Source organism: Tahibacter amnicola (genome assembly GCF_025398735.1).
GTDB classification, from domain to species: domain Bacteria; phylum Pseudomonadota; class Gammaproteobacteria; order Xanthomonadales; family Rhodanobacteraceae; genus Tahibacter; species Tahibacter amnicola.
Map to the genome: position 1 here is coordinate 1 of NZ_CP104694.1, position 57,671 is coordinate 57,671.

General features: G+C 65.9%; 44 protein-coding genes, 1 tRNA gene and 1 pseudogene (1 of these 46 running past the window's edge). 22 read left to right on the forward strand and 24 right to left on the reverse strand.

The annotated features are described in order from the left end of the window. Positions 1–424: 424 nt before the first annotated feature. The 3 genes and pseudogenes from N4264_RS00005 to N4264_RS00015 all read right to left on the reverse strand — a co-directional run. Positions 425–6,700 (reverse strand): annotated as a pseudogene (locus N4264_RS00005) (transglutaminase domain-containing protein); the annotation flags it as partial. A 1,024-nt stretch (positions 6,701–7,724) separates the two neighbouring features. After that, a complete protein-coding gene (locus N4264_RS00010) occupies positions 7,725–8,306 on the reverse strand; it encodes a C39 family peptidase (protein WP_261695035.1) in 582 nt (193 codons plus the stop codon). Between the two features lie 26 nt (positions 8,307–8,332). Next, entirely contained in the window at positions 8,333–9,022 is a 690-nt protein-coding gene (locus N4264_RS00015; protein WP_261695036.1) for a hypothetical protein, read from the reverse strand. 410 nt (positions 9,023–9,432) lie between these two features. Between N4264_RS00015 and N4264_RS00020 the strand changes: the two genes are divergently transcribed. From N4264_RS00020 to N4264_RS00045, 6 genes are all read left to right on the forward strand, one after another. Next, complete coding sequence (locus N4264_RS00020; RefSeq protein ID WP_261695037.1) at positions 9,433–11,100, forward strand: cytochrome-c peroxidase; 1,668 nt, start codon at positions 9,433–9,435, stop codon at positions 11,098–11,100. 211 nt (positions 11,101–11,311) lie between these two features. Further along, a complete protein-coding gene (locus N4264_RS00025; protein WP_261695038.1) occupies positions 11,312–12,460 on the forward strand; it encodes a serine hydrolase domain-containing protein in 1,149 nt (382 codons plus the stop codon). Positions 12,461–12,633: 173 nt separating this feature from the next. Next, positions 12,634–13,647: a hypothetical protein gene (locus N4264_RS00030; protein WP_261695039.1), complete on the forward strand. Its 1,014-nt coding sequence runs from the start codon at positions 12,634–12,636 to the stop codon at positions 13,645–13,647. A 205-nt stretch (positions 13,648–13,852) separates the two neighbouring features. Continuing rightward, on the forward strand, positions 13,853–14,245 hold the full coding sequence (locus N4264_RS00035; RefSeq protein ID WP_261695040.1) for a hypothetical protein: 393 nt from the start codon (positions 13,853–13,855) through the stop codon (positions 14,243–14,245). A 115-nt stretch (positions 14,246–14,360) separates the two neighbouring features. Then, positions 14,361–15,860, forward strand: a complete 1,500-nt coding sequence (gene glpK / locus N4264_RS00040) for a glycerol kinase GlpK (protein ID WP_261695041.1) — start codon at positions 14,361–14,363, stop codon at positions 15,858–15,860. A 113-nt stretch (positions 15,861–15,973) separates the two neighbouring features. After that, the gene (locus tag N4264_RS00045; protein WP_261695042.1) at positions 15,974–16,375 is read left to right on the forward strand and encodes a hypothetical protein; all 402 of its coding nucleotides are present in this window, start codon (positions 15,974–15,976) and stop codon (positions 16,373–16,375) included. A 60-nt stretch (positions 16,376–16,435) separates the two neighbouring features. On the opposite strand, the gene N4264_RS00050 is transcribed toward N4264_RS00045, so the two are convergent. Beyond that, positions 16,436–19,231: a TonB-dependent receptor plug domain-containing protein gene (locus tag N4264_RS00050; RefSeq protein WP_261695043.1), complete on the reverse strand. Its 2,796-nt coding sequence runs from the start codon at positions 19,229–19,231 to the stop codon at positions 16,436–16,438. A gap of 175 nt (positions 19,232–19,406) precedes the next feature. Between N4264_RS00050 and N4264_RS00055 the strand changes: the two genes are divergently transcribed. Next, complete coding sequence (locus N4264_RS00055) at positions 19,407–19,589, forward strand: hypothetical protein (protein ID WP_261695044.1); 183 nt, start codon at positions 19,407–19,409, stop codon at positions 19,587–19,589. Positions 19,590–19,616: 27 nt separating this feature from the next. On the opposite strand, the gene N4264_RS00060 is transcribed toward N4264_RS00055, so the two are convergent. The 7 genes from N4264_RS00060 to dusA all read right to left on the reverse strand — a co-directional run bounded on the left by N4264_RS00060 (position 19,617) and on the right by dusA (position 28,004). Further along, positions 19,617–22,943 carry a ligand-binding sensor domain-containing diguanylate cyclase gene (locus tag N4264_RS00060; protein ID WP_261695045.1) on the reverse strand — a complete coding sequence of 1,109 codons (3,327 nt, stop codon included), beginning with the start codon at positions 22,941–22,943 and terminating at the stop codon, positions 19,617–19,619. A 169-nt stretch (positions 22,944–23,112) separates the two neighbouring features. Beyond that, on the reverse strand, positions 23,113–23,595 hold the full coding sequence (locus N4264_RS00065) for a hypothetical protein (protein WP_261695046.1): 483 nt from the start codon (positions 23,593–23,595) through the stop codon (positions 23,113–23,115). A 23-nt stretch (positions 23,596–23,618) separates the two neighbouring features. Beyond that, the gene (locus N4264_RS00070) at positions 23,619–24,998 is read right to left on the reverse strand and encodes an ATP-binding protein (protein WP_261695047.1); all 1,380 of its coding nucleotides are present in this window, start codon (positions 24,996–24,998) and stop codon (positions 23,619–23,621) included. Between the two features lie 7 nt (positions 24,999–25,005). Then, positions 25,006–25,698, reverse strand: a complete 693-nt coding sequence (locus N4264_RS00075; protein ID WP_261695048.1) for a response regulator transcription factor — start codon at positions 25,696–25,698, stop codon at positions 25,006–25,008. Next, entirely contained in the window at positions 25,698–25,952 is a 255-nt protein-coding gene (locus tag N4264_RS00080) for a PepSY domain-containing protein (protein ID WP_261695049.1), read from the reverse strand. Before N4264_RS00080 ends, N4264_RS00075 begins: the two co-directional genes overlap by 1 nt. A gap of 84 nt (positions 25,953–26,036) precedes the next feature. Continuing rightward, positions 26,037–26,945: an arginine deiminase-related protein gene (locus tag N4264_RS00085; RefSeq protein ID WP_261695050.1), complete on the reverse strand. Its 909-nt coding sequence runs from the start codon at positions 26,943–26,945 to the stop codon at positions 26,037–26,039. Positions 26,946–27,005: 60 nt separating this feature from the next. Continuing rightward, a complete protein-coding gene (gene dusA, locus N4264_RS00090) occupies positions 27,006–28,004 on the reverse strand; it encodes a tRNA dihydrouridine(20/20a) synthase DusA (protein ID WP_261695051.1) in 999 nt (332 codons plus the stop codon). A gap of 169 nt (positions 28,005–28,173) precedes the next feature. Between dusA and N4264_RS00095 the strand changes: the two genes are divergently transcribed. The 3 genes from N4264_RS00095 to N4264_RS00105 all read left to right on the forward strand — a co-directional run bounded on the left by N4264_RS00095 (position 28,174) and on the right by N4264_RS00105 (position 31,341). Further along, the gene (locus N4264_RS00095; protein ID WP_261695052.1) at positions 28,174–28,776 is read left to right on the forward strand and encodes a type IV toxin-antitoxin system AbiEi family antitoxin domain-containing protein; all 603 of its coding nucleotides are present in this window, start codon (positions 28,174–28,176) and stop codon (positions 28,774–28,776) included. Further along, entirely contained in the window at positions 28,773–29,633 is an 861-nt protein-coding gene (locus N4264_RS00100; protein ID WP_261695053.1) for a nucleotidyl transferase AbiEii/AbiGii toxin family protein, read from the forward strand. Before N4264_RS00095 ends, N4264_RS00100 begins: the two co-directional genes overlap by 4 nt. Before the next feature lie 184 nt (positions 29,634–29,817). Continuing rightward, on the forward strand, positions 29,818–31,341 hold the full coding sequence (locus N4264_RS00105; protein WP_261695054.1) for an ATP-binding protein: 1,524 nt from the start codon (positions 29,818–29,820) through the stop codon (positions 31,339–31,341). 28 nt (positions 31,342–31,369) lie between these two features. Here N4264_RS00105 and N4264_RS00110 read toward each other — a convergent pair whose 3' ends face one another. The 5 genes from N4264_RS00110 to N4264_RS00130 all read right to left on the reverse strand — a co-directional run bounded on the left by N4264_RS00110 (position 31,370) and on the right by N4264_RS00130 (position 35,049). Continuing rightward, entirely contained in the window at positions 31,370–32,242 is an 873-nt protein-coding gene (locus N4264_RS00110; protein ID WP_261695055.1) for a beta-lactamase induction protein, read from the reverse strand. 99 nt (positions 32,243–32,341) lie between these two features. Then, a complete protein-coding gene (nudC, locus tag N4264_RS00115; protein ID WP_261695056.1) occupies positions 32,342–33,316 on the reverse strand; it encodes an NAD(+) diphosphatase in 975 nt (324 codons plus the stop codon). Positions 33,317–33,322: 6 nt separating this feature from the next. Continuing rightward, on the reverse strand, positions 33,323–33,685 hold the full coding sequence (erpA, locus tag N4264_RS00120) for an iron-sulfur cluster insertion protein ErpA (RefSeq protein WP_261695057.1): 363 nt from the start codon (positions 33,683–33,685) through the stop codon (positions 33,323–33,325). A gap of 211 nt (positions 33,686–33,896) precedes the next feature. Further along, positions 33,897–34,325, reverse strand: a complete 429-nt coding sequence (locus N4264_RS00125; RefSeq protein ID WP_261695058.1) for a bactofilin family protein — start codon at positions 34,323–34,325, stop codon at positions 33,897–33,899. Beyond that, positions 34,312–35,049 carry a DUF6776 family protein gene (locus N4264_RS00130; RefSeq protein ID WP_261695059.1) on the reverse strand — a complete coding sequence of 246 codons (738 nt, stop codon included), beginning with the start codon at positions 35,047–35,049 and terminating at the stop codon, positions 34,312–34,314. Before N4264_RS00130 ends, N4264_RS00125 begins: the two co-directional genes overlap by 14 nt. A gap of 149 nt (positions 35,050–35,198) precedes the next feature. On the opposite strand from N4264_RS00130, the gene N4264_RS00135 reads away from it, so the two are divergent. The 3 genes from N4264_RS00135 to N4264_RS00145 all read left to right on the forward strand — a co-directional run bounded on the left by N4264_RS00135 (position 35,199) and on the right by N4264_RS00145 (position 40,981). Beyond that, a complete protein-coding gene (locus tag N4264_RS00135) occupies positions 35,199–35,630 on the forward strand; it encodes a CopD family protein (RefSeq protein ID WP_261695060.1) in 432 nt (143 codons plus the stop codon). 152 nt (positions 35,631–35,782) lie between these two features. After that, positions 35,783–38,467: an EAL domain-containing protein gene (locus N4264_RS00140; protein ID WP_261695061.1), complete on the forward strand. Its 2,685-nt coding sequence runs from the start codon at positions 35,783–35,785 to the stop codon at positions 38,465–38,467. 81 nt (positions 38,468–38,548) lie between these two features. Further along, a complete protein-coding gene (locus tag N4264_RS00145; RefSeq protein WP_261695062.1) occupies positions 38,549–40,981 on the forward strand; it encodes an ATP-binding protein in 2,433 nt (810 codons plus the stop codon). A gap of 55 nt (positions 40,982–41,036) precedes the next feature. Here the strand turns inward: N4264_RS00145 and N4264_RS00150 are convergent, their stop codons facing one another. From N4264_RS00150 to N4264_RS00160, 3 genes are all read right to left on the reverse strand, one after another. Then, positions 41,037–42,335 carry an amidohydrolase gene (locus N4264_RS00150; protein ID WP_261695063.1) on the reverse strand — a complete coding sequence of 433 codons (1,299 nt, stop codon included), beginning with the start codon at positions 42,333–42,335 and terminating at the stop codon, positions 41,037–41,039. Between the two features lie 72 nt (positions 42,336–42,407). After that, entirely contained in the window at positions 42,408–43,493 is a 1,086-nt protein-coding gene (zapE, locus tag N4264_RS00155; protein ID WP_261695064.1) for a cell division protein ZapE, read from the reverse strand. A gap of 3 nt (positions 43,494–43,496) precedes the next feature. Beyond that, positions 43,497–44,183, reverse strand: coding sequence for an alpha/beta hydrolase (locus N4264_RS00160; protein ID WP_261695065.1), 687 nt, complete (start codon positions 44,181–44,183; stop codon positions 43,497–43,499). Positions 44,184–44,371: 188 nt separating this feature from the next. Between N4264_RS00160 and N4264_RS00165 the strand changes: the two genes are divergently transcribed. Beyond that, positions 44,372–46,342: a reprolysin-like metallopeptidase gene (locus tag N4264_RS00165; RefSeq protein WP_261695066.1), complete on the forward strand. Its 1,971-nt coding sequence runs from the start codon at positions 44,372–44,374 to the stop codon at positions 46,340–46,342. 331 nt (positions 46,343–46,673) lie between these two features. On the opposite strand, the gene N4264_RS00170 is transcribed toward N4264_RS00165, so the two are convergent. Both N4264_RS00170 and N4264_RS00175 read right to left on the reverse strand, forming a co-directional pair. Then, positions 46,674–47,216, reverse strand: a complete 543-nt coding sequence (locus tag N4264_RS00170; RefSeq protein ID WP_261695067.1) for a hypothetical protein — start codon at positions 47,214–47,216, stop codon at positions 46,674–46,676. 152 nt (positions 47,217–47,368) lie between these two features. Then, positions 47,369–47,785: a hypothetical protein gene (locus N4264_RS00175; RefSeq protein WP_261695068.1), complete on the reverse strand. Its 417-nt coding sequence runs from the start codon at positions 47,783–47,785 to the stop codon at positions 47,369–47,371. Positions 47,786–48,109: 324 nt separating this feature from the next. Between N4264_RS00175 and N4264_RS00180 the strand changes: the two genes are divergently transcribed. Further along, positions 48,110–48,601, forward strand: a complete 492-nt coding sequence (locus N4264_RS00180; protein ID WP_261695069.1) for a hypothetical protein — start codon at positions 48,110–48,112, stop codon at positions 48,599–48,601. 29 nt (positions 48,602–48,630) lie between these two features. On the opposite strand, the gene N4264_RS00185 is transcribed toward N4264_RS00180, so the two are convergent. Beyond that, positions 48,631–50,907 (reverse strand): tetratricopeptide repeat protein, encoded by a 2,277-nt coding sequence (locus tag N4264_RS00185; protein WP_261695070.1) that lies wholly within the window; start codon positions 50,905–50,907, stop codon positions 48,631–48,633. Between the two features lie 411 nt (positions 50,908–51,318). On the opposite strand from N4264_RS00185, the gene N4264_RS00190 reads away from it, so the two are divergent. Continuing rightward, positions 51,319–51,951 carry an acyl carrier protein phosphodiesterase gene (locus tag N4264_RS00190; RefSeq protein ID WP_261695071.1) on the forward strand — a complete coding sequence of 211 codons (633 nt, stop codon included), beginning with the start codon at positions 51,319–51,321 and terminating at the stop codon, positions 51,949–51,951. 94 nt (positions 51,952–52,045) lie between these two features. Here the strand turns inward: N4264_RS00190 and N4264_RS00195 are convergent, their stop codons facing one another. Beyond that, positions 52,046–52,564 carry a c-type cytochrome gene (locus N4264_RS00195; RefSeq protein WP_261697707.1) on the reverse strand — a complete coding sequence of 173 codons (519 nt, stop codon included), beginning with the start codon at positions 52,562–52,564 and terminating at the stop codon, positions 52,046–52,048. A 216-nt stretch (positions 52,565–52,780) separates the two neighbouring features. On the opposite strand from N4264_RS00195, the gene N4264_RS00200 reads away from it, so the two are divergent. The 3 genes from N4264_RS00200 (at position 52,781) to N4264_RS00210 (ending at position 54,252) form a co-directional block, all read left to right on the forward strand. Further along, a tRNA-Arg gene (locus tag N4264_RS00200) sits at positions 52,781–52,857 on the forward strand. A gap of 129 nt (positions 52,858–52,986) precedes the next feature. Continuing rightward, positions 52,987–54,039: a hypothetical protein gene (locus N4264_RS00205; RefSeq protein WP_261695072.1), complete on the forward strand. Its 1,053-nt coding sequence runs from the start codon at positions 52,987–52,989 to the stop codon at positions 54,037–54,039. A gap of 36 nt (positions 54,040–54,075) precedes the next feature. Then, a complete protein-coding gene (locus tag N4264_RS00210) occupies positions 54,076–54,252 on the forward strand; it encodes a hypothetical protein (protein ID WP_261695073.1) in 177 nt (58 codons plus the stop codon). A gap of 682 nt (positions 54,253–54,934) precedes the next feature. On the opposite strand, the gene N4264_RS00215 is transcribed toward N4264_RS00210, so the two are convergent. Then, the gene (locus N4264_RS00215; RefSeq protein WP_261695074.1) at positions 54,935–55,309 is read right to left on the reverse strand and encodes a hypothetical protein; all 375 of its coding nucleotides are present in this window, start codon (positions 55,307–55,309) and stop codon (positions 54,935–54,937) included. 162 nt (positions 55,310–55,471) lie between these two features. Between N4264_RS00215 and N4264_RS00220 the strand changes: the two genes are divergently transcribed. From N4264_RS00220 to glk, 3 genes are all read left to right on the forward strand, one after another. Continuing rightward, positions 55,472–55,897, forward strand: coding sequence for a GNAT family N-acetyltransferase (locus tag N4264_RS00220; RefSeq protein ID WP_261695075.1), 426 nt, complete (start codon positions 55,472–55,474; stop codon positions 55,895–55,897). Between the two features lie 133 nt (positions 55,898–56,030). Next, positions 56,031–57,449, forward strand: coding sequence for an alpha-amylase family protein (locus N4264_RS00225; protein ID WP_261695076.1), 1,419 nt, complete (start codon positions 56,031–56,033; stop codon positions 57,447–57,449). 77 nt (positions 57,450–57,526) lie between these two features. Next, a protein-coding gene (gene glk / locus N4264_RS00230) for a glucokinase (protein ID WP_261695077.1) crosses the window boundary here: on the forward strand, positions 57,527–57,671 show its 5' portion. The gene runs 839 nt beyond the window's last position; the window shows 145 of its 984 coding nt (coding positions 1–145); its start codon is at positions 57,527–57,529; its stop codon lies off the right edge, out of view.

Sequence of the window (57,671 nt, forward strand, 5' to 3'; positions counted from 1 at the left end):
GATCAATCAGGTAATGACTGGTCTTCGCATTGGCCGTCCCCGCCTTGCTCGTCTGACTGAGCCTGATCCCGGCGTGGTTGTATGCATACCGGGTGACCTCGCCAGCGAGCGTCTTGAGCTCACTCATCCGGTTCGCATCGTCGTAGGCGTACTCGACGGTTTCGTCGGGGGCGACTTTCTTGATCGTGTTCCCGGCCTCGTCGTAGGTGTACCTGGTGACGCCTGCGATGACGCCCGGCAGGGTGCCGCTCTTGGTGACGGTTTCCGTGTCGAGCCGATCGTTGGCGTCGTAGCCATACACCGTGTTGGCAAAACCCGAGGTGGCGCCGGCCTGGACGCTCTTGCTCTGGGTCAGGCGGTTGCCGGTCTTGCCGTAGGTCCAGGTGGTGCTGCGGGTGACGGCGCCGCTGGCGAGCTGGGCGACGGCGGTTTCGTTTTCCAGGCGCTTGACCTTGTCGTAGCGGTAGTCGACGTGGCGCCGGATCGCGCCGGTTTCGTCGATGGCGGTACGCAGGCCGGAGGCATCGACGGTGTAGACGACACCGAGGAGCAGCGAGGTGCCGGCCTTGTGGGTGATGCCGGTCAGGCGGTTGCGCAGGTTGTAGGCGTAATCGGTACGGGTGCCGTTGGCGTAGACGAGGTGATCGCGATTGCCGACGCCGTCGTAGCCGTAGTCGGCGATGACTTCGCTGCCCTTGAGCACCTTGTCCAGGCGGTTGAGTGCATCGAACTGGTAGTCGATGACCTGGTTCGGGGTGGTGAGCTTCGTGCGGTTGCCGTTGGCGTCGTATTGGTATTCCACGAACGGGGCGATGGCCTCGCCCGGGCGCACCGGCCAGGTGACCCTTTCCAGGCGCCCGCGGACGTCGTTGGCGTAGACCGTGGTGCCGTTGGCGTCCTGCACGGTGTGCAGTTCGCCGCCGGCGGTGTAGGTCAGCGTGACGTCGGGATCGGTCGGATAGTCGATCGTTTCGAGGTAATCGGTCTGGGGCTTGTAGCGGAACGCGGTGGTGCGTCCGCGGAAGTCGGTGTGGCTGTCCTTTCGGCCCAGGGCGTCGTAGTGGAAGCGTTCGGTCTGGCCCAGCGGCAAGGTGCGCGTCAGCGGGCGCTGGGCCTTGTCGAAGGTCCAGCTCGTGGTGCGGCCCTCGGCATCCTTCTGGGTCAGCTTGTTGCCGAGCTCGTCGTAGCCGTAGCGCGTGACCAGGGTGCCACTGCCGGCGGGGCTTTCGCCGTTGACGAGATCCGGGTTCGCGCCGTTGGCGGGGTTGGGCAGGATCACCTGGGTCAGGCGGCCGAGCGCGTCATAGGCAAAGCGCGTGACCCGGCCCATTTCGTCGGTTTCCTTCACCTTGCGGCCGGCGGCGTCGTAGCCCACAAACGTGCGCGGGTTGTCGGCGTCGGTCGCCGGGGTCAGGTCCGGGTGGATGGTCTCGGTCAGGCGGTTGGCGGCATCGTAGATAAAGCGCGTCGTGCGACCCAGGCTGTCGATCACCGCCTCGCGGCGGCCGGCCTTGTCGTAGATCGTCTCGGTCGTCTGCTGCAGCGCGTTGATGACGTGGGTCTGGCGACCGGCATCGTCGTATTTGTAGGTCGTGGTCTGGTTGCGCGCGTCGGTCACGCCGACCAGTTGACCCGCCTTGTCGTAGTGGTTGACCGTGCGCGGGTTGTCATCGAGCGTTGCCGGCGTGTCATCCGGATAAATCGTTTCCTTCAGGCGATTGGCCGCGTCGTATTTCATCGTCGTCACGCGGCCGTCGCGGTCGCGCTCGGTCAGGACGTTGCCTTCCTCGTCGTAGGTCTTCTCGGTGTAGGTCGCATCGGGAAAGGTCACCCGCTCCTCTTCCCCGCGATCGGTGTAGGTGTAGTGCGTCACCCGGCCGAGCGCGTCGGTCGACGTGGCGATCTTGCCGATGGCGTTGTAAGTGGCCTTGGTGGTGCTGCCGTCCGGATGACGGCTTTCCTTGACCTGCCCTTTCTCGTCGAGCACGTGCTCGGTGACGAGCTCCTGGATCGCACCGTTGACGGTGCGGCGGCGGATCTCCTTCGTCGTGCGGCCCAGGGCGTCGGGCACGATCGTCGTCTTCCAGCCGTGCGCATCGCGCGTTTCGATCACGCTGCCGCGGCCGTCGTACTCGAACGCGTTGGTCGCGCCCGATGCATCGGTCATGGACTTGAGATTGCCGGTGTTGCCGCTGGCGCTGCCCAGGTCGAGCACGAAGAAGGTCTTCTCGTTCGCCCCGTTGGTGGTCGAGCGCAGGTACTGCGTCGGCTCGCCGGTCTGCGGGTGCCGGTAGAAGTCATTGCTGACGACGAGCCGGTCCAGCGCATCGGTCTCGGTTTCCAGCTCATTGAAGTACGTCCACGTGCGCGTGGTCGTCTGCTGCAGGTGGTTCGTCTCGGTCAGCACGTTGCCGCGCGCATCGAAGGTGCGCGTGGTCGTGCGCTGCAGTGGATCGGTCGTGGTCAGCTCGTTGCCGTTGGTGTCGTAGGTGTGCGCCGTCTGCTCATCGAGCGCATTGGTTTCGCTCAGCACCCAGCCGTTGTCGTCGTAGACGAAGGTCGTCGCGTAGCCCCGGCGGTTCTTGATGATCTCCGTATGACCGGCGATATCGTGGGTGTATTCGATGCGGTGGTTTTCCGCATCGACCGAGGCGACCAGGCGGCCCTCGTCGTTGTATTCCTGGCGCACCGCGCGGATGTTCCGCGCATCGATGATGTCCTGCAGGTAGTGCGGCCAGCGCTGCGACGGCAGGTAGGTGAAGGTGGTGGCCAGGCCCGCCTGGTCCTTCACTTCCGCCAGGTCGCCCGCGGCGCTGTAGCGGTACTTCAGGCGCCGCGCATCGGGCAGCACGATATCGGTGATGCGGTTCTTGTCGTCGCGCACGAAGTCGATGCGCGTGCCCGAGCTGTGGGTCACGCCATCGCGGCTGTAGGTGATTTTGTTGCCCAGCGGATCGGCGATCGTCTCGATGCCGAGTTGCTGGTTCAACGTATAGACCATGCCCTCGGCCGTGGTCAGGCGGTAGCGCGTCGGATCGATCGGCTGGATCGAGTCCATGTCGATGATGTCCGACGCCCCGCCCGCCACGTTGGCCAGGCGCATCTGGCCGTAGTCGAGCTGTTCCAGGCGGCTGGTGGTGCGCGTGTCGACCGGCTCGAACACCAGCGTGCCGTAGACCGGCGGCTGGAACTGCTGGCACTCGGGCGACCACCGGGCGCGGAACTGTTCGACCTTGCCGTCGGGCAAGGTGACGGTGACGGCCGGTGCGCCGTTGGGCTTGACGCAGAACGGGGCGAAGCCGCCGCCGTCCTGGGCCAGGCGCCAGGAGTAGCCGAGCTTGCGGCTCTCGCGCAGGCGGATGTTCTGGTAGTCCACGCTCCAGCCGTAGCCGAAGTCGAGGGCTTCCTTTGACTGGCGCGTGTCGTAGGTGCGGGTGATGCGGATCGGAATGCCGTACAGCGGCACTTCCACTTCCTCGAAGCTGATCTGGAAGTGGCCGATCTTCATGTCGCCGGCCAGGCGCACCGGCACGCTGTACTCGGCGCTGCCGCCGTTGACGTCCTCGGCGCGCAGGATCAGCACGTAGGCGCCGTTGAGCATCAGGGTCGGATCGAGCGTGCCGAGCACGCCGTCGACCGCCTGGGTGCCGCTGGCGATCACCACCGGCGGGATGCCGGGCGAATTGCCCGGGCGGACCGCCAGGGACCAGGACCGCAGGCTGTCGTCGACGACCTTGCCGGTGACCTCGACCGGTTGTGTGATCTCCGCATCGTCGGCAGGGCTGGTGATCAGCACGACCGGCGCGCTGGTGTCACCCGGTGCACGCACCAGGAGCTCTTCGCGCTTCTCGTCGAGATTGCCGGCCGCATCGCGGGCACGGGCGATGACCGGGATGACGCCGGCGCGGGTCGGGGTATAGGTCGTGCTGCCGTTGGTGAGCGTCACGGCATCGCCGGCGGCGGTGACGAGGAGGCTCGTCACGGCGCGGTTGTCCGTGGCGCTGGCGCGGATCACGGCCGACTGGCCCAGTTCCAGCGACAGCGGTTCCACAGCCAGCGCGACGACCGGGGCCAGCGGATCGAGCAAGGGGCCCACGCTCAGCACTGGGCCGACCAGGAGCGACCACAGGTGCTGGCTGACCAGGGGATCGACCCGGACACTGCCGTCGATCACGCTGCCGGCGAGCACCTGTTCGATCGGGGTGGAGGTGCCGATGCCGAGCGGGTTCTGCGCGATCGTGACCAGGCCCACGCCACCGGCGATGACCGGATCAAGTTCGCCCTGCCACAGCGTTTGCAGACGCGGCGGCACGTCGGGGGCGAGCCAGCCGGTGAAGACGGCGCCGCGGGCCAGTGGCGTGGTGACATTGGCGCCTGTCTGTTCCGGCGTCGCATCGGCGGCCGTGCCGTAGACGAGGCTGACGCCGCCACGGGCGGCCGGGTAGTCGATCTGGAGCGCGTGGCCGGTCCAGCCGGACAGATCCTGTGCGGTACCGGTGAGGGTGGCGGTATCGCCGGCAGCCAGCGCGGCCTGGGCGATGGCCTTGATCGGGGCCGGCAGGTTCAGCGCGGCCAGCTGTGCGGTGTCGGCGGGTGCAAAGGTATAGACGTTCTGCTGGGCCGCGAGCGCGGTCGCGAACACGCGCACGGCCGAGTGGCCGGTGCCGCCGTAGAGCTGTTCGAGCAGGAGATGACCGAAGCCCGACTGCGCGGCCAGGCTCTGGCGCACGAAGCGGGTTTCGTTGCCGCCGGCGAGCGGCGCGCCCAGGTGACGCGGCGACACATCGCTCAGGCCCAGGCCCGCCGGTTGCACGCTGCTGACGATGCCGAACGGCGCAGTCACGGCGAGCGCGGCATAGGCCGTCGTCGCGCTCGGGGCGCGGTAGTAGCGTGTCTTGTTCAGGCCCGACAGCCAGCTCTGGTAGGCACCGGAGGCGGCCTGGTGGCCACTGCCGCCGACGCGCAGCACGTGATCGACCAGGGGCAGCGTGATCGGCTGGCCGGCGACCAGGGCCTGCTGCGCGCTGCGCAGGGCTTCGACGCTGCGCGACAGGTCCGCAGCGATGCCGCCGTGCGCGTCCAGCGCGAGGCTGCGCGGTTCGCCGGCGAAGAGGGTTTGCGTGGTGTGCAGCGGCGTGCCGGTGGGGCCGGCCAGGCGCAGCTCGCCGGACAGGGCCGCACCCAGCGGCAGGTCGTCCGACTGGGCGAGGCGGACCTCGTCGAGCCACAGCTCGGCGCGCACGCGGATCAGGTACGCCGGCACGCGTTCGGGCAGGTCAGTGAAGCTGCCCGGCGCCGCCGGCACCAGCGCTTCGATCGCGCTGCGGTCCAGATCCGTGGCGGGCACGAAGCGCAGGTCGACGCGCTTGCCGGCCAGGGCGACGGTCGGCTGCTGCAGGGCCAGCACGGGCGTTTCGTCGCGCTGCGCGACCTGCCATTCGAGGCGATGGCGCTGCGCATCGGGTAGCACGCTGATCGCCGGGTCGGCGCTGACCACGGTATAGGCGAGATTGCCGGGGAAGAAGGGATAGGCCGGCGTGGCATCGCTGGTGCGCGGCAGCAGCTCCGACAACGGTGCGTTGGCGAGCCCGCGGGCGGCGAGCGCGGCGTGCAGGCGCTGCGTCGCGGAATCCAGTTGCGCGGCCAGTACATCGGCGCCCAGGGCCGACAGGTAGCGTTCGTTGCGATGGACCGTCGCGGCGTTGCTGATCGCCGTGCTCGTGCCGGTGACATCCAGGGCCATCAGCACGCCCAGGTCCAGGCCCGGGGAATAGGTGAGTTCCTTGAAGCTCGGATCCAGCGCCAGCCAGGTATCGCCTTCCACGTGGCGCGCGCCGCGCGAGGGCACGAAGTCGATCCAGGCTTCCACCCAAATGTGCGTGAAGCGCACCGAGGCCACCTGCCCGCCCACCACGACCGTCTGGAACGGCACGCCGCCTTCGCTGAAGAGCTCGGTCACCGCTTCGATGCGATCGACACCGAGCCAGCGCAGCAGCCGCTCGCGATCGACATCGACGGTGCCGACGACATAGCGCGCCGGCACGCCGCTGGCACGCAGCAGCGCCACCAGCAGGCTGGCCGTATCGGTCGCATTGCCGCGACGCGCATCGAGCGTGCCCTGCGCGCCCTGCAGGGAACCGGCGCTGGGCACGTACGCGATGTGCTTGCGCACCCACTCGAACACGGCGACCGGTTGCTTGTGCAGTTCATCGGCCAGCGCCTGGATGGCCGGGGTGATCGGCGCATCGAGCGTGGCCGCCAGATCCGCCGGCGACGGATCCGGTCGCGGAGCCGACGTCGCCCGCACGGTCTGCGGCACCTGCGTCGACACCGCCGAGGGCGCAGCGGTCGATTCGGTACGGCTGACCGGCGTGAGCAACGCCGCCAGGTCGCGCAGCGCGGCATCCGCGGCACTGCCGCTGCCGGCCGCGGCGGCCGCCAGGCGCTCCGCCCGCTCGCGCGCCGAACGCAGCGCGAACTCGGCCTGGGTCTGGCGATCATCCAGCGCGGCAGCGTGCGAACCCATCGCCGCGAGCACCGCGCGGCCCGCTGCCACATCGCGATCGGCCAGCGCCGCCTGGCGCGCGCGTTCGGTGTTCAGGCGGGCGAGTTCGGTGTCGCGGGAGTTTTGCGCGTGGGCAACAGAGAAACCGGTACCCATGGCGACCAGGGTCGCCAGCAGGAAACGTCGAAAATCCATCAAGGCGGTCGACCGTCGAGGGCTGTGAAGGCGGGCCGGTCATTATCCGCGCATTGGCCAGGCAACAGTAGGTCGCAGGATCCTTCCAGTCCGTGCGTAACAGAATTTGTGCCGATCTGGTCTGGTTCTGCAGGCAACACCGTCCCACACCTACTGGCCAGACGCTGCCTTCAGGGCCACGCCTTTCTGCCTCATAGATCGACATCTCGAAATGGCAGACCCGGGTGCGCATCAAAGCACTTGTGAGTCATTGTTCACTTATACCCGCGAGGCCACCGATGGCCGGGACAAAGTACCCCGACACCCGACCTGCCAGACACGCAGGCGTCAGTGATTCTCACTCGGCGCCGGTTTCACACCACGCACCCGCGACGGCACTTCAACCGACTGCCGCTGAATGTCAGAACCGCGCGACTGCGGATCGCTCGCCCTTCGTATGCAATTGCCCATCACTGGGTGAAACGGTGCCGGGGGCGTGAATGACTTTTCGTCGACGCTGCCTGATTTCCCTCCGGCCGTGCCTGCGCCGAAGTCGAGGACGACTGGTCGCCAATCGACGTTGACTGAAAGTCACCCGGATCCTTGGTTGAAAATCACTCACGCTCGGGTGATTCCCAGCAGAACGGGAGTGAGTTTCAGCCGGTGCCGGGTGCGCCGCAGTTGACGCTGCGCGAGTGGCAGCCGGCGGTGCGTGATTTCGTGTCGCGGAATAGTGGCGCGTATCCGCCCGCCGGTGCGATCACACTGCGCGCCGCTGTTCGCGACCGGCCCGGCGTTGCGGGGGCCTTCGGTGAAGGAAGGACGTGCCTCTGGCTCGCGGTGCGACGGTCGTCGCCAGTCGACGTTGCGGTTGGTGGCGTGGCGCGTGAGGGGTGATTTGGTCGGTGCTGCGCGAAATCTGGCCGCGTCGCGAGGCTCACCCCGGGTGGACCCTTCGGGTCAACATGGCTACGCAATCTATAGCGCCGACGCTGTGGAGTAGGGCCCGCTACTCCAGGGTTTCACGTCAGGGTATTCGGTCGTATCAGTACATCCGCAGCGTGTGCGTCCAGCGGTGATCGCTGGCCGAGACGGCCCAGTTGTAGTTCACCCAGGTATAGCCTTCACCCGGCCACGGGTTCATGTAGGCCATGTAGCGGGTGCCACTGGTGTCGTTGTAGCCGTAGCCGACGATGAAGTGACCACCACCGTTGGTCCAGCCGTAACGCATGACGAACGGACGGTTGTTGCGCACTTCGTTGACCACGGCCGACCAGTTCAACGCGTAGTTGTTGCCGTAGCTGTAGACATTCCAGCTGCGCAGGATGGCCTGGATATCGCCGTAGCCGCCGTAGATGCCATTGGGACGGTTGGCGTAGCTGTTCCAGTAGAAGTTGGAGTTGCCGCAGGCATAGTTGATGTTGAAGGCCCAGTTGACGATGCCGCACTGGCTCGGGCGGTGGCCGTACCAGTTGAGCACCGAGGCCGAAACACCCGCCCAGCACCAGTTGCTGTGTTCCTGCCGCACGTTATTGATGGGCAGATAGCGGTATCCGTCGCCGGCGAACGCCGACGTCGACAGCAGCGTCAGGCACGCGAACAGCGCGCGATGGAAGAAGGATTTCATGGTGAGCTCCAGGAGATGTCCGTTCGTCATTGGGTGAGATTGCGCGAGACGGTGTCGCGCAGACTGGCGGCAAATGCCGACTCATCCACGGCCTGTCCCTGCTTGGTCACCAACGCCTGCTGGATATCCAGCGAACGGCGCGCAGCATCCAGCGGCACGAACTTCGCCTTCTGGCCCGCACCCTTGATCTCGACGAAATCCGACGTCGCCTGCGGCACGCGGATCACGCGCAGCGACTGCCCCTTCTGCATCTGGGCGACCGCGTCGTTGACCTCGTTGGCCAGGCGCGCCGCACCGATCGACGCGACTTCCCACTTTCCGCCGACGTAGGCCATGCTCATCATGCCGACCGGCTGGCCATCGACCAGGACCGTGTAGCGCCAGGTGCCGCTCGGACGCGCGGCTTTCTCCAGGCTGTCGCCCGCCATCAGGGCGGCCGGATCCGCCGTGAACTCCTCGTAGCCGAATCCGATCGTGGCGCGACGCAGGTCCTGCACGTCGGTCACTTCCAGCGGGAATCCGGCAGGCAGGCTGCCCTCCTCCGCTGCCAGGGAGGCGCTCAGTTGCCCCAGCGCCGCCTGCGCGGCCAGCGCCGCCGTGTTGTTGCCAAGCTCCATCCGTGTTGTCAGATCAGTAGCAGCCTGCGCCGTCACGGCGCCCCCCGCCGTGCACGCAGCCAGGATCAGGGTCGCTAGGACCCGCTTCATCGTAAACATGACACTCCCCCTCACTGAGGTGAATGAGTCTGGAAATAAAGCCCGTTCCGTTCCCGGAACGGACGCCACGTCCGCAAGCCCCTGCCCGTGTCGTGCGGACTTGTCTCCAATACCCAAAATCAACCGTCGCACCGCCAGCGTTTTGACGCCTTTTGATGCTGCACGGCAACGAACCCTTGATCTGTCGCGGCGACGTCACAATCCGTAACAGATTGGGGGATCAAACGGGCCGCGGAACGCGGGAGCAGGCGCATTGGCGCGTTGGCCGCATTGTTGCTTTTTGGACGCACATCAATGCCGGCCGGCGGCCGATTGCGCAGACACTCCACCGTTTCTCCATCGTTTCTGCGCAATCCTCCGCGATCGTCTGCGCCGACGGTCCATGGCGGGCCGTTTCGTGGAGCACGCAGATGACCAAGACCCTTTCCTCCCGCTGGATCGGCTACCTCGCCCTCCTGTGCGCGTCCGCTGCCTGTGGGCAGGGCGCGCCGCCGCCCCTGGGGGCGCCGCCCATTCCGGCCGGCAATCCGCAGACGCCCGCGAAGATCGCCCTTGGCCAGGCGCTGTTCTGGGAGGAGCAGCTGTCAAAGACCGGTACCGTCGCCTGCGGCACCTGCCATCGGCCGTTTGGCGGCGGTGCTGACCCGCGCACCGGCCTGGCGCTCGCCAGCAGCACCAACCCCGGGAAGGACGGCCTCGTGGGTACGCCAGACGATGTCCACGGATCCGCCGGCGTGCCGGCCCACGGCAGCGATGGCCTGTACCAGTCGGTGGCGAGCTTCGGCATCGGCATCCAGGTCGGCGGCCGGCGCGCGCCGTCGGCAGTCAATGCCGCGTACGCCCCCCTGCTCTTCTGGGACGGCCGTGCCGGCGGCACCTTCGTGGACCCGTTGACCAACCAGACCCTGATCGCCCAGGGCGGTGCCCTGGAGAACCAGGCCCTCGGCCCCCTGGTGAACACCGTCGAGATGGCATTCACGGGTGCGCAGGTCAATACGATCGGCCAGCGCCTGACGGGCATCCAGCCGCTGGCCCTCGCGGCCAATGTCCCGACGGCGCTGACCACCTGGATCGCCGGCCGCGACTACCCGGCATTGTTCGCCGAAGTATTCGGCAGCAGTGACATCACGGCGGCGCGCATCGCCCTGGCCATCGCCAGCTATGAGCGCACCCTCGCCGGCAACCAGACGCCGCTGGATGCCGAGCGTGGCGGCACGCCCTCGTTGACCAACCTCGAGCGCACCGGCCAGCAGGTATTCGTGCAGAACGACTGCGCGGCCTGCCACGGCGGTGCGCTGATGAGCGACAACCAGTTCCACTATATCGGTGTGCGGCCGGTCGACGACGACCTGGGCCGCTTTGCGCAGACGAACAATCCGAACGATCGCGGTGCCTTCCGCAGCCCCAGCCTGCGCAACGTGGAGCTGCGTTCGCCGTTCATGAGCAATGGCCGCTTCACCACGCTGGAACAGGTGGTGGACTTCTACGACCGCGGCGGCGATTTCACCGCGCCGAACAAGGATCCGCGCATTCGTCCACGCAATCTCACGGCGCAGCAGAAGACCGCACTCCTGGCCTTCCTGCGTCGCCCGCTGACCGATCTTCGCGTCAGCGCGGAAACCGGCCCGTTCCAGCGTCCTACCCTGTTTACCGAAACCGATCGGGTGCCGCGCATTGTCGGCAACGGCGTGGCAGGCGCCGGCGGACTGGTGCCGGTGATCGGTGCGATCGAGCCGCCGCTGCTGGGCAATGACAACTTCACGGTATCCGTCTCCGGCGGGCCGGCCGGCGCAGCGGCGACGCTGGTGGTTTCGCGCACCGACCCGGGCACGCCGGGCAGCGTGCCGACCGGTGATTTCACCAACCGCACCGTGACTCTTGCCGGCACCGGCAACGCGGGCTACGCCTCGATCAACATCGACCTGGGCACCAACCCGGCACTCACCGGCCAGACGCTGTACGGACGCTACTACATCGCCGATCCCGCAGCGCCGAATGGAATTGCCGTCACGCAGGCCTTCCAGATCACGGTGTTCGGCAGTAGCGATACGCTGTTCCGCGATGACTTTGAATTCTGAAGCCCGACGCTGATGCAGCCCGCCACAGGAAGGCGGGCTGCGGTGCCGTGCCACCCTGGGCGTTCATGCGGCGTCATGGCATCGCCCCGGCGGCTGCTATCGTGTCAATAGCTGAACGTCACGCACCCGCTGACCCGGTTCACTGGCCATTCGACGCAACGCCGGCATCGTCGCCGAGCGCCGCCCTTCCGGCGCTTCATGGAGCGATTCGATGCTACGCACACTGCTGTTCATGGCCGGCGTCACCGCCGCTGCCACCCCCGCTATTGCCGATGACCTGGCGATATCACAGGCGCTGACACAGTTTCAGCAACGATCTCAGGTTCCTGGTGCCATCGCCGCCGTCTTCGGGCCACGCTCCAGCCACCAGGCCGTCGTCGGCGTTCGGCGTGCAGGACAAAGTGATCCGCTGGTGCCAGAGGACGGCATGCACATCGGTTCCAACCTCAAGGCGATCACCGCCTGGTTGATCGCACGCGACGTGGACCGCGGATTGCTCCGCTGGGATTCGCGTCTGGACGAAATTTTTCCCGAGCTCGCGCCAACGATGCTGCCTGCCTACCGCAGCGTCACCATCGACCAGCTGTTGGGTCACCGCGCCGGCATCCTGCCCATCCAGCACGCCGACGAGCTGGCGCAGCTGCCGCCGCTGTCGCCGGATCCGCGCGAAGCCCGCCGCGTCTTTACTGCCTTTGCGCTGGGACAGCCGCCCGTGTTCGATGACCCCACGACGCCCGGCTTCCGCTATTCCAACGGCGGTTACATCGTCCTTGGTGCAGTGCTCGAACGGCTGCATCCACTGCCCTATGAAGAATGGGTCCGCCAGGAGTTGCTGACGCCGCTGGATATCACCTCCGCGCGTTTCGGCTGGCCGGCCGGTCACGGCCTTGCCGGGCCGTGGGGCCATTTCCGCCAGGACGACACGTGGGTGCCTGTTGACCCCGATTCCGACCTGGCACAGGTGCCGGCCATCCTCACTCCCGCCGGCAACATGAGCCTGACGCTAGGCGATTATCTGAAAACCGTTCGCCTGCACCTGGACGGCCTGAACGGTTGCCCGCGCGGCCTGAGCGCAGCCAGTTACGCGCACCTCCATACGCCGCAGTCATCAAACGGCTACGCCGCCGGGTGGGGCGTCTTTGATTTCGACGGCGTGACGACCAGCACCCACGATGGCAGCCTGGCAGTCTTCTATGCCCGCACGATGCTGCAACCGCAACGTCATCACGGCCTGGTCATTCTGACGAATGCTGCCGACGATCAGATCCTTCCCGGTCCGCTCAACACCCTGACCCTTGACCTGCTCGCCCAGCCTTCGCCGGACCTCTTCGCCGGAGGCTTTGAATCCTGCGACGGCTGACCGGTTGCCGCAAGGTGCGAAAATATTCTCTGCGGCACCGACGAAACCGTACATCTTTCTCGTAATGCACCAAGCCTCTCCGAGGCGACGGCAGAACCCGACCCTGCCGTTCCCTGACCGCCTGCTGCCGGCCTCAACACCGGCAGCAGGCACCCACGCATACGGAAAATACGATGACTCATCCGACTCGTCTTGCCCTTTCGCTCCTCGTTGCCCTGGCCGGCTCTGCCGTCTCCTACGCCGCTCCGCTGCCGGTTCCACCCGGTTATGCCGAAGGCGTCTACAGCGACTACACCGCGGCAACGCGCAACATCGTGGTGTTTGACCTCGCCGAACGCGAATCCGGTTCAATGCGATCGCTCGGTGACCGCAATCTCGCCAGCCTGGTCGGCTATCCGACCATGGTCATCGAAGCGAGCGAATCCGGTGTGCATATCGAAAAGCCCCAGTTCGTCACCGTGGCCAACAAAGTGATCGACCAGGCCCAGCTCGATGCACGCCTGGATCAGTTTGAATCGGTGGGCCGTCCGCTCGATCTGGGGACGTACCGTCTCTTCGACGTCGTGGCAACGATCGGCAAGCAGGAACACCGCTACCAGGCGGCTGAGTTCTGCTGGCGTACGCAGAATCACTGCGTCGTGTACGACCCGAGCATCGAGTTCCTCGATTCCATCGTCCGCAACAACCGCCAGGCCGCACTGGATGGCTGGGGCCCCAAGATCGAATATTCCAGCCCGACGCCGGCCAAGGTGACGGCCGCGGGCCGCTGCGGGCTGGCCAGCCGGCCGACCTCGACCCGGATCTCGTCGCGCTGGCCCAACCGGCGGATCACCTACCACAACGTGTTCGGCGTCCTCATGATCCAGAAGGACCTGGCTTTTCAGGAAGCCGGCGTCGCCTGTGACGTGCAGTGCCGCGCGCAGCCGTTCGGCGCCAGCAACGTCTCCTCGGGTTTCGGCAACTTCGGCTATGGCGTGGCGTGTGACAACCAGCCGGGCAACGGTGCCACCGTGCGCGAAGGCAAGTACATCGCTGAGACCAAGTGCACGCACCGTCTCTTTCTCAATGCCTCCGCCAACGCCACTCTGCTGAACCAGGGAACCCTGGGTGTCTCCATCGCCTGGCAGACCGAAGGCAGTGTCGACGGACAAGGCGGAACGCTGCGCGATACCTGCGCGTTCTTCTGACCTTCACCAGAGGCACGTCACCGGCACGCGATCGGAGCACTGGTCGCGTGCCTGCCACGCACTACGCCCGCGTCGCGCACGAGGCGCGACGCGGGATTGTGCACTTTGCACTGCTTCGGCGTAGCACGAGGTGCGATTTCACGCCACTCCGGCGTTGGCACGGTGATTGCCCCACCGTCAGGTCCAAACGCGAAAGGAGATCACCATGCCACGTGGCGACAAATCCGCCTATTCCGGCAAGCAGAAGCGCAAGGCCGAGCACATCGAGGATGGCTACGAGGAACAGGGCGTATCCAGGAAAGAGGCCGAGCGGCGCGCCTGGGCCACCGTCAACAAACAGGACGGCGGCGCCAAGCCTGGCCCCAAGGCCAAGCACCCCACACGCAAATCCACCCGTGCCGGCACGGCGAAAAAGGCCGCGGGACGCAAGAGCGTCGCAAAGAAGACAACACGGCCTGCGGCAAAGTCCAGCGCACGCAAGACGACGCCGAAGAAGGGCGTCACCGGCACCACCCGCAAGAGCACCACCAAGCGCGCGACGACCACCCCGCGCGCGGCCGCAAAGAAGCGCGCCGCGCGCAAGACAGCGAACCGCTGACGCTGAGGGACCAGGGCACCTGCGGCGACGTCGCGGCAGCGCGACGTCGCATTTTTTCTTTGTGATCCAGCGTGTAAGGTATGGCGTTTCGTCCACCTGACTCGCGGATCCTTTCGTGGCCACCTACATTCTCGCGCTCGACCAAGGCACCACCAGTTCCCGCGCCATCCTGTTCGACCGCAACGGTCATCCGGTGGCGCGCGCGCAGCGCGAGTTGACCCAGCATTTTCCACAATCGGGCTGGGTCGAGCACGATCCGCTGGAGATCTGGCACTCCCAGCTCGATACGCTGCACCAGGCGCTGGCCAGCGTCGGCGCCAGTCCACGCGATATCGCGGCCATCGGCATCGCCAACCAGCGCGAAACCAGCCTGGTGTGGGAGCGTGCCACCGGCAAGCCCCTGGCACCCGCCATCGTCTGGCAGGATCGCCGCACGGCTGCGCACTGTGCACAACTGCAGGCCGAAGGGCACGAGGAGCAGGTCCGTCGCCGCACCGGCTTGCTGCTCGATCCGTATTTTTCCGCCACGAAACTGGCCTGGCTGCTCGATGCGATTCCGCACGGCCGCGAGCGCGCGCAGGCCGGCGAGCTGGCAGCAGGCACCATCGACAGCTGGCTGATCTGGAAACTCAGCGACGGTGCGCGGCACGTCACCGACGCCACCAACGCCAGCCGCACCCTGCTGCTGGATATCGATACCGGGCAGTGGGATCCGGCCATGCTGGCACTCTTCGATATTCCCTTGCCGTGCCTGCCGCAGGTCGTGCCATCGGGTACGCGCGGCGAGCCGATCGCCCTGGCCACCGCACTGGGGCACCCGGTTCCGATCACAGGCGTCGCGGGCGACCAGCAGGCCGCCCTGTTCGGCCAGACCTGTTTCGTGCCCGGCATGGCCAAGAACACCTATGGCACCGGCTGCTTCGTGCTGATGCAGACCGGCGATCGCCGCATCCATTCCAGCAACCGCCTGTTGACCACCATTGCCTCGCACACGCAGGAGCGCCGCTACGCGCTGGAAGGCAGTGTCTTCGTCGGCGGCGCCGTGGTGCAATGGCTGCGTGACGGCCTGGGCATGATCGAGCGCGCCGAAGATGTCGAAGCACTCGCGGCCAGCGTCCCGGATCACGGCGATGTGCACGTGGTGCCCGCCTTTGCCGGCCTGGGCAGCCCACACTGGGACCCCTACGCGCGTGGCGCCATCGTCGGGCTCTCGCGGGGCAGCACGCGCGCGCACATCGCCCGGGCGGCACTGGAATCGATCGCGTTCCAGAGCGCCGAATTGCTCCAGGCAATGCAGGCGGATGTCGGGCATCCGCTGACCGAGCTGCGTGTCGACGGCGGGGCTTCCGCGAACAATCTGCTGATGCAGTTCCAGTCCGACCTCCTCGGCGTGCCGGTGGTGCGGCCGCGCTGCACCGAGACGACGGCACTGGGCGCCGCCTACCTGGCGGGCCTGTCCGCGGGCTATTGGGAATCCACCGGGGAACTGGCTGGCAACTGGCAGGTCGACCGCGTCTTCGAGCCGGCGATGAGCCGCGACGAAGCGGGCGGTCGCCTGCACACCTGGGCGCGTGCGGTCGAGCGATCGCGCGGCTGGACCCGCGCTGACGCGTAGCCGGCGCGCCCGGCGCTTCGAGCGACCCCGCCACGAATCTCGCCTTCGACGCCTTGCTCTGGCTGGAGCAGACACACCCCGAGTACGGCCAGTAACGCGTTCCTGGACCACCATTGGTCCGACGAACGCCAGCGCTATACCAAGCCCGTCCTGGCACTCGATTACGACGCCCTGGGGCCGATGCGCAAGGCTGGCATCTGGCCAGGCTGGACCGGCAAGGCTATCGAGGCAGTTTCCGCATCCACCCTTCCAATGGAGAAGCGCAAGCGGACGCCTGGCTCTTCCGCGACCCGCCGCTGGCAAAAGTACTCGGCTACGAGTTCGGCTATGGCATCAGCCTGGTCGACTGGCTGCCACCGGAGGACTGGACGCCCGTCATCAACGCGGTTGCCGCGCGGGAATGGCTGGTGGGCTCGCTCGCCAGAGAAGCCGAACGGAAGAACCGATGGGCGCTGGCCTGCCGGCTGCAGACCGCAACCGGACGGGCCTGCAAGTCGAAGCCAGCGGGGGACTGATGGCCGGAACGCAAAGGGCCCGGCCGAAGCCGGGCCCTTCGTATCTCACCAACGATACGGCTACTTCCCGCCCACCACGCCGAAGCGATAGCTGAACTCGACGAAGTACTGGCGACCGATTGGATCGAACTGGAACATGTCGTAGTACGGATAGCGGTCGTTCGTGCTGTCGCGGTGCGGCGGCGTGTTGCGCACGTTGTCGATCGCCACGCTGAGCTTGGCGTTCTCGTTGAAGGCGTAGGACGCCGACAGGTTGTAGGTCGCCGACGGCCCATAGCGGCCGCTCTGGTTACGCTTGGGCAGCGAACCGTAGCGCTGGCCGAAAAGCGTCGTGGAGAACGCGCCGTAGGTCCATTCCACCGAACCGCTGGCGCGGCTGCGCAGGTTGTTGTAGCCCAGGTCGTCGCGAATATTCTGCGTCGGATCGCCCTCGAACTGCTGGTAGGTGTACTTGAGCACGCCCGTGTAGTTCAGGCCGAACTTGAAGGTACCGGCATTGGCCGTTTCCCAACGGTAGTTCACCGACGCATCGATACCCGAGTTGAGCATGGCCGAGGCGTTGATCGGGTACGTGTTTGCGCCGTTGATCTGGCCCGGATTGACCAGGGCGGAATCCGGATTGCGGTGGATCAGCGTCAGCACTTCCCGGCACGTCGGCGAATTGATGTCCATAGCCACGCCGCCGAGCGTCTGACCGATGCGGCAATCGGCTTCGGTCTGCAGCATTTCGTCGAGGTCGCGGTCGGTGATCGCGTTGTCGAGTTCGATGCGGTAGTAGTCCACGCTCAGATCGAAGTTCGACGACGGCGACCAGACGAAGCCGTAGGTGAACGAACGGCCAGTCTCGTTGCCGAGGTTGGTGCTGCCGGTGCGCGTTCCCTTGACGGAAATGGCGTCGAACTCACACTCGCTGGTCGGCACATCCGGCTCGCGGGTGCGGCAGAGGTAATAGTCGGTCAGCGTGTAGTACGCGCCGCTGGGTCCGGCATAGAGGTAGTGAAGGTCCGGCGCGCGGAAGCTGGTGGCGGCACTGCCGCGCACGAGCAGCGAATCCAGCGGACGCCACTCCGCGCCCAGCGAGGCGGTCTCCTTGCCGGTGGTATTGCCCCCGAACGAATAGCTGTCGTACCGCGCGGCCGGCGTGATGTTGAGGGTTTCGTGCAGCGGCACGCGGAATTCCGCACCCACCGCGTAGTGGCTGCGTGCGCCGGCGCCACCGGTACCAGTCCAACCGAAATAGCGGTTGGCCAGCACGTCCGGGTCGATGCGCATCGAGTACACCTGCGTGCCGTACTCGGCTACCGCGGCCACGCCAACCGGTCCTGCGGGCATTTCGAACAGTTCACCGTTGTCGACGGTCAGCGTGAACGATTCAGCGCGCGTGTCCGCGTTGATCGGCGTGAAGCGCGAGATACTGTTGTACTCGGCCTGGGTCAGTGGGCGGTACAGGCGCGTCGGATCCGGCGAGAAGATGGTGTAGCCAGTGTCGTCGTCGACACCCTGCGACTGGCCGAGGAAGAAGCGGTCGGCATCCGCGGCCACGATGGCGCGGTGCGCCTGCACGATGTGGAAGGCCGAATGGGCGTAGCCAGCGTCGTAGTGCCAGTCGCCCAGGGAGCCTTCGATACCGACGTTCATCGACGCCGTGCGGTCGCGGTTGTAGTCGAGGATGGCGTCCAGCCCGCCGACTTCCTCGGGCGTGAAGATGCGCTGCCAGGATTCCAGTGCACCGGTCTGCGCATTGAAGAAGGTGTTGTCCGGCGAACCGGTGTAGCTCCAGTAGTTCGGACCGCCGCCGAACTTGGCGCGGGTGCGGGCGAACTGGAAATCACCGTAGAGATTGATATCCGGCGTGAGGTGATAGGTCATCGAGGCGTAGCCGATCGCATTCTTGCGCTCGGCCTGCACCGTGCCGTAGAGCGCTTCCGTGCTACCACAGTAGTAGCCACGACCCGGGCGGAAGGCATAGTGCACCGACCCGAAGTTCAGGTCGGACAACGCATCGCAGGTGGCCTGGCCCGGATCGATGTAGGTACGGGCCGCAGGATTCCAGCGCAGAAAGGTGCGCGAGGCGATGGCATTGCGACCGTTGAGCGTCGGGTCGTCCCAGAGCGAATCCTGGTAATCGCGCTGGTACTGGAAGATCGGGTTCTGCTTGAGCAGCTCGACGCCGACGAGGAAGTCGAAATCACCGACGCTGCCGCCGGTGGACGCCTGCAGGCGCTGCGAGAAGCCGCCGCCGTCCTCCGTATCGCCGACGCGATAGTTGACCTCGGAGTACTCGGCCTTCTCCTTGAGGATGAAGTTCACCACGCCCGAGACGGCGTCCGAACCGTACACCGCCGACGCGCCGCCGCTGAGCACTTCCACGCGCTCGATCAGCGAGACGGGAATATTGGCAATGTCGGTGAAGTTGCTCTGCGCATTGAACGCGAGCGGGAAGTCCGCCATGCGGCGGCCGTTGAGCAGCACCAGGGTGTAGTTGGGACCCAGGCCGCGCAGGTCGACCTGCGCGGCGCCGGGCGTGAAGCCCTGGAACTGCTGGGTCTGCACGGATCCGGTGGACTGGGTCAGCGAACGCACGATGTCATAGGCCGAGGTCAGGCCCTTGTCGCGGATGTCCGAGGCCGTGATGACCATGACCGGCGACGGGCCCTCGATGTTGGCGCGCGGGATGCGCGAGCCGGTGACGGTGACGGCTTCCAGCTGGGTTTCGCTGTCCTTGGCCTTGCTCTTGGATGCATCGGCGGTGGCCGCGGTTTCCGCTTGGGCTTCCGCGGCGGCGAAGGCGACTGGTGTGGACAGACAAACACAGCCCAGCACGGCGAGTGCCAGGTACAACGGCGAGTGACGCATTCCCCCTCCAGTGATTTCAGTTCGGCCAGTACGCGCCGAATGACCTGCCGACTTTGGCCTGCGCCTCGGCGTGGAGGCGGTGCGGACAAGTGCTGCGGGCGGCGTTTGCGCCGCGCCGTGGTCTTTCGTGGTCGGACGGCGAGGCCGTCACGGATACGACGCGATTACGATCGCCATGGCCCGATGGTCGACCACGCAAAATTCGCACGCGCAGCCAGCAGGCGTCGCGACAGATTTCCCCGTTAATGCCGTCGATCGCTACAAATACGGAACGATATTCGAAATGATTGTGTCGACTGCTCCGCAACCGCTGCGTGCATGGCTTGCAATGGTGCCGGTGCAACAGGCAGGCATGTGACGGGCCTGCGGCGCAGCGGTCCGCGTGCTACAGGCCACTGGACAGGGCCGTACGCACAACCTCTTGGGGGAAGCTCGACACGACGCGTAGCACGCCGCGGTCGACCAGATGGGCCGGAGCCCGCTTGAGCTGTTCGATGGTCAGGTCCGAGGCGAATCGCGTTTCCGCCTGCAGGCCGACCCAGCCATCGCGACCGGCGCGTTTGGCGGCATAGAGTGCGATATCGGCGATGTCAGTGACGTCTTCCCATCCCAGCGCCTCGGGGGCCAGCGGCACGAAGGGAATGCAGGCGAAGCCGACGGAACAGGTCTTGTGGAAGCAGACGGCCTTGCCGACTTCAAATGGCGTAGCAGCCACAATGCGGCGGATCACCTCGGCGAGCTCGGCCGCCTGCTGGTGCGGGCAGCGCGCCAGCACCAGGAACTCCTCCCCGCCCCAGCGCACGGCATGATCACGCGGACCGAGCACCGCCTGGATGCGACGGGCGATCTGCACCAGGAGATAATCGCCCGCGCCGTGGCCGTGATCGTCATTGACGTATTTGAAGTGATCGATGTCGACCAGGAGGATGACCAGGTCGTTGGCATCGCCGCGGGGGGTGGCCTCGCCGGGCGCGCGGCGGTACTTCTCCAGCGACTGCCGCACGATGTCCGCGGCCTGCTGGCTCAGGAAACGGCGATTGCGCAGGCCGGTGAGCGGATCGGTGAGACTGGCATCTTCCAGGGCGCGCGAGGCGGCCTGCAGTTGCAGCGTGCGCTCGAGCACCTTGCGTTCCAGCTCGTCCCGGCGGCGGCGCAGGAATGCGGTTCGGATATGTACCAGCGCCAGCATCACGCCAACCACACCGATTGCCAGCGCGACCCGGAACCACCAGGTCTGGTGCCAGGCCGGCATGACGACGATTGGCACATGGCGCTCGGAGGTCGCACCGGAACGCGACGTTGCCCGCAGCACCATCGCGTAGCTGCCGGGCGCCAGATTGGTAAACGCGGCCACGCGACGCACCGGATCGACAGGAATCCAGTCGTCGCTGACGCCGCGCAGCCGGAACGCGTAGCGCGTGCGCTCGGGTGCCGAGTAGTCCAGCGCGGCAAATTCCACCGCGATGCTTCCCGCGTCCGGCGGCACCACGATCGGCCGCGCCATATCCGCGTTGTAGGGGCCCAGGGCGAGCGAATAGCCGCCCAGGCGCACATCCGTAAGGACCACCGGCGGGCGGTAGTTCCATTGCCCGAGCTGGTGAGGACGAACCACGGTCACGCCGCCGGTGCCACCGAAGAGCACATCGCCGGTGCGAGTCCGCGTCGCCGAGCCGGTCCAGTACGTCGTGATGGCCAGTCCGTCGGCGCGGTGCAGTGCGCGTACGGCGTTGGCCGTTGGGTCCACGACGGCCACGCCGTCGTCGGTGCTGACCCACAGGTGACCGTCATCGGCTTCGACGATGCCATCCACGTTGTCATTGGGCAGGCCATCGGCCAGCGTGATCCGTTGCAGATGCCGGTTTCCCGCCAGGGTGTTCGAATCCATCCGGTGCAGGCCGCCGCCAAAGGTGCCGATCCACAACCGCTGGCGTGCGTCCTTCTGCAACGCGGTGATGAACCCGGCCGCCAGCCGCCCCTGGGTCATGGGGTCCGCCTGCAGGCGTTCGACCACGCCCGACGCGGGGTCGTAGCGATCCAGCCCGTTTCGCGTGCCGACCCAGAAGGTGCCGTCACCCGCATCGGCCATCGCAAAGACCCGCTGATCACTCAAGGCTCCGGGCCCCGTTGCGGCTACTCGTTGTGTAGCATCACTGGCGAGATCCAGGCGCCAGAGCCCATCGGAGAATCCGCCCACCCACAGAACGCCTCCGCGCCGTAGCAGCGCCCACGCCGGAGCCTCGGAGGGTCGTCCCGCCAGGTGCATGCGGCGCACCTTTCCGCCGTCCCGGCTCACGCGGTAGAGCCCGCGGAAGGTACCGACGAAGACCTCGCCGTCGTCACCGCCCACCATCGCCAGCACGATGTCGTTGGGCAAGGCCTCGTCAGGCCGCGACACGTCCGGCCGCACCGGCGTCAGCGAGCCACTGGCAGGATCGACGATGTCGATGCCGTTCTTGTGGAAACCGACCCAGACCCGTCCGTCGTCATTTTCATACAGCCAGCTGGCGTCCGCACCGGACAAGCCGGCACCCGCACGGCCGCCGCCGAACACGGTGTCGACCGCACCACGACCCGGCGCGTGACGACTCAATCCCCGGTGCGTCGCACTCCAGATCAGCCCCGACTGATCGCGGTGCATGGCACGGATCGAGTCATCCGCGAGCGTGGATTCCAGCGCGGGATCGTGCTGCACCCGGCGCATCTGCAAACTGTGTTTGTTGACGACGAAGATGCCCTGCCCAAAGGTGCCCAGCCACATGTCGTCCGCACCACTGTCGACAATGGCCGCGATCTGCGACGCCCGGAAATCCGCCGCGTCGCGCGGCTGCGCGGGCGCCAGCACGACCGGCTCCGATACGCCCGGCACCACCAGGAACGCGCCGTGGCGGAAAGTGCCGACCCAGACGCGGTCCTGCTCATCCAGGGCCAGGCTCCAGATGGCCGCGTGCAGGCCGTCCAGGTGTGGAATGGTGATCCGCTGGAAACGCCCGCTGCTGGCGTCGAGCCGCACCAGACCGTTTTCCGTGCCCACCCAGACGCTGCCGCGCCGGTCACGCAGCAGCGTCAGCACGCGGTCATGCGGCAGGCTTTCCGGATCGGCCGGATCGTGGCGCCAGTGTCCGACCGCGCGGCCCTGGGCATCGAGCCGGTCCAGCCCGCCGTTGCTGCCCACCCACAGGCCGCCGTCGCCGTCATCCGCGATAGCGCGCACGCTGGCGTGACTGATGCCGTCGGCGCTGACCGGCAACGCGGTGAACGCATCCGTCTCGCGTTCGTAGCGCACCAGGCCGGCGGCGCTGGTGCCAATCCACAGGGTGCCCCGCACATCGCGATGCAGAGCCTGGATGAAGTTGTCCGGCAGGCCGCGCGGATTCTGGCTCTGCCGCTCATAGACATGAAAACGGTAGCCATCCCAGCGCGCCAGGCCACCGTAGGTACCAACCCACAGGAAGCCGTCGCTGTCCTCGGCGATGGCGGTAGCGACGATATTGGGCAGGCCCTGCGCCGGCGTGAGGTGGTCAAATACGGGCTGGGCCAGCCGGGACCAGGGCGCCGCTCCCGCGCGCGCAACCGGGGCACCGGCCGTCTCGTCGATCACGCCAGCCGCCGTGGCGTCAGCCGCGCCCACGGCGCGGGCGATGCCCGCCACCCAGCACAGCAATCCCGCCGCGATCGACAGCCAATGCTGACGACGATGATGGCTCCCAGTCATCACGGTCCCCTGCGCCACGATGAAGGTTGGCGGCCAGCATACCGGTCGAAGCGCGCCCCATCGTGTCAACTCTGGCAAACACGTCCGCAGCCGATCCAGCGCGTGGAGCCGTGTAGCGATTGTTTGCGTGCGTTGTGCTAGAGGCCCCGTTCGAATCGGACGAGGCCGGCTACCCCTCTTTTCGGGTCGCAGAACGCAGGTCAGCTAGCAGTTCGCGCAGACTGCCGCGGTACAGCCAGGCCGCACCCGCCAGGAAATACAGCGGGAACGAGGCGTGGAAGTTCCCCTCCCGGTCGGTCTGGTTGCCCACCAGCTGGCTGTAAACCATGTAGCTGGTATCGACCACGAACAAGGCGACTGCAATGGCCACCGGCAGATGCCACCACCAGCCCGCGGGACGGAACTGGAGCGCACTGACGACCACGAACAGGCACCACGGGGCCAGCAGGTAGGTCAGCGTCCCCATCAGCAGCGTGACGCCGACGTCCCAGTCGGCGATCTCGAACATCACGGCGCCGTAGAGCAGCACGCTCATGGACAGCGCGAACGTCACCAGTTTCCAGGGGCGGCGTGGTTCACGCCAGAAGCCTGCGCGCATCGCCGCGAGGTAGTCGGGACTGAAAAACGTACGGGCGTTACCAGGAACGTCCATCCACGCCTCCCGCATCAATCGGGTCATGCGGCCTCAAATCGCACCACGAACGCCGCGCCGCCCAGTGCATCGGAACGGTGTACCGCGAGCGTACCGCGATACCCCTTGATGATGTCCTGCACGATGGCCAGCCCGATGCCGTGCCCCTGCACCCGCTCGTCGCCACGCACGCCGCGCTGCAGCAGGTGCTCCACCTTTTCCGGCGGAATGCCGGGGCCGTCATCCTCCACGCGCAGCTCAAGGCCGGCGCGGCGCATGCGCGGCGCCTTGACCACGTGGGCGGTCAGCGTCACGCGCCGCGACGCCCACTTGAACGCGTTCTCGAGCAGATTGCCCAGCAGTTCCATCAGATCGCCCTGGGAACCGTAGAAGCGCGCATCCGGGTCGATCTCGAATTCGCACAGGATACGCTTGGCCGCGTACACCTTCTCCAGGCTGCCCACGATGCCCTCGGCCGCCTGCTCGATCGCCAGCGGGGTGGAGAATACCTGGTGGCGCGAGGCGGTCGCTCGCGACAGCTGGTAGGAGACGATGTCATGCATGCGCTGCGACTGGTCCGCCACGGTATTGCGCAGGCTGTCGTAGCCGCGTTCGCTGTCGAGTTCACTGCGCAGCACCGCCAGCGGCGTTTTAAGGCTGTGCGCCAGGTCTGACATGGTGTTGCGGTAGCGATCGAGCTGTTCGCGTCCGAAATCGATCAGCTCGTTGAGGCTTTCCGTCAGCGGCGTGAGCTCCATCGGATACAGGCCCGGCAATCGCTCGGCATCGCCGTTCATGACGTCGTCCACGTCGCGCACCATGCGGCGCAGCGGGCTCAGGCCCCAGCGCAGCAATGCGATCTGCAGCAACAGGAGCACGACCGCGAGCGCACCCAGCCAACGCGCCAGCGTGCGACGGAATGCGGCCACCTGGCGGTGAAACTGCTGTTCGCTTTCGGCCACGTGCACGGTCAGCGTGACCGGCTTGCGTTCGTCCACCTCCCAGCTCACGCCCTGGCTGAAGACGAAGACACGGCCGACGGAGTTGTCGATGGGTCCGTCGAAGCGGGTTTCACCCACCGCCAGGCGCGAATCGAATGCCAGCTCGCGGCCCAGCGCCGAGGGCGACTCCCAGTGCAGCGTCGGCGCCTCGCCAATGATGACCGCGTACAGGCCCGAACCGGGGCGGTTGAATTCCGGATCAGGCAGGGTTTCCGGCGGCAGCAGCTTGGTTCCGCGCAGCACGTCGGAACCTGCCAGGTAGGCATAGACATAGCTCTGCAGCCGATCGCGCATGCCCGCGACCGCGGCGTCGTAGTACGCCTGGTCGAGGGCAAAGCCGGTGACACCAAGGAAGGCGGCGAGCGCCATGCCCGCAGCCAGGGTCGATCGCGCCTGCAGCGACAGCGGACGGCGCTGCGCCATGGGAGGGTTACTCGGCCGCTACGTCGCTGCGCGGGATGGCGAAGCGGTAGCCGCGTCCACGCACTGTCTCGATCGGCTTGAGGTGACCTTCCGGATCGAGCTTGCGGCGCAGGCGGCCGATGAAGACTTCCAGCACGTTGGAGTCGCGGTCGAAATCCTGCTGGTAGATGTGCTCGGTGAGATCGGCCTTGGAAACCAGCTCGCCCGCATGCAGCATGAGGTATTCGAGCACCTTGTATTCGTAGCTGGTCAGGTCGACCGGCTTGCCTTCAACGGTGATGCTCTGTGCCGTGGTATCCAGCAGCACCGGACCACATTCGAGAACCGGCTTGGTCCAGCCGGTGGCGCGACGTACGAGGGCATTGAGGCGGGCCAGCAGTTCCTCGACATGGAACGGCTTGACCAGGTAGTCGTCGGCGCCGGCCTTGAGGCCTTCGACCTTGTCCTGCCAGCTGGACCGCGCGGTGAGGATCAGGATGGGGTAGCGCTGGCCGTCGTCGCGCAGGGCTTTGACCAGGTCCATGCCCGGACGCTTGGGCAGCCCCAGGTCGATCACGGCGACGTCGAAGGGCATCTCGCGGCCGAGGTAAAGGCCCTCGTCGCCGTCGGCGGCGCAATCGACCGCATAGCCTTCGCGCTTGAGCCGCGCCGCCAGTGTTTCGCGCAGTGGCGCTTCATCCTCGACCAGCAGCACTCGCATTATCGACTCTCCTTGGGTTCTTCAGCGGATATCTTCACCACCTGCACGCGACCGTCACGGGTCAGAAGCTTGATCCGGTACAGTTTTTTGCGTCCGACGGTGAGCTCCTCGGCCTTGAGGACACGGCACTGGATCTCCTTCTGCACCCGCTCGACGGCCTCTTCCAGCGTGAGCTGGGCGATGGCCGGCGCGCTGGCCGCGATCAGCGCGACCAGGCAGCAGATTCGCAGGGTGTGGACGATCACGTACCGCATACGTTCATCTTAACGAGGGCGACCGAGTCTCGATAGCGCGGATTGAATTGAGCCTGAACTGCCCGGCCCGGTGAGCGCCGGTTCTCAGTAGATCTCGCCGACGCAGCAGCGCAGGCTGCCACCAGCCTTCTCGATCTCGGGCATGGCGACCGCCTCGATGCGGAATCCCTGCTCGGCAAGCAGGCGGCGCTGATCCTCCGCAAGCGCACCAGCCGCACGCGCACTCATCCAGACGGAATCTTCCGACAGCGCAATGCAATTGCCGGCGTAATCGGCCTTCTGGCGCGTTGTCAGGCGCACCACGCCGGGCGCGTAGGCAGCCGCGATCGCCTCGGCCACCGCCGCATCGGCGAAGCCGTCCGGCGCAATGACGATGGCGCGCCCGGCCAGCACCGACAGCACGACATTGGTGTGGTATTCGCCCTCGGCCAGGTCGAAGCACAGCGTGAAGCGCAGGCCGAAGGCCTCATGCATCGCGGCGGCGCCCGCCTCGTCGCAGCGTTCGCCCAGGCCGCAGTAGCCGATTCCGCGCGCCCGGTCGATCACGAGGCTGCCGGTCAGCTCCGCCGCGGCGCCCACTGCAGATAAATCCACTTCTTTATATTTCAAAGCATCCCGGAAGAATCCGCGGATGTCCGCGCGGCGCGCTTCGCGACGCCGCACCTCATGGCGCATGTTGCCGATGATCACCGTGCCGGGCGCGGTGGCGAACACATTGTTGGGGAATACCGCGTCCGGCGTCGCCGCATCGCCCGGGAAACTGATCGTCGGCAACACCGTGCTCACGCGACGGCTCAACTGCGCGTGCTCGACCAGGGCACCGCCGGCATCCACCGACGACTGCATCGCCATGTAGCGGTTGTCCGTCGCCGACTGCTCGGCCAGGTGAAAACCCAGTGGCGTCACGAGAAATGCCGCGGTGGCGCAGCGCGGACCATCCGGGGCGGCCGTCGGCCAGAAGCGGCGGAACTCGTCAAGCGAACGCGTGATCACGGTCAACCTCGTCAGTATTAGCCGGTGGACGCTGCCCAGGCAGCAGCAGTGTCAGTGGACTCAGGCAGCAGCAGGCAGGTGGCGCGACGCCATCGCGGCGAGCAGCACGTCGATGCCCGCATCGTTGCGATGGGCCCGTTCGCTCAGAATGCGCCGGAAGGCGCGGGCACCAGGCAAGCCCTGGTACAGGCCGAGCAGATGGCGGGCGATGTGCTTGAGCGCCGTACCGCGTGCGCGCTCGGCTTCGATGTAGGGAATCATGGCGTGCAGTACCGCATCGCGTTCGGGCAGCGGCAGGCCGTGCAGGTGGTACTCGGTGCGCGCAAGGACGTACGGATCATGGTACGCCGCGCGCCCCAGCATCACACCGTCCACCTGCGCCAGATGCTGCGAGACTTCTTCCGGCTGCGTGATGCCGCCGTTGATCACGATGCACAATGCCGGAAAATCGCGCTTGAGCTGGTACACGCGCTCGTAGTTGAGCGGCGGAATCTCGCGATTCTCCTTGGGTGACAGGCCCTGCAGCCACGCCTTGCGCGCATGCACGATCAGGGTCTGGACGCCGGCACCGATCATGCGTTGCGCAAAATGCTGCAGGTCGGCGTAGTCATCCTGGTCGTCCACGCCGATCCGGCATTTCACCGTCACCGGCACATCCACTGCCTCGCGCATGGCGATCACGCAGTCGGCAACCAGCGCCGGCTCGCGCATCAGGCAGGCGCCAAAGCGCCCCGACTGCACGCGGTCGGACGGACATCCCACATTGAGGTTGATCTCGACATACCCCGCCTGCGCGCCGTACCGCGCCGCCTGCGCCAGCTCGGCCGGATCAGAGCCCCCCAGCTGCAGCGCGACCGGCTGCTCGAACGCACTGTGTTCGAGCAGATGTGCACGGTCGCCATGCGTCAGCGCCGCCGCGGTGACCATCTCGGTGTACAGCCGCGAATGCGGCGAAAGCAACCTGTGGAAATAGCGGCAATGCCGGTCGGTCCAGTCCATCATCGGGGCGACGCACAGGCGCCAGGGATGGGTCTGCTGTTGAAGGTCTTGGTCTGACATACGCGTAGTCTAACGGATCATCGGAATACGCTTGAGCTTGCCTGGAGCCGTGGGGATGCCCAGTTTGCCGGTGACATACCAGCACGTGGAAGCCGGCCCCGCATGACCTGGGTGTTCCGTTAATTCGTTAGTTGTTAAGATATGACGAATATTTGGAACATAAGAACGCATGACTGTCAGTCGCCGCATCACTCATATTCTTCGCCTGGCACACGACAAAGGACTGCTGCGCCCGGTAGACCTCGAGGCGGCCGGAATTCCGCGCGTCTATCTGACACGCCTGATCGCGCGAGGGCTGCTGGAGAAGGTCGGCCGCGGCGTCTATCGGCTTGGGGGAAGCGAGGGGTCCGAGCTGGAAGGATTGCAGCTGGTTGCCAGCAAGGTGCCACAAGCGGTCTTTTGTCTGCTGACGGCTTTGCAGTTTCATGAGCTGACCACGCAGCTTCCCCGTCGCGTCTGGATCACCCTGCCCAGGGGTAGCCATCTGCCAAAGCTGGATCATCCGCCACTAAAGATGATTCAGGCGTCGGGTGATGCCTATGCATCCGGCGTAGAGATCCATACGGTAAATAATGTAGAGCTCCGCGTTTTCTGCATTGCAAAGACCATCGCCGATTGCTTCAAGCACCGAAGCAAAATTGGAATAGATGCAGCGATTGAGGCGTTGAAGGAAGCCAAGACGCGCGGTGTGACCAACGATAGTCTTTGGCACTTCGCCAAAATCTGTCGCGTTACGCACGTAATGCGTCCCTACCTACAAGCATTGGAATGAAAACCAATCTAGCCGCATCAGTACGCGCACGACTGCTACTCGTCGCCAAACGCGACGCCACTGATTTCAACCAGGTACTCATTCGATTCGCGCTCGAACGTCTGCTCTATCGGCTTGGGATCTCCCGCCATGCCGATCGATTTCTACTGAAAGGCGCGCTGTTGTTCACGCTGTGGTACGCCATGCCGCACCGTTCCACCCGCGATGCCGACCTGCTCGGTTCTGGACCATGCGATCTCGACACTGTCCGGGCGACCTTCCAGGAAATCGCCGCCATGGATGGACACGACGGTCTCATGTTTGATCCAGTCAGCGTCACTGCCGACCCCATTCGCAAGGACACCGGCTACGCCGGCGTGCGTTTGCTGATCAGCGCTTCACTTACTACCGCACGCGTAAAAGCGCAGGTGGATGTAGGCTTTGGCGACGCTGTCACACCGGGGCCAGTCGCGGCTACATACCCCGTACTGCTCGATGATCTGCCTGCTCCAACGTTGCGGACCTATCCGGTCTATACCGTCATCGCTGAAAAGCTGCACGCGATCGCCTTGCTCGGCATGGCGAATACGCGACTGAAAGATTACTTCGACCTGAAAGTGCTGTTGGAACGGGAAGCAATAGACCACGACGTACTTGCCGATGCTGTCTCGGCCACGTTTGCGCGCCGGGGAATGCGTGTTCCCGCCGACACGCCCGTCGGACTCACCACCGAGTTCTCACGGGACGAAAGCCGACGGACACAGTGGACAGCATTTCTCCGGAAGAACGAGCTGGCGGCCATTCCCCTGGAAGAAACAGTGAACTTTCTGAGGGACGTGCTCTCACCCGCGCTCTCGGACGCACAGTTGCGCACGTAGTCGATCGACAAGGTTTCCCTTGTTCGTTCACGCATTTACGCAGCCGCATTGTCGAGCCTGTTATCCGCCGGTCGGCAGCACTCTGGCCCCAGACGCGCCCAGCGGTATCCTTGCCCCACCCCCGCGGTAAGGGGTGGGCTGGATAACCCCAGGCACGTCGCGGGCTGCGGACACAGGGCGGGACATGCGCAATCCATTTTCGCTGGCGCCAAAGTACGAAAAATACCGGGTCTCATTGGAGGAAGCCCTCGCCGACGATCTCTACAAGCGCGCAGCCGTTCCGGCGGTGCTGTTCATTCCGGGGCTGTATCTGTACTACCTCGTCCTCGCCGAGGCCGTGACGCGACGTCCGGCGCTGGGGTGGATCTTCGTCCTGATGAGCCTGCTGCTGTTTCCACGCGTCCTGTCCATCCTGCGGGCCGCTCAGATCAAACGGCGGTTCCCGAATCCACGCACACGCATCGAACTCTTCGCGCTGGGATCGGCCACGTATGGTACGTGCTGGGCGGCACTCAACCTGACCGCAGCCCCGGTGATCACGGCCGAAGAGCTCGCCCTGATGGCGGTCACCACTGCCGGCATCACCGCCTCCGGCATGGTCGGCATGAATGCCAGCGTCACCAGCTACCTGTTCTCGGTGGTTCCCAACGTGGCATCGATCATCGTCGTTGGTGCGATCGGCCCGCCGATGCAGAACCGCACGATGTTCGTGGTGATCATGAGCGTGTTCCTGCTGACACTCATCCTGATCTCGATCGCGATGCACGTGAAAGGACGCAATGCGCTGCTGCTGCAGATCCAGATCGCCGAGGCCTACGCGAACATGCAGGAGGCGCATCTGCAGCTGCAGGCCGAGGTTGCCGAGCGCGTCGCGGCCGAGCACGCGCTCGCACAGCGCAATCACGAACTCGAACAGCTCAATCGCGAGCTGACGGATACGCAGAGCCAGTTGCTTCAGTCAGAGAAGATGGCGTCGGTGGGCCAGCTGGCCGCCGGCGTCGCGCACGAGATCAACAACCCGATCGCCTTCGTGCGCTCGAACCTGCACACGCTCAAGGGTTATATGGAGAGCATCCTCGCCGGCATCGAGACCGTGCGCACCGCATCGGGCGGCGCGGCCGAAGTGGAAGCCGCCGAGCTGGAGTTCCTGCGCGAAGACATCCCCTCGCTGCTGGAGGAATCCATCGAAGGCGCGACGCGCGTGGAGAAGATCGTCAAGGATCTCAAAGAGTTCTCACACGTCGACGAGGCCGAATGGCAAAAAGTGGATTTGCACGCGGGGCTGGAAACCACGCTCAACGTCGCCGCACATGAGATCAAGTACAAGGCCGAGGTGATTCGCGACTACGGCGAACTGCCCCTGGTGGAGTGCCTGCCGTTCCAGATCAACCAGGTGTTCCTGAATCTCCTGGTCAATGCCGCGCACGCCATCGACAGCCGCGGCACGATCACCGTACGTACCGGCGTCGACGAGGACGTTGCCTGGGTTCAGGTCGTCGATACAGGACGCGGCATCGAACCGGCCGTCGTCCATCGCATCTTCGAACCCTTCTTCACCACCAAGCCCGTGGGCGTCGGCACCGGACTGGGGCTGTCGGTGTCCTATGGCATCGTGCAGAAACACGGCGGCACGATCGAGGTGGCCAGCAAGGTGGGGGTGGGCTCGATCTTCACCGTGCGCCTGCCGATCCGCGGGCACCGCACGTGAATTTGGCGGGCGGCCGTGACGGACCTGACTAGCCGCCGATTCCGCCCAGCACCAGCAGGCCTGCCACGGCCAACCAGACGATGAGCACGCGCACCAGCAGGTGACGGGCATCGTCCAGCTCGACCAGCGGATCATTGATATCTTCCGCGTAGCCGTCGCCGGCAATGACATCGGCATCGACACTGGCGCGTGCGATCGCCGAAAGAAAGCCCAGGTCCAGGCTGAAATACCCCTTGCCCATGCGGTCGTGATAGGCCTTCCAGGTGTGGAAGACCGCGTCGAAATCCGACGCGACGGCCAGAGCCAGCGCCATCAGGTGCGACGGCGCCCAATCCAGGATCAACGACAATCGACGGGCCAGTGCCAGGCCTTCGCCCTGCTGGCTGGTGAACGGCGATGACCAGGCCAGGAGCTGCACGAGGCGATACAGCAGCGCGCCCGCCGGTCCCAGCAGCAGGAACCAGAACAGCACGCCGAACCAGCGCTTGAGCGCGGATTGGAACGTGGCGTCGACCAGCGCCGGCGCCTCGAACGCCAGCGGTTCTTCGACGCCGTCCGGCCGCAGCCACTGGGCGGCGGCCAGCCGCCGGTCGCTGTCGGGCGCCTTGACGACCGCATCGATGTCCTCGGAGAGATCACGCGGCCCCCAGCTGTACCAGAGGACGCAAACGGCAAACGCGAACGAGAGCAATCCGAACAACCAGCCATGCAGGCCCCATTGCAGCAGCAGGCACAGCGTCACCGGCACCAGGATGGCCAGCGCCGTCTGCAGCTTGCCGCCCATCTGCGCCAGCAGCTCCAGCCACACACGCAGGCGACTGAAATCGCGCATGCGGGACAGATCCGGCAGGCCTTTGGCGAGGGCGAAGACGACGAGGACAGCAAGCAGTTTGATGGCCATGGGGCGGCGGTGGCGGGAGGATGCCCCGATTGTAGCCATCGGCGCCGATGGCGCTAGCGTGTAAGCACCATCAGCGCGCCAGATACATCCGCAACAGCGTCAGGCCGGACGGGGTTCCTGCCTGGCTGCCGCCTGCAGGCGGGCCAGATCAAGGCCCGCTGTTTCACGAAGCCAGTGCTCGAGCAATCGATAGGAGACCGACAAGGGCGGCGGCAGGAAAAATGTCCCATCAGCCAGTCCGCGCACAATGTCGTCCACCTCGAACCAGCGCGCTTCCGCCAGCTCGGGTCCGACCTGGATGGTCGGGTCGGAGGCCCGCGCGGTGAAGCCCAGCATCAGCGAGGCCGGAAATGGCCAGGGCTGCGAAGAGTGATAGTCGCTTTCATCCACGCGCACACCCGCTTCCTCGAACACCTCGCGGCGCACGGCATCTTCGAGCGTCTCGCCCGGTTCGACGAATCCCGCCAGTGTCGACCAGCGCCCCGCCGGCCAGCTTTCCTGCCGTCCGAGCAGGCAGGCATCGCGGTAGCTCACGATCACGATGATCGCCGGATCCGTACGCGGGAAGTGTTCGAGCTTGCAGTCCGGATTGCTGCACAGGGCGCGGTGCCCCGCCGATACCAGTGTGGTGGCGCTGCCGCAGGCCCCGCAGAACCGCACGCGCGAATGCCAGAAGAGCAGCGCGCGGGCGTAGGCGAAAAGACCGCCCTCGAAGGCTGCCAGGGCCAGGCCACCGGCTCGCAGGTCCAGCCATGCGGCGTCATGCTGTGCAGCGAAAGCGTCTTCATCGCCACCCGGGTGGGCCAGCACGAAGTACGGTGCATCGGCCGTCTCGCCGAGGAAGGTCACGGGCGCGTCGGCCAGCGCCTGCGCCCGTTCGGCGTCGGCCAGGTAACGCAGATGCTGGCGATCGCGCTGCACCAGCGCCTTGCCGTCAGAACGGATGACCACGTAACGGCTGCTGCCGTGGCCGCGCCGTTCGCTGATCCAGCCGATATCGTCGCGGCGGTCAGCCGCCCGTTCCAGCGCCAACGCCGCAAAGACGTTGGCGCGACTGCGCAGGCTTGCGGTCATGCGATCTCAGACAGTGAAGGACGACCCGCAACCGCAGGTCGTCTTGGCATTGGGATTGCGGATGACGAACTGGGCGCCGGTGAGCGATTCGGCGTAGTCGATCTCGGCGCCCATCAGGTACTGCAGCGAGAGCGGGTCGACCACCAGCACGACGCCGTCGTTCTGCACGGCGAAATCGTCTTCGGCCTGTTCTTCGTCAAAACTGAAGCCGTACTGGAATCCGGAACAGCCGCCGCCGCTGATGGCGACGCGTAGTTTCAGGTTGGGATTGCCTTCTTCGCTGATCAGCTCGCGTACCTTGCGCGCAGCGGCGTCGGTGAAGAGCAGCGGTTGGTCGAGAGCGTCCTGGTAGCTGGGTGTAGCAGTCATGGGTTGCGGTGTCATGCGGCGATGGGGGAACGTCGGGGTCCTGCGCGGCGTTACCGCCTGCGGCCTCCGACCAGATCGCGCCGATCCAAACGGCGCTCCGGGTGCACGTCCGGTCCCTACTGTGGCAGAACGGACGCGATCGGCGGGATTCAATCCTTGCTTGAATCACACATCGTGCCACAACCGCGCCCATTCAAGCGCGGATCCCGGTTCAGGCCGGCTCGGCGTGCGCCGTGCCATTCACGCCGGGCGCCGGAAGCCGCTTGGGCGCATCGGTCTGGTGGACCATCTTGCCGTTGATCTTCGCACCTGCCGCCATTTCCAGGACGTTGTAGAAGATATCGCCCTCAATCTTCGACGATTCCCGCAGTTCCAGGCGCTGGGTGGCGTAGACATTGCCGCGCACTTCGCCGTGCAGCACGACGCAGGGGGCGTGAACTTCGCCTTCGATAATGCCGCCGGGGCCCTGGGTCAGGTTGGCATCATCGGTTTCGGCCTTGATCGTGCCTTCGATGCGGCCGTCGATATACATGGCGCCGCTGAAGCTCAGGTCGCCGCGGATCGTGGTGCCGCTGGTGATGATGGTGGTGGCGCCGTGGGGCGTCGGGACCGGCGGGGCGGACTTCTTACTGCTGAACATTGCTGCTCTCCTCGGCCGCCCGGGCTTCTTCCCAGGCGAACCCTTGTTCGACGCGGCCTCCACCGTCAGCCTCGACCGTTACCTTGATGCGGTTGGGGGTGAACCCCTCCGGCAACATGATGGTCCCTGGCACGCGCTGGAAGTACTTGAAAGAAAACGCAATACCCGCGGCCTCCCCGCCGCCGCTCGCCAGGTCCGTCCAGCTCAGGCTCTTGAGCTGGCCGTTGGAGACACCTTCGACCGACACCTGGAGCCGGCCGGCGGTGACCTGGGAGCGCTTCATATTTTGAGTCAGCGTGGCGGTGACATTCCAGGCACGCGAATCCTTGACCGGCGCCACGTGCACCGAATGCACCGAAAGCCCTTCGCGCCGCGCGCCGCCGCCCACCAGGCGGCTGTAGAAAGCCAGGTCCGTCCGCAGACCGGCGATTTCTTCCTCGCGCTCGCGCAAGGTCTGTTGCAGGTCGGTACTGGCGACCCGGTCGACCTGGTCAGCCCGCTCCAGCACGGCGATGCGCTGCTTCAGGCCGTCGTTTTCGGTCCGCAACGCCTCAAGCGTGCGCGGATCCAGCGGTTCGCCGGTCGGACGGAAATAGAACCACGTTCCCGCCGCGACAGCGGCGAGGGTGATCAACCACAAAATGCTCCAACCCAGCACCCGGCGCCGTTTTGCGCGCGGATCGTGTTGCTGCACGATGAGTTGCGGATAAGCCCTGCGAGACATAATGAACCAGCCCGCGCCCTGATCGGGGCGGTTCCTGACGGGATTGCACGGTGGCGGGCCTTATAAGCTCCGCTAATGCGCCCGGTCAAGCCGACCCGGGCAGCCACATCGCTATACTGCGCGCCCTTTCTCGCTACCGGGGCCGGTTCATGCTTTGGCTCAAGGCATTTCACGTCGTTTTCGTGGTCACCTGGTTTGCCGGCCTGTTCTACCTGCCGCGCCTGTTCGTCTACCACGCCGAGGCGACCGATCCTGCAGAGCGCGGGCGCCTGAAGGTCATGGAGCGGCGCCTGCTGATGATCACCCACATCGGCGCGGTCATGACCGCCGTGTTCGGCCTGGCCACCCTGGCCTGGTGGGTGGTGCACGCGCCGGGGTATTTCGCGGCCAATCACTGGCTGCACGCCAAGCTCACCCTGGTCGTGCTGCTGTATGGCTACCACGGTTCCCTGGCCAGCCTGACCCGGCAGTTCGCCACCGACCAGTGCACGCGTTCGTCGCGCTGGCTGCGCATCTACAACGAGGTGCCGGGGCTGCTGCTCGTCGGCATAGTGATACTGGTGATCGTCCGGCCGTTCTAGGCGTAGCGCCCGGGGTAGCAAACTTGCCTGGGCCGGTCACATCGCTACAGCGCTACATCTGCAACGATTCGCTACGTACGGGGGCCTCCGGCACGGCTTTTGGCACCCCGTGATATATTTCCTCAAACCTAGGTGGAATGCGGGTTTCGCCAATGCACAAGCAGGACGACTCCCAGCAGAGCGCGGAATTGCGACAGGCGTTTCTGCGGCATCTGCCAAAGCGGCTCGACACGCTGACCCGACGCGGTCTGCGCCAGGCCCGCGAAGGCTGGGACATCAACACCCTCAGCCTGATCTTCCGTGAAGTGCAGACTCTGGCCGGCGCCTGCGGGCGCTACGGCCTGCTCGACCTGGGCGAAAAACTCTTTGCGATCGAGACAGCGCTGACGGACTACGTCGACCAGGTGCTGTTGCCGGACGAGGCCCATTCCCTGCATATCGCCACGATGTTCGAAGCGCTGCGCGACCTGGCCAACGCCCAGTCCGATTCCTCCCCAGCGCCGATGCGCCGCATCGCCGTGGCACCGGAAGACCTCGAGCGCACCGACAACGGCTATCCGCTGCAACTGGTTCCTCCGGCGGAGTACTGGCGTCGCTTCGGCGATACGCCGGCCGCGAGCAACGTCGTCCCGCTGCGACCGGCTGCCGTGCCGGCACCGGAGCCCGCTCCGGCGGTCGTGGAAACACCGGCACCGGCCGTCGCCACCGCAGTGCCGGAGACGGTCATCGCCGAGGCGCCGCGCGAGCCCGCCCCGGCAAAAGCCGAACCGGTCGCGCCACGCGTGGGCAACGCGCGCAAGGTCTATCACCTCACCGACGGTAGTCCGCTGGCCTGCGAGGTCGACCAGAAACTCGAATTGCTCGGCTATGAGTTGTCCCTGCTCGACCGCGTGGACGAACTGACCGAGGTCATCGGCGCCATCGCGCCGCACCTGGTAGTGGTCGACGCCCACTTCCTGGGCGACCTGGAACCCATCGGCGAAGTGCTCAAGGTGGCGCGTGCCAAGTCCAATCACCGCGTGGCGATGCTCGCGATGTCCGAACTGGGTGATCTGGACGTGCGCCTGCGCGCCATGCGCGCCGGTGCCGACGCCTTCATCCCGCTGCCGGCACAGACCACCGACGTGATGGCGCGCATCGCCGAGCTGACCGAGGCGGACCAGAGCGATCCGTACCGCGTGCTCATCGTCGAGGACGACCGCTCGCAGGCGATATTCGCCGAGTCGATCCTGCGCAAGGCTGGCATGCAGACCACGATGGTCACCGACCCGCTGGCCGTGCTCGATGAACTGGACAAAGCCAACCCGGACCTGATCCTGATGGATCTCTACATGCCCGGCTGTTCCGGCATGGAGCTGACCTCGATCATCCGCGAGCGCGAAGCCTTCGTCTCGACGCCCATCGTCTTCCTATCGGGCGAGAACGACACCGATAAACATTTCGAGGCGCTCAATGCCGGCGGCGACGATTTCCTGTCCAAGCCGATCCGGCCCAAGCACCTGATCTCCGCGGTGACCAACCGTCTACGCCGCGCGCGCCACATCCAGCGTCGCAGCCAGAACCAGAATCCGCGCGATCCGGTCAGCGGCATGTACGACCGCGCCTACGTGCTCGACCGCATCAACGCCAAGCTGGCCGCCGACGAGGCCACCAGCCACGCCGGCGGCCTGATGCTGGTGGATATGGACGAGGCAACCGCACGGCGCGAACAGGTCGGCCTGATCGGCTTTGATCGCCTGCTCAGCCAGATCGGCGCATTCCTGGCCAACCACGTGGAAGCCAGCGAGCTGGTGACCCGATTTGGCGAAACCAGCTTCGTGGTGCTGTGCCCCGAGCGAAATGCCGACGAGCTCGCCGCGAAAGCCGGTGACCTGCGCGACCGGCTCAGCCGGGAATCCTTCGACGTGGGCGGTGCGCCCCTTCCGGTGAACCTCAGCATCGGCATCTGCCCGTTCGCCGCCAACCTCGGCGATGCCGGCGCGATGCTCAACGCGGCCGAGCGCGCGATGCTCGAATCGCGTCGCCCCGGCGGCACGCATGTCAGCGTGTACCGCGCCAAGCTCAGCGGCGATGCGGCGCTCGCCGATACCATCCGGCAGGCGCTGCGGGCCGATTCCTTCCATCTGGTATTCCAGCCGATCGCAGCCCTGGCCGGCGAGGATGGCGAAGACTCCGACGAACAATTCCAGGCCCTGCTCCGCCTGCGCAGCGATGGTGACAAGGTGCTCACCGCCAGCCACATTCTGCCGATGGCCGAGCAGGCCGGGCTGATCGACGAGGTCGACCGCTGGGTACTCGGGCGCTGCCTGATGGTGTTGTCCGACCGTGCCCGCCAGGGCCGGCCGGTGCGCCTGTTCACCAGCCAGTCGCTGCACGCGGCGCGCGACCCGTCCCGCGTAGCGTGGCTGCGCCAGCAACTGGAAACCCGTCGCCTCAGCGGCAACCGCCTGGTGCTCGAGATGCGCCTGCCCGAGACCCCGGGCGAGCGCCAGTCGCTGGCCGGTTTCGCGGCGGCGGTGCACCAGATCGGCGTGGGCGTGTGCCTGTCGGGGGTGGAACCAGGCGACGTGGCCGACCAGGTCATCGCGCACCTGCCGGTCGACTACGTCAAGATCGCGCCCAAATGCATCGAGGATCGTGGCACGCGGATGCGCGAGGATCTGCGCCGCATGGTCCACCTGGCTCACCAGCACAACCGCCGCGTGATTGCGCCGCGCATCGAAGACGCCCAGAGCGCCGCCACGCTGTGGACGGTCGGGGTCGACTTCATCCAGGGCAACTTCGTGCAGCACGAGGCACAGAATCTCGATTACGATTTCCGTGCGGCCGCCAGCTGATGGGCCGGCGAACCACCCGGCCCCTGACGCGGCTGTGTGCGACGACGCAGTGACCGAGCGATCTGCTGACGAGGGGCGGCGATGGCGGATTGGAAACGACTGACCGGACCACTGCTCTGGACCGGATTGACCATCATCGTCGTCGGCGCGCTGGTCGCGCTGATGCTGTTGCCGACACCGCATAACTTCTGGCTACCGCCGTTGTTGCTGGTCGCGGGCGGCCTGTTCATCCTCGCCAGCCGGGGAACCCCCGCCGAGACCGCCGTTGCCGCGCCCGCCGCCGTGGTGGCGCCTGCCGCACCGCGCGCGGCGGGCCGTGCTGCCCACATCACCGGGCACGATCACGCGTCCGACTCACCCGGCCTCATGGCCGAGCTCGACCAGCTGCGCAGCGTGCAGAAGGATCTGGTGCGTGCCAAGCACGAGGCGGAGGCCGCCATGATGGCCAAGAGCGAGTTCCTGGCCACCATGAGCCACGAAATCCGCACGCCGCTCAACGGCATCATCCCGCTGCTGGATATCGTGCTGTCGACCAAGCTTGCACCCGACCAGCGCGACTATCTCGTTACGGCCTACAAATCGGCGCGCGAGCTGCTGCGCATCGTCGATGACATCCTCGACTATTCCAAGATCGAAGCGAACAAGCTCGAGCTGGAAACCGTCGGCATGAACCTGCGCGAGCTCCTGGAGGCCGTCAAGCGGCTCATGGAGAAAAGTGCAGAAAGCAAAGGCCTTGCCTTTTCCATTGCGATCGATCCGGGCGTACGCCTGGCCGTTCGCGGTGACCCGGTGCGCCTGCGCCAGGTATTGACCAATCTCGTCAGTAACGCCATCAAGTTCACCCAGCGCGGATCGATCGGCATCCGCGTATCCAAGCGCGCGGAAACACGCACCCACAACGAGGTGATGTTCCAGGTGCAGGATACGGGCGTGGGCATCGCGCCCGACGCCGCGGAGAAGCTGTTCCAGGCTTTCTCCCAGGCCGATGCGTCGACCACGCGCATCCATGGCGGTACCGGGCTGGGACTGGTGATCTGCAAGCGCATCGTCGACCTGATGGGCGGCAAGATCGGGGTGAAGTCGGAACTGGGCAAAGGCTCGGTGTTCTGGTTCAGCGTGCCCTTTCTCAAGGCGCACGGCGACGTGTCCGCCACCCGCACCGACGTCAGCGGTTGCCGCGCACTGGTCGTGTCCGATGACGCGGCGGCGCAGCGGCGCGTGGCCGGCTATTTCTCCGCCTGGGGTATCCAGTTCACCACCACCAACGTGGCGGCCGAGGCACTGGCCAAGCTGCGCAGCGCCGCGGGCATGGGGGAATCCTGGGCGATCGACCTGGTCGCGGTCGACCTCGGCACCATGCGCGGCAATCCCGTCGCCTTGCTCAAGAACGTCACCCGCGAACCGGCGCTGGAACGGGTGCGTTGCCTCTTTGTCGCGGGTACCACCGAGCCACCAGCCGAGCTGCGCAGTGATTCGCGTGCGGCCGTGGTCTCCCACGCCTATACCGAGGGCGAACTGCGCGCGGCGGTCTACCGCCTGCTGGACGTGCAGGACGGCGGCGCCCGCCCGGCCACGGCACCCGTCGAAGCCGATACGGGCCCCGACGTACAGATCAGCGGCCCGTCGGAGATGGCGGCGCCCCTGGCAGGTCATGTGCTGCTGGTCGAAGACAACCCGGTCAATCGGCAGGTGGCGCAGCGCATCCTGGCCTTGCTGGGCCTGAGCCTGGAACTGGCCGAGAACGGCAAGGAAGCGCTCGAAAAACTCGAGGCGGAGAAGTTCGACCTGGTGCTGATGGACTGCCAGATGCCCGTGATGGACGGCTATACGGCCACCCGCGTGCGCCGCGGCCGCGAAGCCGAAACCCGCTCGGCGCGCATGCCGATCATTGCGATGACCGCCAACGCCATGGCCGGCGACCGCGAGAAATGCCTCGCCGCTGGTATGGACGAATACCTTTCCAAGCCGCTCAATCGCGGCCTGCTGGAGCAGACATTGCGCAAATGGCTGCCCAAGGACGCCCGTTCACGCGGCCCTTCCGTGGCGCCCGGTTCACCCCCGTCTGCTCCCCGGCCCGCCGCGCCGGCACCGGTCATACCGGCAGCCGCACCGATCGACCTGGGCACGTCGAACGACCAGCCGGTCAATCCGCTGGGCGCCCGCGATGGCGCCGCCCTTGACCAGGAGGTCGTGCGCGACCTGCTCGACGTGATGGGCGAGGAATTCACCGACCTGGTCGGCGTTTATCTGGAAGACACGCCCAAGAACCTGGGCATGCTCGAACAGGCCGCCGCGCGCAACGACGTCAACGCGCTGATTGCACCGTCGCACTCGCTCAAGTCCACCAGCGCCAATCTGGGTGCCATGACGCTTGCGGAAATCGCCAAGCGCATCGAGCACGAGGCCCGCAGCGGCACGCTGCGCGATCCGCGGGCCCTGGTCCGGGACCTCGCCCGCGAATACGGGCGCGTCTCCGCCGAGCTGCGCAATCTGCTCGCCCGCAGCGGCGCCTGACCGCTACTGCATCGATAACATCCCAGGGGCGGCAGCCGCCCCTGGTACAGCAAACTCAGTTTGACGGCGGGGCGAGGAAATCCCACGCCAACTGCAGCATGGCCCGCGTACCGACTTCCAATGCCTTTTCGTCCAGAAAGAAGCGCGGGGAATGGTTGGGCGCCACATTCGCCGGGTGTTCGCCCGGCGGGGCCGAACCGACGAAGAAGAACACCCCGGGCACGGCGTTGGCATAGTAGGAAAAGTCTTCCGCCACCATGTTGGGCGGCACTTCCACCACGTTCGCGGCACCGACAGCGCGCTCGAGGCTGGGACGCATGCGGCGGGTCATCGCCGGGTCGTTGCGGGTCACCGGATTGTTGACCTCTTCCATCGGCACTTCCAGTTCCACCTTGGCCCCCTGCGCCGTCGCCACGCCCTCGGCAAGGCGGCGCAGGCGCACCATGATTTCATCGCGCATACCGTCGTCAAAGGTGCGGATGGTACCTTCCAGCTCAACCTTGTCCGGAATGATGTTGTAGCGAACGCCGCCCTGGAACAGGCCAAAGCTCAGCACGGCCGGAAATTTGGAAATATCAATTTGTCGACTGACGATACTCTGCGCCTGGCTGACGATCGCCGCTGCGGTGACGATCGGATCGACTCCGCGCCAGGGCTGAGCGCCGTGCGTCTGCGCACCGAGCACACGGATCTTGAAGCGATCAGATCCGGCCAGCATCGGCCCTTCGCGCACGCCGACCTGGCCGGCCTGCAGGGTGTAGAACACGTGCATGCCGAAAATGGCGTCGGGCTTGAAGTCCTTGAAGAGGCCCTCTTCGAGCATGAGCTTGGCGCCGCCCTGCTCGCCCGGCGGCGAACCTTCCTCGGCAGGCTGGAAGATGAACATCACCTCACCCGGCAGATCGGCACGCTGGCCGGCCAGTGCCGTGGCCACGCCCAGCGTCATCGCCGTATGCGCATCATGGCCGCAGGCATGCATGACACCGACCTCCTGTCCCGCGTAGGTGCTGCGCACCTTGGACGCAAATGGCAGGTCGACCTCCTCGGTGACAGGCAATGCGTCCATGTCGGCGCGGATGGCCAGCTTCGGCCCGGGCTTGCCGCCCTTGAGCAAGGCCACCACGCCGGTATGCGCGATGCCTGTCCTGACCTCCAGGCCAAGTGCTTTGAGCTGTGTAGCAACCAGCTTGGCCGTGCGCGTCTCGCGGTTGCCCAATTCCGGATGCTGGTGAATGTCACGCCGCCAGCTGACCACCTGCGGCAATACCTTTGCGGTCTGCGCAACGGCGGCATCTTCCGCCGCGGCCACTGACGCGACACCTGACAGTACAGCGCCCAGCAACACCTTGTGCATGACCGGCTCCTGTTGCGGCAAGACCCCCATCCTCGCAGGAATCGGCCAGGGCGTACAGAACGCACCGCAGGCTCAGGGGCGGTGCGGCAGCGCCAGGTAAGCTTCGCTCTGCATCTCGATCAGACGCGATTCGGTACGGGAGAATTCGGCGCGCAGGCGGTCTCCGTCGTAGAGATCGACGATCGGCACGGCCGCCGACAGGATCAGCTTGACGTGCCGGTCATAGAACTCATCGACCATCTCGATGAAACGCCGTGCTGCGTCTTCCATCATCGGCGTGAACTGCGGCACGCCGGAAACGATCACCGTGCCGAAATCCTTGCCGATCTCGATGTAGTCGGCGACCGCGCGCGGGCCTTCGCACATGGCGGGGAAACCGAACCACACGACATCCTCGGCCAGGTACTCGACGGGAATGTCGCGGTCGAGGATCTCCAGCGTCTTCTCCGCACGGGCCACGCCGTGGCTGATCTGGTGGAAACAGTGCTGCAGCGCGCGCTCCGCGTCGTGCCCGAGCGGGCTGTGGAACACACGCGCCTGGGTCAGGGCGCGCAGCCGCCAGTCCTGCGCCGAGACGATCTCCAGGACACGGCACTGCGCCTGGATCGCGGCGATCGCCGGAAGGAACCGCTCGCGCTGCAGGCCGTCCCGGTACAGGTTCGGCGGCGCCGTGTTGGACGTGGTGACCAGCGTGACGCCGCGTTCGAACAGGCGCTGCAGCAGGCCGCCCAGAATCATCGCATCGCCGATATCGCTGACGAAGAATTCATCCAGGCACAGCACGCGGAACTCGCGCGACAGCTGCTCGGCGATATCGACCAGCGGATCCTCGCGCCCCTGCATCTGCTTGAGCAGGGCCTGCATCTCGCGCATGAAACGATGGAAATGGATGCGCTTCTTCTGAACGATCGGCAGGTTTTCGAAGAACAGGTCGATGAGGAAGGTCTTGCCGCGACCCACGCCGCCCCACAGGTACAGGCCCTGCACGGCGACCGGCGCCTGGAAATGTGCCTTGATGCGCGCAAACAGCCCTTGTTCGCGGGGCCGGGAAAGTGCGGCGTGGATGCGGTCCAGCTCAACCAGCACCGCGCGCTGGGCCGCATCGTCCTGCCATTCGCCGCGTGCGACGCCGGCGAGGTAATGCTGGGTCGGCGTCACGGTTCAGGCCAGTCGTTCGGGCGGGAGGTTCGCCTGCACGGCATGCTTGACCGCGCCGCGCAGGTCCATCAGGCGGCGGTGAAAGTAGTGGCTGGTGTCCGGCATGCGGATCAGCTGCGGCGGACGCTCCAGTCCTTCGATCCACTGGTAGACCGCATTCGGATCGACCACTTCGTCCGCTTCGCCCTGCACCACCAGCCAGGGGCAATCGGGCAGGTCGATGGATTCGAAGGCCCAGCGGCCCACCGGCGGCGCGATCTGGATCAGCTGGGCGACGTCCAGCGATTTCGCCGCACGCAGCGCCACGTAACTGCCGAAGGAAAAGCCGGCCAGCCACACTGCATCGTGCGGGCGTTGCTGGCGCACCCAGGCAGCGACGGCGCGCAGGTCGTCCGTCTCGCCCCGCCCTTCGTCGTAACTGCCCTGCGACGCACCGACCCCGCGGAAATTGAAGCGCACCACCGCAAGCCCCAGCTCGGCCAGGGCGCGTGACAGCATCGTCACGACCTTGTTGTGCAGCGTTCCGCCGTGCAACGGGTGCGGATGGCAGACGATCGCCGTGCCGGCGCGGCCGGCGCCCTCGGGCAGCTCCACCACGACTTCCAGGTTGCCGGCCGGCCCGGCCAGCGTGAGCGCGGAAGCAGTTTCGGGAAAGGCGGGCGACGGGGAAGCGGGCTGGGCGGTAGTCATCCGCTCATTGTAGCCGGGGGTGCCGGGCGAGGCGAAACCGTCGACTGCGTCCGCAGATTACGAAAAGTTAGCGCACGCATCCGCTGGTAGACGGTATGGTTGCCGGTATCCCCGTCATACAGTGCATGAGCGGCTTCGCGCCCCGTGTCGGCGCCCCCGTGCTCACGATTTTCCCAGGAGTTTCCCCCATGTTCCGACCCCCTTATTTCGCCGGCTCCCTCGGCCTGTTGCTGCTTGCCAGCGTTCCGGCAACGGCCCTCGCCGCCGGTGATTCGCGCGACCTCTGGACGGACGTGGCGCCGCGCACGATGGCCCATTCCACCAAGGCCGAACCGGTGCGCACCCTGCAGCTGGATGTCGCCACGCTGCGCCGTTATGTCGCCGACCAGGTCAAGCGCGGCCAGCCGCTCGCCATTCCCACGCCGGAAGGCCAGTTCAGCGAATTCACGCTCGAGGATGCCGGCACGATGCCGCCGGAACTCGCGGCCCGGTTTCCGGACATCATCAGCCTGATGGGGACTGATGCGAAGGGCAACGCCGTGCGCGTCAACCTGTCGCCGCTGGGTTTTGAAGCGATGGTGTTCGATCGCGAAGGCGGCGCCTGGGTGGTCGAGCCGGAACAGATCAACCAGGAATCCAGTGCCTACCGCAGCTTCCGGCGCGCCGACGTCCACACCTCGTCGGACTTCCGCTGCGCGGTGCACGGCGCACAGCGCAAACCGTCGCTGCTGGCACCGGAATCGGCACCGGCCCCCATGACGCAGACCGGCAACAACCTGCGCACGATGCGCATCGCCATTGCCGCGACGGGCGAATACACCGCCGAATTCGGCGGCACCGTTGCCGGTGGCCTGGCGGCCATCAATACGGCGCTCAATCGCATCAATCAGGTGTACCAGAACGAATTCAGCGTACGCATGACGCTGGTCGCCAACAACAGCTCCATCGTCTACATCAACAGCGCCACCGACCCCTACACCGATGACGATCCGGACGCGCTGATCAGCCAGAACCAGTCCAACATCGACAGCGTCATCGGCTCGTCGAACTACGATGTCGGCCACGTGTTCAGCACGGGCGGCGGCGGCCTGGCCGGACTTGGCGTCATCTGCTCCAGCGGCGCCAAGGCGCGCGGCGTCACGGGCAGCTCCAATCCAGTCGGCGATCCGTTCTACATTGACTATGTCGCGCACGAACTCGGTCATCAGTTCGACGGCGACCACACATTCAACTCGGAAACATCCAACTGCGGCGGTGGCAATCGCGAGTCCACGGCTGCGTATGAGCCGGGCAGCGGCTCGACCATCATGGCTTACGCCGGCATCTGCGGAAGCGATGATCTGCAGCCCAATTCCGATCCCTATTTCCACGCCAGGAGCATCGAACAGATTCACGCCAAGCTCACCGCCACCAGCTGCGGCTCGCTCAGCGTCAATCCCAACGCCGCGCCTGTCGTCACGCCGCTCACCACGTCCTACGCCATCCCGGCGAAGACACCTTTCATGCTGACGGCCAGCGCCACCGACGCCAACGGCGACAGCCTGACCTACGACTGGGAGGAATACGACCTGGGCGGCTCGACGGCAGTCAATGTGGACAACGGAACAAGTCCCATCCTGCGCTCGTTCAGCCCGACGACGAGCGGCACGCGCGTCTTCCCGAAGCTTTCGGCCCTGCTGAGCAATACGTCCATCAAGGGCGAACTGCTGCCGCAAACCGCACGCAGCCAGCTCAAGTTCCGTGTCACGGTGCGTGACAACCGTTCCGGCGGCGGGCGTTCCACCAGTGCCGACATGCCGGCCATCCAGGTCGTCTCCAACGGTCCATTCGCTGTCACCGCGCCCAACACCGCGGTCACCTGGAGCACCGGCAGCAGCGCCACCGTGACCTGGAACACCGCCGGCACGACCAGTGCGCCGGTTTCGTGTTCCGCCGTCGATATCACGCTGTCCCAGGACGGCGGCAACACCTTCCCCATCGTCCTTGCCGCAAACGTGGCGAACAATGGCAGCGCCGGTTTCACCGTGCCCGCCGGCAGTGCCACCACGCAGGCGCGCGTACGCGTGATGTGCCGCAACAACATCTTCTTCGATATCTCCAACGTGAACTTCACGATCACGGGCTCGTCGGATCAGATCTTCAAGAACGGCTTCCAGTGATCGCGTCGTAGTACAGCCTGCCTGGCGGAGCATGCAGCGTGCTCCGCCGGCATGCGCCGGGGCGATTATTCGTTCTGGTAGAACACAAACCCTTCGGGAAAAATGGATCCGCCAGGGGCGCCAGGCGCGCTCTACGAGCTCCACCTCGAAACGGGAACCGCGTCCTGCCGTTGTTTCCCTCCGTGTCAGGTAGCACCGGAGGGAAGTTCCACACCCTTGCTCAATCAGGCACGTTCAAGGTACTGCTCTTCTGGAGCCAGGTCGTGGATCAGCCAATCCGGCAGGCCCAGCAACTGCACACAATCGCCGACGTGAATCGCGTCCGCCACGGTCACATCCCCAGCAGACGCTGCCACCACGATTTGGTCGGCGGCGACGAGGATCTGGCCGGCTGCAGCACGAAGTCGGAGTTCGCCCGCGCCACCTCGTACACGGCCTTGCCGTGCACCGCACCGGCTTCCTGCGGATCCAGCAGCACCCCCTGGGTGACGTCGGCCAGTGCGGCGGCGCCATAACACTGCAGCAGCAACGACACATCGTCGCGCCCGGCACCGGTGGTGAAGAAAAATTCGATCCTGGCCGACGTGAGTTTGCGGTCCAGATCGGCGTCGCTCCCCTTGCGCATGCGACTGACGTCATCGGCATCTACGGGTGACATCTCGACGGCGAAGCTCGCCGGCTGAGCGCTCCAGGCGGCAGCCACGAGCGGCGGCCCGATCACGCACGTCGCTGGCGGCGTGGATTCGTCGACCGCATCCAGCGCAAAACCGGGCGGCAGGGTGCAGGACACGCCCACTTCGCGCAGGCGCTCCACCCAGGCGGATTGCACTTGTTGGTCGAAACGATCGACAAGCACGAACAGGTCGAAACTCATGACTTCCCCGGCGGCGACGAGTAGGGACGAACAATCCACAGCCTAGCAGCTTGCCCGTCCACTGCCGAACTGCGCGCGCAAAGAAGACACCCGGCTCACGCCGGGCGCTTCCCTGGTCGACCTTCACCGCCCTGCACGGCGGGCGACAAACGTCAGCGTCGACCATCCCCTTCCTGTTCGTAGATTGCCCGCCGCTCGGCCTCGTATTCATCGATGCGGTAGCGCTCGCGCAATTCCAGGTCCGCGTTGAGGGCGCCGATTGCCTGGCGCTGGCTGAAGGTGGGATCGGACGGTGCGATCTGCATGTACGGCGGCCCCTTGTAGGGCGACAGCTGGCACCAGGTCACGCTCTGCAGTGACCAGCCCCAGCTCTGGCGCAGGGCGATGGCCTGCTGCAGGCTGGTATTGCACGCCGAAACGGTCGGGCCCGACACGCCGGCGCCCTGTCCGGAATTGAACCAGGCCTGGCCAACGTAGATCGGCGTGGTGCCGCCGCCGATCGGCACCGCCTGCGCGGCAGTGGTCGCCACAAGAGCCAGCACGAGGGCGGTGAAGGTCGTACGCAACATGAAGTTCTCCTGGATGGTGGTGGATGTACCCCCGACGCGGCGGGGCGTCCCTCACGCTAGTCCCGGCACACCGTCGCGGCGAGGAAATTGGCGGGCCAAACCGGTCCGGCGCGGGCGGGCCATGGCAGGAATTTCGCGCAAGCAGCGGACACAGGCGCTGTTTTTCCAGATCGGAAAACCGCTTGCGCGGGCGGTTTTCCACGTCTGTCAGTTGGCATCAAATCAACCACTTGGCGGAATTCGTTCCCAATTCAGCCCTATCTGGCGATAGCGCGGCGCACGGCCGGCGCTAGGATCGGACTCACCTGCCCGGGAAGTGCCGCCATGAAACGCCTGCTGTCTGTTCTCGTGACCTTGCTGTGTGTGAGCGCATCCGCGTCGGCGCACGACGCGTTGCCGACGAGCAACTGGTGTGTACCAGGACGCGTGGTCTCGATGGGCCCGTTCGCCTTCTCCGCGGACGCCATCCGTGCCTATGCCAGCTGCCTGCGCAGCGGTCTGTGCATCGACCGTGCTGCATCGACCACGGTGTCGCCGCGTGGCGGTGGCGACGGTGGCTGCACCACGCAAAGCTGCGGCGAGTTCGACGACGACTACGGCGCCGCCCGCCGGATGGCCACCCACTACTGCGCCATTTACGCGCTGCCCTGGCAGCGCGGCCACGTACCGGACTGGGGCACCGTCGTGCCGGACGTGCGCTCGCCCCCGTATTTCACCGACGGTACGCACCACCAGGCCTATTCCGCCGCGGCGGGCCTCGGCGGCATCTGCGCACGGTGCGAGGATCCGGTCGTCATCGGTTTCCCAACCGACTGATACCGTCACACCGCGGACATACGCTCTGTCTACGTCAACAAGGCGCGGCGTCGCAGGTCGGCCTGGATGGTCTCGACCTGTTGCTTGAGCTGCTCGCGCTGCGCAGGTTCCAGCCGGCACTCGGCCAGCACGTAGTAGGCCGTCCGCAGTACTTCGCGCCAACGCGGCTGGCGCGGCAGCTTGGCCAGGCTCAGGTAGCGCTCGAGCGCGCGCACGCGCAAGCGGCCGTTGTCGATGGTGATGCGCCAGGCGCGGCTCTTCTCAGCCAGGTCAATGGTGGTCTTGCCGGTGCTTTGTTCCCAGGCCGCCACGGTACTGAGCATCAGGTCGACCAGATCGCGACGGAAGATGTCCTCCTCCTCGCGACGCGACGCCGGACGCGCCGCATCCAGCGCATCGGCCGCATGCTCGACAGTCCGCAATGCCGCTTCCGCTCCCGCTTCGTTCGCCGCCAGCGCCGCCGACAGGCTCGCGCTGGCGGCTTCCAGGCGCTGGTGACCATCGATCACCACCGGCGGCTCCGCGGCGTCATCGGCCGACAAGGTGATCGTCGCCGCACCGCCAAGAACCGTCAGCGGCGCGATACGCATGTCGTAGCAGCGTGGTACGGCGCCGGCCCGCACGGTGACCGTCAGATCACGCGCCGCGTCGGCTTCATCAATGCCCGCCAGTGCCGCGTCAAAGGCGTCCTCATTGGCGGGATCAAGCAGCTGCCGGAACGACGCTCCGACCAGCGCGCCATCCGGTCGCGCCAGCGCCGCGGTCGCCGCCGCATTGGCCGCCACCACATCGCCGCGCGCGTCCACCGCGACCACTGGCGCGGCGTGCCGGTCCAGCAAGGCCTGGACCCAGCGCGCATCCCCTTCCAGCGCTGCCGCCGCCCGGCGGTAGTGTTCCAGTTCCGCTGACAACCGCGCCTCCCGCTCCGCCGCGGCAATGCGTGAACGCTCGCGCGTGCGCCGCACGCCCAGGGCGACCAACGCGAATCCCGCCAATGCCGACACCGCGACCAAACCCAGCTGCGTGTTGCGCTGGCGCAGGCTCAGCGCGGTCAACCGGTGTTCTGCGGCCAGGTGTTCCAGTGCGCGATCCTTTTCCGCCACTTCAAACTGCACGCGCAACGCCGTGAGCCGTTGGTCATGCGCACGTTCGCGCTGCGCGCGTTCGGCCGCGTGGAATTCCCGGAAACGGCGAAGCGCCGTTGCCGCATCGCCCCGTCCGGCAGCGGCATCGGCATTCAATTCCAGCAATGCCACGCGCTCGGGCGCATCGGCCTCCAGGCGCGGCAGAACCTCCGCCAGAACGGCTTCCGCCTCGTCGGCGGCGTTGCGCGTCAACGCCTCGCGGGCTTGCTGGAGGGCGAGATCCGCCGGCACGGGGATATCCAGCGCCGTGACCAGGGCGCGCCCCTCCGCGAGCGACGCCTGCGCCGCCGCGGTGTCGTTCCGGTCCAAGGCCAGGCGCGCAAGCCGCGCCGCCAGGCGCAGCTGGTGCGCCCGCGCGCCGGCCTCCACGAAGATGGACTGCGCGCGCCGGAAAGCGTCGCCCGCTGCCGCCAGATCCTGGCGGTCCAGTGCCAGCGTGCCCAGGCTTTCCAGCGTATGCGCCACGTCCACCGTGCGGCCTTCCTGTTCGTGGATAGCCAGTGCTTCCGCGTAGCTGGCGTGGGCCGCGGCGAAGTCATCGAGATTGCGCTGCAGGTCACCGATATTGTTGAGCAGCGCGCCCAATTGCTTTTCCTGGCGCTGGCGCTTGAGAGAAAGGCTCGCGGTATAGGCTTCCAGTGCTTCCCGGTAACGCCCCGCCATGCGCAGGGCGTTACCCAGGTCGTTGCGACTCTGTCCCTCGGCCGTGGTATCGGCCTGTTGCTTGGCCAGTGCCAGCGCATGCTGGAAATGCGTCAGCGCCGTGGTCGCATCGTGCTGCCGGTAGGCGAGGATGCCGCGCCGCCGGGCGAGGCGGTAATCGTGCATCCAGCGCGTGCCGGCCGGCAGCAGCGCAACGCGGTCGAGCGTGCGGGTCGCCGCCGCGAAATCGCCGCTCGCCAGCTCCGCGTCACTTTGTCGGAACAGCATTTCCTCGTGAGTTTCCGGATCGGCGGCCGGCGTCACGGCGAGTGCCGCGTCAGTGCAGGCGGGAATCGCCTCGGCCGGGCTCTGGGACAGCTTCCGGCATCGCTCCACCGCGTCGACGTCGCCGGCCTCGACGCCTGTCCACGGCCAGAGCAGCCCCGCCATGATCCAGCGGGTGACGCCGGCAGTGATTGTCTTTCTTGCATGCTGTTGCCGCGACTGCGCCGCATCCACGGTTTCTCACCTCAGCAAGGGCCTGCACGCGCTCGCCGCCGCCACGGCCGGGCACGGTCACGCCCACCGCAAAAACCCGCCGGCACCGACCCGAGCGTCGCATCGGCCAGGCGGGCCTGCAACCGTCCCTGCCCCCGTCGCCGCGCTTACGTCTGTCGCGGCGTCAACGCCCAACGGTTCTAGCCGATTTGCACCGGGACACGGCCGCAACTGGCCAAAGGTGTTCGCCTTGGGAAGGCCGCACCCAAATCCGTTTCGTCACGGCGGACCGGACACCGCGTCCACCGTGTTGGCACGACGGGGTCGATCGGGTGATTGATGGCGTCTTGTGGATGATTCGAGCGCTCTGGCTCGGTCGGCCCGCACCCGGGATTCCCGTCGCGCGCCGCGGGGTTGCGGTAGGCTGCCGGCATGAACCTGCTCGCCCATGCATTGATCGCCGGCGCCAATCCGGATCACGTCATCGGCAGCGTCATGGGCGATTTCGTCCATGGCGTCCTGCCGACCAGTCTTCCACCCGCCGTCCTCGACGGCGTGCGGCTGCACCGCGCCGTCGACAGCTATACAGATTCACATCCAATCATTGTGAATCTTCGCACACAGTTCCAACCACCCTTCCGCCGCTTCTCGGGGATGCTGGTGGATGTCTGGTTCGACCACCTGCTGTCGCGCGACTTCACCCGCTGGGATGCCAGGCCGCTGGATGCCTATTGCGACCAGCTGCACGCCCTCTTCGACACCCACGCCGAACGCCTGCCGGCCGACATGTGGCGATTCATCCGCTTCATGCGCGAATACGGGCTGCCGGCCGGCTACCGGGAGCGCCCGGCCATCGGCGAGGTCTACCAGCGCATGGCGCGGCGTTTCTCCCGGCCGACGCCGCTGGCGCAGGCAATGCCGGTGATGGAGTCGCTCGACCAGCCACTCGAAGACGCCTTCAACGCCTTCTTCCCCGAACTGACCGCCTTCGCCGCCGACTGGCTCGCCCGGCAATCGAAGTCCGCCGCACCGGCCGAGGCCCGGGAAACCAGTGCCAACCGTTGAATCGTCCCTCCCCTCCGACCCGACGGCCGCCCTGCCCGACCCAAACGAAAACGCCGCCCGAAGGCGGCGTTCTGAATCGGGACGGCGAAGACCGTTACCTGGACTGGTCGATCATCCAGAGCACGGTGGCCTTGACCTGCTCGTCGTTGAGCGAGGGGTTGCCGCCGCGCGCCGGCATCATGCCCTTCGTGCCGGTATAGCCTTCGATGGCGTGCTTGATCACGACATCCGTACCCTGGGCGATGCGCGGGCCCCAGTCGGCCTTGTCGCCCATCTTCGGCGCGCCGCTGACACCGGCCGTATGGCAGGCGCCGCAGAGATTGTCGTAGATCGTCTTGCCGTCGGTGGTGCCACCGTAGGCAACCTGGGCCGCCGCGGCCTTCTTGCGGGCTTCCTCGGCGGCGAGCATGGCCGCACGGCCGGTTTCACCGGCGTAGGAATCGCCCACCGGCGCCAGCCGCTGCGCGACGACTTCCTGGGCCTTGGGGTTGGTCGCGGCCGGGTTCTTGCCGTAGATGTACACGGCGATGGCGATAAATACCGCGGCCAGGAGCGCCAGCACGCCGATCAGCATGGAGAAGCGCTTGAGAAATTCGAGGTCAGTCTTGGTAATCGGGCTGCTCACGGAACACCTTGATCTAGCGGCGGCTGGCCGGAGAGCGTCCGGCACGGAGAAAAAGACGGGCAAGTATAACGGCCGACCCCGGGTCGGGAAAGATTGGGGCTTGGCCAGCGGGTATGGCCCCGGCTATGATGCGCGGCGGTCCGGGCCATCTGCGCCCGACCTGATCCCGTGGTCTGGCGCCCACTTAGCGCCAAATCCCGATACGCGCCCGTAGCTCAGCTGGATAGAGTACCGCCCTCCGAAGGCGGTGGTCGGGGGTTCGAATCCCTCCGGGCGCGCCAATCTCTCCTTCCGGGACACTTGCCCGGCGGCACCACTGGCCTGGTCGGGCCTTTACGGTGACCGTCGCGCACGCGGCCGTTCTCACTCATACAGATCGTCGCGTCGTTTCACTCTCATGGAATGGTGCGATGACTGACACCGACGAGAGCACGCTCGTCCTGCTGACTGAAATTCCCGGCGCCCGCCTGAAAACGTTGCCGGAGAACGAACTGAGCGCCGCCGAAGGCGCGTTGCGCCGGGCCCTGGCATTCCTGGCCGCCCTGGGGTGCGACTATTTTCGTGCCGACGAAACCGTTCCCCGCCTGATCCAGGAAAAGTCATCTGCTGAATGGCAGGCCATGCTCGATATTCTCCACACGGTCGGAGCCGTCGATCAGGCCCGCGCGCTGGCGCAAGCTCGCCACATCGCGGGCGTCACAAACGCCGACAGCCATTCGCGACGGGCCGCACGCGTCGCCGCGATGTCCGAATCGACACTCGACACGTTCCGGGCGTACGCCTTTGACGCGATGGCTGATTTCGAGGCGGTTCTGATGGCCCATGTACGCCGGAACAGTGCCGCTTTCGGCGACTGGTCCACCGTGTCCGCGCTCTTGCAGAATGCCAGCGGGCCCGCCGAGCTTATGCCTGGCTATCGGCGCGCCCACGAATGGAACGCAGGAGGCCGCACAGTCCTTTTCCTGGACTACGACGTAGAGGGACGCATGGCCTGGCAGGTACAGGGCGAGCGCGACGGCAGCGTGCTGGTGGCCTGCGAGTTCGACCGCTGCGACCACTGGTGGCGCCCCCGCACCGCGCACTTGCCAACCGAGGCCGTGGCGGTGCGAAAACACGCAGATCGCTGCTCCGTCCAGCTGGCCTATCGCGTCACCTCGCGTGAGCAGCTCGACCAGCTGTGGTCGCGCACGTCGCACCACGACGGTATTGCCCGCGCCTGCGCGCCGGCCGATGCCGACCCCGTCGCGCTGTTGAACGCTACAGCCATGCATTTCCACCCGTCTAGTGCGGACGCGTTTGCGCACCGGTTTGGTTGGCTGTACTGGCAGGAGTACGGCGGCGGCGCCGACGAGCATACGGCGATCTTCCTTGCACGGACATCGGAGCTGGCGGAATACGTCTATTCACAAGCGCGGGAACTGGCAATATCGAAGACACCATGGATTACCGTCGTCCGTCGTTAGCCAGCGTGTCCAGAGCGCGGCAGGGAGAAGACCACGGTGCTGGACTTCGTACGCCACCATGGTTGGGTCTATGGCCAGGAATACGGCGGCGGACCTGATGAACATGTCGCCCTGTTTGCCTCATCCGATCCGGCAGTTGTTGAACGCGTTCACCGCTATGCCGAATATCGGGCGAGACAGGATCCGAACTGGCATCTGCTGTGGCGGCGCTGATGGAGGCCGCTTCGTCGCAAGCCCTTTTTTCACCCGCAATTGCGCACACCGGGTACGGCCCGACGGGGCCGCACACATCACCGGCGCTCGCGAAACCTACGCCTTTTGGATGGCGTCAGATCATCTCCCATTCCGCAGTTGTCCCGCCTGTTCCATCCGACGGAATAGATGCCGGTAAACTCGTGGGCCAGGCAGTGAGGACTGCGGGCCAGAACCAACGGCCACCCAAAACCGTCGTAGAGTTTTTCGAAATGCGGTCGGCTACCGTCAGCGATACCTGAGTAGGCGATGAAGAAGCAGCTCCACCTGCGCCATTCGGCCGCGTTCTGCGCTACGCACGCGGCCCGCGTGGCGTCTGCCAATTCAGCGCGCGCTATCGACTTGGACATGGCCGATATTCCTCGACATCGCAACGCTGGCATCGCAACAGACAGCGCCAACACCCACACGACAAACCCGAGGCAGATCCACCGCGCAACCGCCCATCGCGTCATGACCCTTCACCCAGGCCGGCTGTTGAGAGCGATATCGTCGAATCCGCCATCGTCCTCGCGGCCGGTTCCCGGGAGGTACACTCCGTAAAAAGTAAACGTCGCGCACTGCGCGACCACTCGAACGGTCTCTTGGCAAGTCCGGCAAACGATCCGCGCTTCATGAAGTGCATGGCGTCTTGCTTCCATCTCTACCGCAGAACAATGTCATCGCCCGCGCCACAGTTGTCGGTACGATCCGGACCATTGGAATAGAGGCCGATCGTCGCTCCACCGCGACAGGCCAAGCCTGGCGTGAAGTGAATCGGCGTATCAAACGCATCAAGGAGCGGATTGATTCCGCTTCTTCGGGCCGCCGGTTCTGTCACTCGATAGATGGCGCATGACCAATACCCCAGGCGTCCGGCGGAGGTCTCGCAGCCTTCCAGCGTCATCGCGATCTTGGCCAGTTGCGCGCGCGTTGTGGCTATCGGTGACGGACCGCAACGCCAGACAATGCTGTTCAGTACTAAGGCCGCGATAACAATGCTCAGCACGAGCGAGCAAAAGCGCTCCAGCAGCGGCATGCGTTTCGGTGAATCACTCACAAGGTACGCACCGGCTGGAGTCGGCCACGTGTGATCCTCAAGTGCGCCGAAAAGTTTCCGGAGTTGGTCCGACAAAGTCTCCCGCTTGCCAGGATTCGCCTGCACGCTCAGACTTTTCCACCGGGCCGGAGACCATGCCGCATGATGATTCGAACCGCCACGCCGGATGACGCCGAAGGACTTGCACCGCTGCTTGGCGAGTTGGGCTATCCGTCTGATCCTTCTTCAGTCGCCCTCCGGATGACACGACTCCGGCAGGACCTTCGCGCCGTCGTTCTCGTCGCCGAAACGGCAGGAAACCTCGTCGGCGTGGCCACTGCCCACGTGCGCGATTCGCTCAATCATGACGAACCCGCCGCGCAACTCACCCTGCTCGTCGTTGACAGCCGGGTTCGCGGCAGCGGTGTGGGCCAGGCCCTGGTATCGGCGGGAATGGACTGGGCCAGGACGCAGGGTGCCCGACGGCTCACCGTGAACACGGCCGTGCACCGCGAGGCCGCACACCGGTTCTACGAAAACCGCGGCTTCACCCTGAGCGGACGCCGCTACGCGATCGCACTCGATTAGTGCGACAGGGCCCGCACTCGGCGGATGAATACGATTGCAATCCGCTATCGGCCGGCGATGCGTATTTCTACACTTCGCCAGCCCTGACGGCATACGCTGCGTCAGCGCATCCACTGTGCTGCGGGAGCAGGCCATGCAACGCGTCGTAGCGAAGGCGGCCCGGGCCGTCATGCGTCTGGTTTATCTCGTTTTCCTCGGAGTAGTGCTGGGCGTTCCGTCGGCGCGTGCCGATGTCATGCTCCATGCCTTCAACTGGCGCTACGCCGATATCGGCACGCAGGCGCAGACCATCCGCGACAACGGCTATCGCATCGTGCTGGTCTCGCCGCCACTGCGCTCGGAGGGCGCGGCCTGGTGGGGGCGCTACCAGCCGCAGGACTATCGCGTCATCGACAATCCGCTGGGCAATACCGAATCGTTCCGCACAATGATCGACCAGCTTGGCGCGAAAGGGGTCCGCGTCTATGCGGATATCGTGCTCAACCACATGGCGAACGAGGCGGCGACGCGCATCGACCTGGATTACCCGGGGCGCCGCATCCTGGATATCTATCGCGCCAACCCCGCCTATTTCAGCGCGAACCGGCTGTTCGGCGACCTGCGGTTCAATTTCCTGTCGCAGTGGGATTTCCATGAGGCGCGCTGCATCGCCGACTACTCGAACACCTTCCAGGTGCAGAACTGGCGGCTGTGCATGGGCGCCGGCGACGTCGGTCTTCCGGATCTGACCGACAATGACTGGGTGGTCAGCCAGCAGCGCGCGTATCTGCAGGCATTGAAGGCGCTCGGCGTGACGGGCTTTCGCATTGATGCGGCCAAGCACATGTCCGCCACGCAGATCGCCCGCATCTTCACGACGGACGTCACCAGCGGCATGCACGTATTCGGCGAGGTGATCACTTCCGCCGGCGAAGGCAACGACGAGTATCGGCTGTTCCTGAAGCCGTACCTGCAGAACACGAACCACGGCGCCTATGATTTCCCGCTGCACGGTGCGTTGCGCCGTGCCTTTTCACCTGCCGGGTCAATGAGCGAACTGGTGGATCCCCTGTCCACCGGGCAGGCACTGCTTCCCGCACGGGCGATCACGTTCACGGTGACGCACGATATCCCGAACAACAGCATTTTCCGCTTCATGTTGCTCGATCCCACCGACGAGACGCTGGCCTACGCCTATGTGCTGGGCCGCGACGGCGGTGTTCCGCTGGTGTATTCGGACCACAACGAAAGCGGCGACAACCGCTGGGTCGATGCGTACCGGCGCGCCGATCTCACGGCCATGATCGGTTTCCACAACCAGCTGCAGGGCCATGACATGCAGGTGCTTTCGCACGGCGCGTGTCATCTGATTTTCCGGCGCGGCAGCCGTGGTATCGTCGCCATCAACAAGTGCGGCCAGGCTCAGGAAGCCGCCGTGTCCATGCACAACAGCGTGCTGTGGTGGCACTCGCCCTATCGCGATGTGGTGACGGGCAGCAGCCTGACCATCGATCGGGCCGACTTCCGTTTCCAGCTGCCGCCGCGCTCGGCACGTTTGTGGATCCGACAATGAGCGATCGCGCCAGCGACGATGCAACGGCTGCTAAAGTGGACAGTGGCTGCGCGGCGCCACATTCACTCTTTCACGAAATGTCGACGAAATCTCAACCGGACAACGAGGGTGGCTGCGATCTGGTCGCCGATATCGGCGGCACGAACGCGCGATTCGCGCTCAGCCGGCAAGAGCAAGGCAAGCGTGTTCTCTTGGAAGTCCAGTCGCTGCCGGGTGCCGCAT

Coding starts and splice junctions, on each gene's coding strand:
- N4264_RS00100 (WP_261695053.1), top strand. CDS start 28,773: ATGAAAACCAATCTAGCCGCATCAGTACGCGCACGACTGCTACTCGTC.
- N4264_RS00225 (WP_261695076.1), top strand. CDS start 56,031: ATGCAACGCGTCGTAGCGAAGGCGGCCCGGGCCGTCATGCGTCTGGTT.
- nudC (WP_261695056.1), bottom strand. CDS start 33,316: ATGACCGCAAGCCTGCGCAGTCGCGCCAACGTCTTTGCGGCGTTGGCG.
- dusA (WP_261695051.1), bottom strand. CDS start 28,004: ATGTCAGACCAAGACCTTCAACAGCAGACCCATCCCTGGCGCCTGTGC.
- N4264_RS00060 (WP_261695045.1), bottom strand. CDS start 22,943: ATGACTGGGAGCCATCATCGTCGTCAGCATTGGCTGTCGATCGCGGCG.
- N4264_RS00095 (WP_261695052.1), top strand. CDS start 28,174: ATGACTGTCAGTCGCCGCATCACTCATATTCTTCGCCTGGCACACGAC.
- N4264_RS00080 (WP_261695049.1), bottom strand. CDS start 25,952: ATGCGGTACGTGATCGTCCACACCCTGCGAATCTGCTGCCTGGTCGCG.
- N4264_RS00165 (WP_261695066.1), top strand. CDS start 44,372: ATGTTCCGACCCCCTTATTTCGCCGGCTCCCTCGGCCTGTTGCTGCTT.
- N4264_RS00030 (WP_261695039.1), top strand. CDS start 12,634: ATGACTCATCCGACTCGTCTTGCCCTTTCGCTCCTCGTTGCCCTGGCC.
- N4264_RS00125 (WP_261695058.1), bottom strand. CDS start 34,325: ATGTTCAGCAGTAAGAAGTCCGCCCCGCCGGTCCCGACGCCCCACGGC.
- N4264_RS00035 (WP_261695040.1), top strand. CDS start 13,853: ATGCCACGTGGCGACAAATCCGCCTATTCCGGCAAGCAGAAGCGCAAG.
- N4264_RS00205 (WP_261695072.1), top strand. CDS start 52,987: ATGACTGACACCGACGAGAGCACGCTCGTCCTGCTGACTGAAATTCCC.
- N4264_RS00175 (WP_261695068.1), bottom strand. CDS start 47,785: ATGTTGCGTACGACCTTCACCGCCCTCGTGCTGGCTCTTGTGGCGACC.
- erpA (WP_261695057.1), bottom strand. CDS start 33,685: ATGACTGCTACACCCAGCTACCAGGACGCTCTCGACCAACCGCTGCTC.
- N4264_RS00180 (WP_261695069.1), top strand. CDS start 48,110: ATGAAACGCCTGCTGTCTGTTCTCGTGACCTTGCTGTGTGTGAGCGCA.
- N4264_RS00110 (WP_261695055.1), bottom strand. CDS start 32,242: ATGGCCATCAAACTGCTTGCTGTCCTCGTCGTCTTCGCCCTCGCCAAA.
- N4264_RS00020 (WP_261695037.1), top strand. CDS start 9,433: ATGACCAAGACCCTTTCCTCCCGCTGGATCGGCTACCTCGCCCTCCTG.
- N4264_RS00105 (WP_261695054.1), top strand. CDS start 29,818: ATGCGCAATCCATTTTCGCTGGCGCCAAAGTACGAAAAATACCGGGTC.
- N4264_RS00065 (WP_261695046.1), bottom strand. CDS start 23,595: ATGGACGTTCCTGGTAACGCCCGTACGTTTTTCAGTCCCGACTACCTC.
- N4264_RS00070 (WP_261695047.1), bottom strand. CDS start 24,998: ATGGCGCAGCGCCGTCCGCTGTCGCTGCAGGCGCGATCGACCCTGGCT.
- N4264_RS00140 (WP_261695061.1), top strand. CDS start 35,783: ATGCACAAGCAGGACGACTCCCAGCAGAGCGCGGAATTGCGACAGGCG.
- N4264_RS00010 (WP_261695035.1), bottom strand. CDS start 8,306: ATGAAATCCTTCTTCCATCGCGCGCTGTTCGCGTGCCTGACGCTGCTG.
- N4264_RS00025 (WP_261695038.1), top strand. CDS start 11,312: ATGCTACGCACACTGCTGTTCATGGCCGGCGTCACCGCCGCTGCCACC.
- N4264_RS00190 (WP_261695071.1), top strand. CDS start 51,319: ATGAACCTGCTCGCCCATGCATTGATCGCCGGCGCCAATCCGGATCAC.
- N4264_RS00055 (WP_261695044.1), top strand. CDS start 19,407: ATGGCCCGATGGTCGACCACGCAAAATTCGCACGCGCAGCCAGCAGGC.
- N4264_RS00130 (WP_261695059.1), bottom strand. CDS start 35,049: ATGTCTCGCAGGGCTTATCCGCAACTCATCGTGCAGCAACACGATCCG.
- N4264_RS00215 (WP_261695074.1), bottom strand. CDS start 55,309: ATGCCGCTGCTGGAGCGCTTTTGCTCGCTCGTGCTGAGCATTGTTATC.
- N4264_RS00135 (WP_261695060.1), top strand. CDS start 35,199: ATGCTTTGGCTCAAGGCATTTCACGTCGTTTTCGTGGTCACCTGGTTT.
- N4264_RS00170 (WP_261695067.1), bottom strand. CDS start 47,216: ATGAGTTTCGACCTGTTCGTGCTTGTCGATCGTTTCGACCAACAAGTG.
- N4264_RS00150 (WP_261695063.1), bottom strand. CDS start 42,335: ATGCACAAGGTGTTGCTGGGCGCTGTACTGTCAGGTGTCGCGTCAGTG.
- N4264_RS00220 (WP_261695075.1), top strand. CDS start 55,472: ATGATGATTCGAACCGCCACGCCGGATGACGCCGAAGGACTTGCACCG.
- N4264_RS00050 (WP_261695043.1), bottom strand. CDS start 19,231: ATGCGTCACTCGCCGTTGTACCTGGCACTCGCCGTGCTGGGCTGTGTT.
- N4264_RS00160 (WP_261695065.1), bottom strand. CDS start 44,183: ATGACTACCGCCCAGCCCGCTTCCCCGTCGCCCGCCTTTCCCGAAACT.
- N4264_RS00015 (WP_261695036.1), bottom strand. CDS start 9,022: ATGTTTACGATGAAGCGGGTCCTAGCGACCCTGATCCTGGCTGCGTGC.
- N4264_RS00075 (WP_261695048.1), bottom strand. CDS start 25,698: ATGCGAGTGCTGCTGGTCGAGGATGAAGCGCCACTGCGCGAAACACTG.
- N4264_RS00145 (WP_261695062.1), top strand. CDS start 38,549: ATGGCGGATTGGAAACGACTGACCGGACCACTGCTCTGGACCGGATTG.